The organism is Leptospira perdikensis (assembly GCF_004769575.1).
Classification (GTDB): domain Bacteria; phylum Spirochaetota; class Leptospiria; order Leptospirales; family Leptospiraceae; genus Leptospira_A; species Leptospira_A perdikensis.
On sequence record NZ_RQGA01000014.1, the window covers coordinates 688437 to 746107 of the forward strand.

At 40.1% G+C, this 57671-nt stretch carries 55 protein-coding genes and 2 tRNA genes (2 of these 57 cut by a window edge); 16 read left to right on the forward strand and 41 right to left on the reverse strand.

Translation table 11 applies throughout. The annotated features are described in order from the left end of the window. The 3 genes from EHQ49_RS16030 to EHQ49_RS16040 all read right to left on the reverse strand — a co-directional run. Nucleotides 1-116, reverse strand: partial view of a peroxiredoxin gene (locus EHQ49_RS16030; RefSeq protein WP_135580627.1) — the start only. It extends 478 nt beyond the left edge of the window; the window shows 116 of its 594 coding nt (coding positions 1-116); its start codon is at nucleotides 114-116; the stop codon falls past the left edge of the window. Nucleotides 117-151: 35 nt separating this feature from the next. Further along, complete coding sequence (locus EHQ49_RS16035; protein ID WP_135580628.1) at nucleotides 152-1660, reverse strand: ATP-binding cassette domain-containing protein; 1509 nt, start codon at nucleotides 1658-1660, stop codon at nucleotides 152-154. Between the two features lie 181 nt (nucleotides 1661-1841). Next, a complete protein-coding gene (locus tag EHQ49_RS16040) occupies nucleotides 1842-4385 on the reverse strand; it encodes a hypothetical protein (RefSeq protein ID WP_135580629.1) in 2544 nt (847 codons plus the stop codon). Nucleotides 4386-4547: 162 nt separating this feature from the next. Here EHQ49_RS16040 and EHQ49_RS16045 point away from each other — a divergent pair, with 162 nt between their 5' ends. After that, the gene (locus tag EHQ49_RS16045; protein ID WP_002973585.1) at nucleotides 4548-4952 is read left to right on the forward strand and encodes a PaaI family thioesterase; all 405 of its coding nucleotides are present in this window, start codon (nucleotides 4548-4550) and stop codon (nucleotides 4950-4952) included. A 4-nt stretch (nucleotides 4953-4956) separates the two neighbouring features. After that, nucleotides 4957-5043 (forward strand) — tRNA-Leu (locus EHQ49_RS16050). 8 nt (nucleotides 5044-5051) lie between these two features. Here the strand turns inward: EHQ49_RS16050 and EHQ49_RS16055 are convergent. The 7 genes from EHQ49_RS16055 to EHQ49_RS16085 are packed head-to-tail and all read right to left on the reverse strand — an operon-like array spanning nucleotide 5052 to nucleotide 12491. Continuing rightward, nucleotides 5052-5825 (reverse strand): hypothetical protein, encoded by a 774-nt coding sequence (locus EHQ49_RS16055; protein WP_135580630.1) that lies wholly within the window; start codon nucleotides 5823-5825, stop codon nucleotides 5052-5054. A gap of 13 nt (nucleotides 5826-5838) precedes the next feature. Next, nucleotides 5839-7179: an N-acetylmuramoyl-L-alanine amidase gene (locus EHQ49_RS16060; protein ID WP_135580631.1), complete on the reverse strand. Its 1341-nt coding sequence runs from the start codon at nucleotides 7177-7179 to the stop codon at nucleotides 5839-5841. 55 nt (nucleotides 7180-7234) lie between these two features. Then, nucleotides 7235-7987 (reverse strand): hypothetical protein, encoded by a 753-nt coding sequence (locus EHQ49_RS16065; RefSeq protein WP_135580632.1) that lies wholly within the window; start codon nucleotides 7985-7987, stop codon nucleotides 7235-7237. 58 nt (nucleotides 7988-8045) lie between these two features. Continuing rightward, nucleotides 8046-8705: an O-methyltransferase gene (locus EHQ49_RS16070; RefSeq protein ID WP_135580633.1), complete on the reverse strand. Its 660-nt coding sequence runs from the start codon at nucleotides 8703-8705 to the stop codon at nucleotides 8046-8048. Further along, the gene (locus EHQ49_RS16075) at nucleotides 8702-9541 is read right to left on the reverse strand and encodes an MBL fold metallo-hydrolase (RefSeq protein ID WP_135580634.1); all 840 of its coding nucleotides are present in this window, start codon (nucleotides 9539-9541) and stop codon (nucleotides 8702-8704) included. Before EHQ49_RS16075 ends, EHQ49_RS16070 begins: the two co-directional genes overlap by 4 nt. Next, complete coding sequence (locus EHQ49_RS16080) at nucleotides 9541-10944, reverse strand: M16 family metallopeptidase (RefSeq protein WP_135580635.1); 1404 nt, start codon at nucleotides 10942-10944, stop codon at nucleotides 9541-9543. Before EHQ49_RS16080 ends, EHQ49_RS16075 begins: the two co-directional genes overlap by 1 nt. Then, nucleotides 10941-12491, reverse strand: a complete 1551-nt coding sequence (locus EHQ49_RS16085; RefSeq protein ID WP_135580636.1) for a M16 family metallopeptidase — start codon at nucleotides 12489-12491, stop codon at nucleotides 10941-10943. The genes EHQ49_RS16080 and EHQ49_RS16085 overlap by 4 nt, the downstream gene beginning before the upstream one ends. A gap of 21 nt (nucleotides 12492-12512) precedes the next feature. Here EHQ49_RS16085 and EHQ49_RS16090 point away from each other — a divergent pair, with 21 nt between their 5' ends. Both EHQ49_RS16090 and EHQ49_RS16095 read left to right on the forward strand, forming a co-directional pair. After that, entirely contained in the window at nucleotides 12513-13208 is a 696-nt protein-coding gene (locus EHQ49_RS16090) for a hypothetical protein (RefSeq protein ID WP_135580637.1), read from the forward strand. After that, nucleotides 13209-13640 carry a lipoprotein gene (locus tag EHQ49_RS16095; RefSeq protein WP_135580638.1) on the forward strand — a complete coding sequence of 144 codons (432 nt, stop codon included), beginning with the start codon at nucleotides 13209-13211 and terminating at the stop codon, nucleotides 13638-13640. It abuts the gene before it with no gap. Between the two features lie 9 nt (nucleotides 13641-13649). Here EHQ49_RS16095 and mpl17 read toward each other — a convergent pair whose 3' ends face one another. The 9 genes from mpl17 to EHQ49_RS16140 form a co-directional block, all read right to left on the reverse strand. Then, complete coding sequence (gene mpl17 / locus EHQ49_RS16100; protein WP_135580639.1) at nucleotides 13650-14078, reverse strand: cell surface protein MPL17; 429 nt, start codon at nucleotides 14076-14078, stop codon at nucleotides 13650-13652. Between the two features lie 13 nt (nucleotides 14079-14091). Beyond that, complete coding sequence (locus tag EHQ49_RS16105) at nucleotides 14092-15249, reverse strand: DNA methyltransferase (protein WP_135580640.1); 1158 nt, start codon at nucleotides 15247-15249, stop codon at nucleotides 14092-14094. 69 nt (nucleotides 15250-15318) lie between these two features. Further along, the gene (locus tag EHQ49_RS16110; RefSeq protein WP_135580641.1) at nucleotides 15319-16281 is read right to left on the reverse strand and encodes an RluA family pseudouridine synthase; all 963 of its coding nucleotides are present in this window, start codon (nucleotides 16279-16281) and stop codon (nucleotides 15319-15321) included. Nucleotides 16282-16284: 3 nt separating this feature from the next. Beyond that, nucleotides 16285-17520, reverse strand: coding sequence for a PilZ domain-containing protein (locus tag EHQ49_RS16115; RefSeq protein ID WP_135580642.1), 1236 nt, complete (start codon nucleotides 17518-17520; stop codon nucleotides 16285-16287). 2 nt (nucleotides 17521-17522) lie between these two features. Further along, nucleotides 17523-19775, reverse strand: coding sequence for an alpha-hydroxy-acid oxidizing protein (locus EHQ49_RS16120; RefSeq protein ID WP_135580643.1), 2253 nt, complete (start codon nucleotides 19773-19775; stop codon nucleotides 17523-17525). Next, a complete protein-coding gene (mnmA, locus tag EHQ49_RS16125) occupies nucleotides 19772-20914 on the reverse strand; it encodes a tRNA 2-thiouridine(34) synthase MnmA (RefSeq protein ID WP_135580774.1) in 1143 nt (380 codons plus the stop codon). The genes EHQ49_RS16120 and mnmA overlap by 4 nt, the downstream gene beginning before the upstream one ends. Nucleotide 20915: 1 nt before the next feature. After that, nucleotides 20916-21797, reverse strand: a complete 882-nt coding sequence (locus EHQ49_RS16130; RefSeq protein WP_135580644.1) for a hypothetical protein — start codon at nucleotides 21795-21797, stop codon at nucleotides 20916-20918. Beyond that, nucleotides 21761-21988 (reverse strand): hypothetical protein, encoded by a 228-nt coding sequence (locus tag EHQ49_RS16135; protein ID WP_135580645.1) that lies wholly within the window; start codon nucleotides 21986-21988, stop codon nucleotides 21761-21763. The genes EHQ49_RS16130 and EHQ49_RS16135 overlap by 37 nt, the downstream gene beginning before the upstream one ends. Before the next feature lie 22 nt (nucleotides 21989-22010). Then, a complete protein-coding gene (locus tag EHQ49_RS16140) occupies nucleotides 22011-23072 on the reverse strand; it encodes a sensor domain-containing diguanylate cyclase (protein WP_135580646.1) in 1062 nt (353 codons plus the stop codon). A gap of 167 nt (nucleotides 23073-23239) precedes the next feature. On the opposite strand from EHQ49_RS16140, the gene EHQ49_RS16145 reads away from it, so the two are divergent. Further along, a tRNA-Met gene (locus EHQ49_RS16145) sits at nucleotides 23240-23312 on the forward strand. A gap of 6 nt (nucleotides 23313-23318) precedes the next feature. Here the strand turns inward: EHQ49_RS16145 and proC are convergent. The 3 genes from proC to EHQ49_RS16160 are packed head-to-tail and all read right to left on the reverse strand — an operon-like array spanning nucleotide 23319 to nucleotide 25603. Beyond that, the gene (gene proC / locus EHQ49_RS16150) at nucleotides 23319-24110 is read right to left on the reverse strand and encodes a pyrroline-5-carboxylate reductase (protein WP_135580647.1); all 792 of its coding nucleotides are present in this window, start codon (nucleotides 24108-24110) and stop codon (nucleotides 23319-23321) included. Beyond that, nucleotides 24091-24789 carry a YggS family pyridoxal phosphate-dependent enzyme gene (locus tag EHQ49_RS16155; protein ID WP_135580648.1) on the reverse strand — a complete coding sequence of 233 codons (699 nt, stop codon included), beginning with the start codon at nucleotides 24787-24789 and terminating at the stop codon, nucleotides 24091-24093. Before EHQ49_RS16155 ends, proC begins: the two co-directional genes overlap by 20 nt. A gap of 7 nt (nucleotides 24790-24796) precedes the next feature. Next, the gene (locus EHQ49_RS16160; RefSeq protein ID WP_135580649.1) at nucleotides 24797-25603 is read right to left on the reverse strand and encodes a hypothetical protein; all 807 of its coding nucleotides are present in this window, start codon (nucleotides 25601-25603) and stop codon (nucleotides 24797-24799) included. A 69-nt stretch (nucleotides 25604-25672) separates the two neighbouring features. On the opposite strand from EHQ49_RS16160, the gene EHQ49_RS16165 reads away from it, so the two are divergent. From EHQ49_RS16165 to nadE, 3 genes are read left to right on the forward strand one after another with little or no spacing between them, the layout of a single operon-like run. Then, the gene (locus EHQ49_RS16165) at nucleotides 25673-26422 is read left to right on the forward strand and encodes a flagellar filament outer layer protein FlaA (protein WP_135580650.1); all 750 of its coding nucleotides are present in this window, start codon (nucleotides 25673-25675) and stop codon (nucleotides 26420-26422) included. Then, nucleotides 26423-27700 carry a 3-deoxy-D-manno-octulosonic acid transferase gene (locus EHQ49_RS16170; RefSeq protein ID WP_135580651.1) on the forward strand — a complete coding sequence of 426 codons (1278 nt, stop codon included), beginning with the start codon at nucleotides 26423-26425 and terminating at the stop codon, nucleotides 27698-27700. Then, the gene (gene nadE, locus EHQ49_RS16175; protein ID WP_135580652.1) at nucleotides 27687-29636 is read left to right on the forward strand and encodes an NAD(+) synthase; all 1950 of its coding nucleotides are present in this window, start codon (nucleotides 27687-27689) and stop codon (nucleotides 29634-29636) included. Before EHQ49_RS16170 ends, nadE begins: the two co-directional genes overlap by 14 nt. A 1-nt stretch (nucleotide 29637) precedes the next feature. Here nadE and EHQ49_RS16180 read toward each other — a convergent pair whose 3' ends face one another. Further along, on the reverse strand, nucleotides 29638-30327 hold the full coding sequence (locus tag EHQ49_RS16180) for an LIC_20245 family lipoprotein (protein WP_135580653.1): 690 nt from the start codon (nucleotides 30325-30327) through the stop codon (nucleotides 29638-29640). A 42-nt stretch (nucleotides 30328-30369) separates the two neighbouring features. On the opposite strand from EHQ49_RS16180, the gene EHQ49_RS16185 reads away from it, so the two are divergent. The 5 genes from EHQ49_RS16185 (at nucleotide 30370) to EHQ49_RS16210 (ending at nucleotide 34847) form a co-directional block, all read left to right on the forward strand. Then, on the forward strand, nucleotides 30370-31110 hold the full coding sequence (locus EHQ49_RS16185) for an LIC11073 family putative lipoprotein (protein WP_135580654.1): 741 nt from the start codon (nucleotides 30370-30372) through the stop codon (nucleotides 31108-31110). Continuing rightward, nucleotides 31100-31822 carry a 16S rRNA (cytidine(1402)-2'-O)-methyltransferase gene (gene rsmI, locus EHQ49_RS16190; RefSeq protein ID WP_135580655.1) on the forward strand — a complete coding sequence of 241 codons (723 nt, stop codon included), beginning with the start codon at nucleotides 31100-31102 and terminating at the stop codon, nucleotides 31820-31822. Before EHQ49_RS16185 ends, rsmI begins: the two co-directional genes overlap by 11 nt. 21 nt (nucleotides 31823-31843) lie before the next feature. Continuing rightward, nucleotides 31844-32170 (forward strand): flagellar biosynthesis anti-sigma factor FlgM, encoded by a 327-nt coding sequence (locus EHQ49_RS16195; protein WP_135580656.1) that lies wholly within the window; start codon nucleotides 31844-31846, stop codon nucleotides 32168-32170. A gap of 83 nt (nucleotides 32171-32253) precedes the next feature. Further along, nucleotides 32254-33420: an iron-containing alcohol dehydrogenase gene (locus tag EHQ49_RS16200; RefSeq protein ID WP_135580657.1), complete on the forward strand. Its 1167-nt coding sequence runs from the start codon at nucleotides 32254-32256 to the stop codon at nucleotides 33418-33420. 248 nt (nucleotides 33421-33668) lie between these two features. Further along, complete coding sequence (locus tag EHQ49_RS16210; protein ID WP_135580659.1) at nucleotides 33669-34847, forward strand: flagellar motor switch protein FliG; 1179 nt, start codon at nucleotides 33669-33671, stop codon at nucleotides 34845-34847. Here the strand turns inward: EHQ49_RS16210 and glpK are convergent. Further along, nucleotides 34844-36337 carry a glycerol kinase GlpK gene (gene glpK / locus EHQ49_RS16215; RefSeq protein WP_135580660.1) on the reverse strand — a complete coding sequence of 498 codons (1494 nt, stop codon included), beginning with the start codon at nucleotides 36335-36337 and terminating at the stop codon, nucleotides 34844-34846. The genes EHQ49_RS16210 and glpK overlap by 4 nt on opposite strands. 1 nt (nucleotide 36338) lies before the next feature. Continuing rightward, nucleotides 36339-37295 (reverse strand): MBL fold metallo-hydrolase, encoded by a 957-nt coding sequence (locus EHQ49_RS16220; protein ID WP_135580661.1) that lies wholly within the window; start codon nucleotides 37293-37295, stop codon nucleotides 36339-36341. Between the two features lie 85 nt (nucleotides 37296-37380). Between EHQ49_RS16220 and EHQ49_RS16225 the strand changes: the two genes are divergently transcribed. Further along, nucleotides 37381-37698, forward strand: a complete 318-nt coding sequence (locus EHQ49_RS16225) for an STAS domain-containing protein (RefSeq protein WP_135580662.1) — start codon at nucleotides 37381-37383, stop codon at nucleotides 37696-37698. Here EHQ49_RS16225 and EHQ49_RS16230 read toward each other — a convergent pair. From EHQ49_RS16230 to EHQ49_RS16275, 10 genes are all read right to left on the reverse strand, one after another. After that, complete coding sequence (locus EHQ49_RS16230; RefSeq protein ID WP_135580663.1) at nucleotides 37695-38450, reverse strand: CDP-alcohol phosphatidyltransferase family protein; 756 nt, start codon at nucleotides 38448-38450, stop codon at nucleotides 37695-37697. The two genes, EHQ49_RS16225 and EHQ49_RS16230, sit on opposite strands and share 4 nt — an antisense overlap. Continuing rightward, the gene (gene tsaD / locus EHQ49_RS16235) at nucleotides 38447-39472 is read right to left on the reverse strand and encodes a tRNA (adenosine(37)-N6)-threonylcarbamoyltransferase complex transferase subunit TsaD (RefSeq protein ID WP_135580664.1); all 1026 of its coding nucleotides are present in this window, start codon (nucleotides 39470-39472) and stop codon (nucleotides 38447-38449) included. The genes EHQ49_RS16230 and tsaD overlap by 4 nt, the downstream gene beginning before the upstream one ends. Next, nucleotides 39472-40836, reverse strand: coding sequence for a S41 family peptidase (locus EHQ49_RS16240; protein ID WP_208732240.1), 1365 nt, complete (start codon nucleotides 40834-40836; stop codon nucleotides 39472-39474). Before EHQ49_RS16240 ends, tsaD begins: the two co-directional genes overlap by 1 nt. Nucleotide 40837: 1 nt before the next feature. After that, entirely contained in the window at nucleotides 40838-41128 is a 291-nt protein-coding gene (locus EHQ49_RS16245; RefSeq protein ID WP_135580666.1) for an LA_1448 family UV-C exposure upregulated protein, read from the reverse strand. A gap of 36 nt (nucleotides 41129-41164) precedes the next feature. Continuing rightward, a complete protein-coding gene (gene lexA / locus EHQ49_RS16250; protein ID WP_135580667.1) occupies nucleotides 41165-41773 on the reverse strand; it encodes a transcriptional repressor LexA in 609 nt (202 codons plus the stop codon). Nucleotides 41774-41823: 50 nt separating this feature from the next. After that, nucleotides 41824-43005 (reverse strand): efflux RND transporter periplasmic adaptor subunit, encoded by a 1182-nt coding sequence (locus tag EHQ49_RS16255; RefSeq protein ID WP_135580668.1) that lies wholly within the window; start codon nucleotides 43003-43005, stop codon nucleotides 41824-41826. Between the two features lie 6 nt (nucleotides 43006-43011). Continuing rightward, nucleotides 43012-44337, reverse strand: a complete 1326-nt coding sequence (locus tag EHQ49_RS16260) for a TolC family protein (RefSeq protein WP_135580669.1) — start codon at nucleotides 44335-44337, stop codon at nucleotides 43012-43014. Further along, nucleotides 44334-44957 (reverse strand): inorganic pyrophosphatase, encoded by a 624-nt coding sequence (locus EHQ49_RS16265; RefSeq protein ID WP_135580670.1) that lies wholly within the window; start codon nucleotides 44955-44957, stop codon nucleotides 44334-44336. Before EHQ49_RS16265 ends, EHQ49_RS16260 begins: the two co-directional genes overlap by 4 nt. Continuing rightward, nucleotides 44954-48247 (reverse strand): efflux RND transporter permease subunit, encoded by a 3294-nt coding sequence (locus EHQ49_RS16270; RefSeq protein WP_135580671.1) that lies wholly within the window; start codon nucleotides 48245-48247, stop codon nucleotides 44954-44956. The genes EHQ49_RS16265 and EHQ49_RS16270 overlap by 4 nt, the downstream gene beginning before the upstream one ends. Before the next feature lie 75 nt (nucleotides 48248-48322). Continuing rightward, nucleotides 48323-48649 carry a hypothetical protein gene (locus tag EHQ49_RS16275; protein ID WP_135580672.1) on the reverse strand — a complete coding sequence of 109 codons (327 nt, stop codon included), beginning with the start codon at nucleotides 48647-48649 and terminating at the stop codon, nucleotides 48323-48325. Between the two features lie 151 nt (nucleotides 48650-48800). Between EHQ49_RS16275 and EHQ49_RS16280 the strand changes: the two genes are divergently transcribed. Next, nucleotides 48801-49121, forward strand: coding sequence for a bactofilin family protein (locus tag EHQ49_RS16280; RefSeq protein WP_002973855.1), 321 nt, complete (start codon nucleotides 48801-48803; stop codon nucleotides 49119-49121). Further along, complete coding sequence (recJ, locus tag EHQ49_RS16285) at nucleotides 49109-51067, forward strand: single-stranded-DNA-specific exonuclease RecJ (RefSeq protein WP_135580673.1); 1959 nt, start codon at nucleotides 49109-49111, stop codon at nucleotides 51065-51067. The genes EHQ49_RS16280 and recJ overlap by 13 nt, the downstream gene beginning before the upstream one ends. Before the next feature lie 64 nt (nucleotides 51068-51131). Here recJ and EHQ49_RS16290 read toward each other — a convergent pair whose 3' ends face one another. The 6 genes from EHQ49_RS16290 to EHQ49_RS16315 form a co-directional block, all read right to left on the reverse strand. Continuing rightward, complete coding sequence (locus EHQ49_RS16290) at nucleotides 51132-51665, reverse strand: cupin domain-containing protein (protein WP_135580674.1); 534 nt, start codon at nucleotides 51663-51665, stop codon at nucleotides 51132-51134. A 93-nt stretch (nucleotides 51666-51758) separates the two neighbouring features. Next, a complete protein-coding gene (locus EHQ49_RS16295; protein ID WP_135580675.1) occupies nucleotides 51759-53201 on the reverse strand; it encodes an NADH-quinone oxidoreductase subunit N in 1443 nt (480 codons plus the stop codon). 3 nt (nucleotides 53202-53204) lie between these two features. Next, nucleotides 53205-54938 (reverse strand): complex I subunit 4 family protein, encoded by a 1734-nt coding sequence (locus EHQ49_RS16300; RefSeq protein WP_135580676.1) that lies wholly within the window; start codon nucleotides 54936-54938, stop codon nucleotides 53205-53207. Between the two features lies 1 nt (nucleotide 54939). Next, a complete protein-coding gene (gene nuoL, locus EHQ49_RS16305) occupies nucleotides 54940-56868 on the reverse strand; it encodes an NADH-quinone oxidoreductase subunit L (protein ID WP_135580677.1) in 1929 nt (642 codons plus the stop codon). A 4-nt stretch (nucleotides 56869-56872) separates the two neighbouring features. Beyond that, nucleotides 56873-57193 (reverse strand): NADH-quinone oxidoreductase subunit NuoK, encoded by a 321-nt coding sequence (gene nuoK, locus EHQ49_RS16310; RefSeq protein ID WP_135580678.1) that lies wholly within the window; start codon nucleotides 57191-57193, stop codon nucleotides 56873-56875. Then, nucleotides 57190-57671, reverse strand: partial view of an NADH-quinone oxidoreductase subunit J family protein gene (locus EHQ49_RS16315; protein ID WP_135580679.1) — the 3' portion only. 136 nt of this gene lie beyond the right edge of the window; only the last 482 of its 618 coding nucleotides appear in the window; the start codon falls outside the window, past its right edge; the stop codon is at nucleotides 57190-57192. Before EHQ49_RS16315 ends, nuoK begins: the two co-directional genes overlap by 4 nt.

Sequence of the window (57671 nt, forward strand, 5' to 3'; positions counted from 1 at the left end):
TAGAAAAATAGAACCACCCATTTTCCTTTGTAATCGGACAATTTGATTTCTTTAAAATTGTCCCCGATCACAGCGGTTGCTTTAAAATCAGGGGCATGTGATGTCACTTGTGGCATAAAGTCACTCCTTAGAATTATTCTAAGTACAATGATTAGATTCTGTCTAGATGTTTTTGGGTCAGGGACAGGTTTTCCAAAGACCATTCTTCCTTTGTGATGGATTCGACAAAACGTCTGTCATGGCTCACGACCACTAAGGCTATGCTAAGCGACCGAAGAGAGTTCTCGAGGGCTTCCAAAGATTTTATATCCAAATGGTTGGTTGGTTCGTCTAAGAGGAGGATCTCTGGATTTGTCTCCAAATGGAGAGATAAAAATATTTTTTTAATTTCTCCCGGGCTAAAACGTTTTGATTCAAAAACACGTTTCGGATCACTGCCGAGCCTGTGTACTCCTGAAAGAACCTTAGCTTTCGTATCTGCTTTTAGATTTTGGAATTCCCTTTGCAAACTTTGAATCTCTTCTTTGGAAAACTCTTGAGGCAAATACAGATAAGGAATATGTTTTTCTTCAAATTGTTTTGCTAAAAACTTAAGCAGTGTGGACTTACCGGCTCCGTTGTTTCCAGTGATCGAAATTTTAGACTCAGGTAGAATTTGTAAATGGGCATCCAAATTCAATTTCATAAAACCAAAATCAAAACTCTCCTCAACAGATAAAAACAAATGTTTCCTTTTTGAAGTTTCTGTTTTCCAAACAATTCCCAAATTTTCTTTTTCAGGAAGTTTGGCAAAAATCTCATTTTCTCTTCTCTCTGAATGTACGAATCTTTTATCTAACTGTTGTTTGAGTCGACCAGCTTGTCCATCTTTCCCACTCACCCTAGCTAAGTTCTTTTTCTGACGACCGTCATGGTCATGAAGGTCCAAACCTTTTTTCGACCTATGTTTGTGTGATAAACTGGCTTCTTCCCTTCTACGACTTAGCTCCGCTTCTAGTTTTTTTCTCTCAATCCGAGCCGTTTCCCAATCATGAATTCTTTCCTGTGTTTCTCTTTCCATTTCCTTTTTGCCTTCGGAGTAATTTCCTGACCGTTCTAAACAAAAGTTTTTCTCTAGAAAAATACAATGGGTTGTTAGATCATCTAACAAAGACCTGTCATGACTAATCAAAATCCCAATTCCTTGATAATGAGATAAAGTATTACCTATGATTTGAATGCTGTCCAAATCCAAATGGTTTGTGGGTTCATCTAAAATCAAAACTTCAGGATCTTCCGAAAGTGCCATTGCTAGAAGGATCCTTCGTTTCTCCCCAAAACTTAAATGATCATAATCTTCTTTCGAATCGATATTGATTTTCAAAAGATTTTTATAACGACCCGACACTTTCGAATCATCATATAAAAAATCTTCCAAACTTTCCGTAGTAATGAAAGTATCTTGAGACACGTATCTTACCGATCCATTCCCTTGAATGGATCCACTGTAAGGCTGAAGATCACCGCTAATGAGTTTTGCTAAAGTGGATTTTCCACTTCCATTCTTTCCTACAATTCCTGTCCAACCGGGACCAAAGTGGAGGTTGAGGTTTTGAAATAAAAACTCAGATTGTGAGTCGTATAAAAAGTTTAAATTATGGATGGTGATATGTTCGGACATGCGACGAGCTCCTTTAGTTTCCAAATGGGGAAATAGGTAAACAAGTCTTGTCCTAAAGAATTAGGAGAAAGATGGATTTAGAATTTTTGTTTTTGCTTACCTATTTTTGGTTTCGCAATCTCATCGGATTATACCTCTCTTATGAATCTTAGACTGTGAAAATGAAAAAAGTTGTCAAGGTTTAGTTACCTTTGGCCATAAGGAATTTTTCCATAAACTCTGTGATATCTCTAATGTTTCTATTGATCATCTTACGAAGTTCAGGAGGTATATTTTGAGATTTGATCACACGGTAGTAGTTCAATGCATTTTTTAACATCTTACGGCGTGCAAACTCCTGAGCTTTCATCAACATAGGTTTGTATTTATAATAAGAATATTCCATAATCGAATAGTTCTTCGACAAACGAAACGCATGTGGGATCTTTCCAAAATCATAAGTAAGAGTTAGGAAGGGTGCATCATCCGCTTCAGGGGGTTTTAGTTCCAAAACCCCATGGATGATTTTTTCTGGTTCGTCTTCTGTGGCTTTTTCAGCCATTTCATCCAATGGAATGGGAGATTCTTCATCAGCAATCTCACCCAAGTTTCCATCGACGATTTCAATTTCCGGTGCTTCTGCATCCTCTAGTTGAGGCCCTTCCCCAGCACCAGGTGCACCAGCTCCCTCACCCAGTTTACGTTCGCGGAAAACTTCGTCTGCATCAGGAAGACCAATCCTTAAGTCTTCACTAGTTAACGGACGATTGGTGAGCTCAACCTGAATTGGTAAATCCGTTTCAATTATAGTTTCTGACTTTTGTTTGTTTGGATCTTGAGCTTCCGGAAGATCGGTCTTCGGAGAGATCAACTTCTCCGTTTGTGGATCAATCGGGTCAGGAAGTTCTAATTCTTTTCGAAGAGCATCAGTGGTTGTTTCCAACCAATTGGGTTCTCCCTCTGGGCCTTTCTCTCTTGGATGGAGAGGTGGTTCTTTTTCATCCCTACGTAAGTCATCTGCATCAGGAAGGCCAATGGGTTCAAGGTCCCAATCTGGGAATTTCAAACCAGGTTGGTCAGGGAAATAAGGTTTTAGTAAATCATTGAGAGAGGCTTCTTCCCCTCTGGCTTCCAAGTCCTTTGCTTTCTTTTCTATTTTTTTGAGAGCTTGGTTTTTTAAGAAATCTTCTCGTTCCTTAAAACGATCTTTTTTTCTTCTATCCTCACCCGAACGCCGATCCTTTCTTCCTGCAATGTTGGTTCGCCTATCAGCATTTTTTCTTCGTTCGTCGCCACTACGCCTATCTACAAGAGGAAGGTCTTTAAACTGTTTCCAATCATTGGAGAAAAATGTATCTTCAGGAAGGTCAAGCTCAGATACATCTTTTTTCGAAATTTGATCAGCAAGCGTCTGTAAGTCGATAGGTTGTTTAGGAGTCCCAGGACTTCCTGAAACACCGGGCAATCCTGGCATTTCGGGAGGAACGTAAAAAGGGCCAACAATCCCTGATCCAGGAGGTGCCATTGGAGCACCAGGCATTCCACCGGCAAGCCCACCTGTCGTTAAACCCTGGTTTAACGATTGTAAAAGTTGATCCTGATTTTGAACTGCTTTAGGATCAAATCCAGGTGATTGTGGTGAAGATTGTAAAAACTGATAAACAATTGGATGCACCAATTGGTTTCCCCCAGCAACCGACTGGTTGACTTGAGGGGATGAGAGAGGGGTTTGCGACTCCGGCTTTCCTTGGGGTTTATCAGAAGAACTCGGTGGAAGCGGTGGAGGCAGTTGTCCCGATGGTTGGGGTAGTTGTTGCGGTGGTCCTTGCGGAAAATTAGGAGGAGGATTACTCTGTGCAAATTGAATGGCACGAGCGATAGACTCTGCAAATAGTTCGGATACTTCTTTTAAAGCACCAACAAGATCGTTTAAGTCCTTGTCTGGTTTTGCACCAACTCCCGGTTTCGTATCTTTTTTCTTTGGTTTCTCTTTGACTAACGGATCCGCTTTGGATGGATCCCCTTTCCCACCATCTCCTTCTTTCGGGGGAGGTGGATTGTCTTCCAAAAACTCTTCTAAATCCTGGATGTTTTTCTTTATTTTTTCTTTGATTTCTGGATCAGGAATTCTATGTCCCGTCCTCTCAAAAATCTCAATGGCTTCCTCTACTTGCTCTGCTTCAACCAGTGCCTCTGCATTGAGGAGTGGTCTTCTATGAAAGGAATACTTCGAGTTCTTGGAGATGATATCATCTGCAGAAAAACTAATGTCCGGAGTTTCGCGTCTAGGTCTATCTCCAGATACTGGAGAATCTGATCCGGTTTCTCCAAAATCGCCTAACGGCAGATCGCTGAGACTTTTGGGAGGTTTTTGTTTATCTCGTCTATTTCGTCCTGCCTTCGGTTCCTTTCCTCCACCAACTCCTGGTTCGTCGGGACCATCTCCCTCTAAATCCAAATCAGACAATCTTTCCGATAGAGGTTTTGGTTTGGATTTTGGTTCTTTGGGCTCTGTTTGGAAATTCAATTCCTGCCCACGCCCACCACGCGCGGGTTTTTCTTGTTTGGAGGATGGCGATGGTGATCGAGGTAACTCGTTTTGTGCAGATTCTTTTTGTTTTTGTCTTCGTTTTTGACGTGGACTTAGGTCATCATTTGACCTACCTCCCCCCTCGCTACGAGCGATATCATTGAGGTCGGCACCTGTGCCAGAAAGACCGAGTAACATCATGAGGGTGGTTATCATAAAAGGGTTCTACTCTTTATTTTCGAGGTTTCATCACCACTAACTTAAGGTATAATCAAAGAATATTCGATTTCCTAGCATTTTACGGGGGTTTTTGAGCCAAAATGACCGCAAGTTCTTTTTCTGCTTGACACAAGAGAAATTCTTGCGTTCCATGGTGGCATGAAATCCGTTGCGAAAAAAAATCTCAGCTTTGCCTCCTCACCGGACAATGCAGACGGGTTGCAGTTAAAAATCACATTCGACGAAGACACGAAAACTGCCTTCGGTGATTACACCTGCCCCGAAAAATACCAGGGTTTACCGGATCAAATCCACCCAGGAATTATCTCTACCATCTTAGATGAAATCATGGTCAAGATCAATGAAGCGATGAATTTTGAAACCACTACGGGTGAATTGACAATTCGTTTTTTGCAACCTGCTAAAGTGAATGAACCATTACACTTACGCGGATGGTTTGTGAAAAAGAACAAAAAAATCATAGAAAACCGTGCTGAAATAGAAAATGAGATCGGCAAAATAGTGGCCCGCGGAAAAGGTAAATATATCGAAGCTGAAGACTGATTATGCCGATGTGGTGGAATTGGTAGACGCAGTGGATTCAAAATCCACCGATGGTAACATCATGCCGGTTCGATTCCGGCCATCGGTACCAACAGTAATTTAGTTCGAATCCCTCTCACAAGCCTTTAGATAAAAATCCTCTTCGATTCTATCGATGGCTTGTAAGATTAGGGTTATCTCAGAAACCTTCATCTCATCAAAGATTCCTCTCCCCTCTTTTAAAATGGAAACTCCAAGAGTAATTCCTTTCCTGTCATCTTCCGTATAAACTGTACCCTTTGATTCCATCTTCACAAGTATATCTTCCATAATCAGGATGATCTTTCGAATGAGTTCTGCATCCGAAAATACTTTGAATAAACCACCAATGTCCTTTCGAAATGCATCTGCTTTCTTTTTTTCCACTTTTGCGATCAGTGTTTCCATCGCAAATTCTGAATTCAGTAGTCCAACTTGGTTTTCCTGGCGATCCAGCTCCATCACAAGTTCTTCTTCAAACTGGTGAGCTGTCACATAAGAATGAAGTGCAGCAAGCCCCGCCTTTAATGCCATCGGGAAATGTTTTCCAAATCGAAAGATCGACATGGCCAAGTTTCCAAGAATGCCCCAAATTTTTGTTGGATGGTTCACAAAACCAGATAACGCATCAAAGGCGGCATCAAGTTCTTTTCTTTTCGAAAATTCAGGGTAAAGATATTCCAAAAAGAAATGAAGTAGTTGGTCTATTTTAGATCTTGGGATGGAACCGAACTCTGGATAATGTTTCAGGTTTTCTTCTGAATATCTTTTTTTAAGAGAGGTTTGATACATAACAATCAACTCTTGAAAAAGGGGATGGTTTAAAACTTTTGAAGTTTCTTTTTTCGGTTTCACAGGTAGTTACAAATTATAAAACATCATCAAAATAAGTTTCATACCTTTCTAGGTTTACTTTTTTACCCTTAGGATTGTAAGGGAGAGAAGGTATTTTTTTTACATCCAAACCAACAAACAAAGAGTAAATACCAACAGCCAGTGAAATAGCAGTTTCTTTTTTATTTTGAGTTAGGTATTTGATATCGCGATTACGATTTACGTAACCAATTTCGATAAAAGCACAAAGGGCATTGGTATAGGTTGGTAAACTATAAGTAGAAATATAGGGTTTTTGGATGGGGCCAAGTTCCGGATAAGGAGAATTTTTTTCTTTTAATTGGACTGGTAATCCATATTGAACAAAACGCATCAGTTCCTTTGTTACATAATGGTTGTCACCGCCAAAACCTTCTTTCCCACCTTCCCTTCTCCATTCTTCTTTTTTTCCTTTTTCCCTCTCCCAAAACTTTCCTGTTTCCAAAAAATCTTCGTGGTTTGTAGCATAAGGTCCTGGTTTTCCAATTTGTTTTTCCCAATTGGCATCATCCGCATACTTCCAACTAACCATATTTTGGCGGTATCCTTCAAACTTAGAAACATCAGTTTCCTTACCACTTTTTTTAGACCAATACCCGTGAAGATAAATCCAAGTGTCCGCCGTGGCATTTTCTAATTTGGACCAACCGGATTGAAAAATCAACCATTCCGACCAAGGACCATTGACAAAACTGTTTTGTGATTTTTTCTTTTCAGAAATTTTTTTGATTTGGGAAAATGTTTTGAAACCAGGAGTGAGAACCGCTCCCATCCCTCCTGTTTGGCCTTTACTTGCCGGATTCAAATGGAGTGACAAGACTAAATGGGGTTTTAGTTCATTGATTTTGGACAATCTCCCTTTCCGACGAACACCTGTTTTTGGGTCAGGAAAATCGTACAACCGATAAGCGGCATTTGGATCATCGGAGCTCGGATCATCATCAAAGGAAGATTCGCGTGTGAGTTTACTTTCCAATGTGACTCTTGGAAAATCCGTTTTTTTAGAAAACAGTTTGAGATAACCTTCGAATTCCTTCCAACCCGCCTCGGTTTCTGTAAGTTTTAAAACGCGGTGTACTTCTTTTGCTAAATCAAGGACGACTTTTCTTTCGGTGATATTTCCGTGTTCTGTTCCTTGTTTATAGGTTTCCAAATAGGTCTGAGTGACACTATCATATTTGTCCCCATGTTGTGTTTTGGGATCTTTGGCAATACCACCATGTCCCGGATCCACCACAATCCGAAAGACAGGCACCGATCCTAAAGGTAAGGAAAACAAAACAATCAGTGGGAAAAGAAGAAATTTACGGAAGCGAGAAAAAGATAAAAAGACCACGATGGGGTCATTCTCCGCTCCTAGCGGAACGGAGAAAAGAAAAAGATTATAGAAACTATTTTGTAGTTTGTGTTTGGCTAAAAATTTGGTTTCGGTTATCGCTTAAGTCTTTGCCGTATTTATCGGTAATCGCTTTTTTGTCTGCTTCTGCATCTTTGAAGTCAGAAAGAATCTTAATTCCATAGTCTTTGGCAATTCGGTAATGTACGATGGCATCGTAAAATCGATCCTCACGAGACATGTCCGTTGCTAATCCCATTTGTCCATAAGCAATACGAAGTTTTTGTTGGCCTTCAGCAATTTCACGATAAGGAACAACTACCTTCGATCCTTCTTGGGAAGATTCCACAAGTTGGGACTGTTCTTGGCCTGTGATGAGATCTGCACACTCTGCAAGTAGGTTCTGTGTTTTCGTATCATAGTTCTTGGAAAATTTTCCAAGTAGAGTGGAGATATCTTTTTCCAAAGCGACCATCGCTTTTCCGGAAGCTATATAAGCACGACGATAGTAATAACGTAAAACCACTTGGTAATCTTTTTTAATTTTGTCGAGTGCCGCTTTCGAATCAGGAACTTCTTCCCCGAAATTTGCTGTGACAATCGTTAACAGTTTGATTGCATTGATCACTCGGTCTTTGTTATTTTCGGAAATGTTCTTGTATTGTTTGCGTTCTAAGTTGTTCCCTTGGTCGAGTTTGTCCAGTTCCTCAAAGGACTCTTTCCCTTTTTCAGGAGCTCCAGACTCTTGTGCAGACAGAGACAAACAAAAGAAACAAAACGAAATGATGATGAAACTATTTTTTAACACGAAACTTGCTCTCCTTAAACCAAGGAGCAGAATAGCCGAGATTACAGGGGTTTGACTACTATTTTTTATCCTTTTGGAAAAAGAGTAATCCATCTCCGACTGGATACAAAGTATAACGAGAAACTTGGGATTTCACCTCATCCCAAAGAGACATGACTGCCAAATCCGATGGTTTCTTTGGATCAGGATGAAGCACTCTGCCATGCCACAACATATTATCGAATAAAAAACTAGACCCAGGTTTTGCCTCTGCCCAAAGGATACGAAAGATTTCAGGGTAGGTAATTTTATCACAATCAACAAAAAAGAGATCGGCACCCACCCACAGGTCACGTCTGTCTGCGAGGAATTCCATTACAGAGGCAGTGATCCGTTTAACATGGATTTGCTCCCAGATACCCATTTTTTTTGCATATTCATCTAAAAGAGAGGCTTGCTCTTCATGTCGATCCACTGTAAGAAACTTCGAATTCGGGGAACCTACCGCCATCCAAAGTGTCGAATACCCAAGACCCGTTCCCAGTTCCAATACTTGGCTCGGTGATAATAAGGACACCAAATGAGATAAAACAGAGCCTGTTGCCGCTGTCACAATGGGAATGTTCTTTTCTTTGGCATAGGCCTCCATCTCCAAAAAAATCGGATTTGGTTTGTAAACCAAACTAGAATCGATATAGGATTCGAGTTCTGGAATGTAGATACTAGGTCTCGGTTTCATACTTTGGGAGGTAAAAAAAGAGAAACACGATCTTTTAAAATAGGAGGGACTTTTTTACGAAGGATATCATTTAACTCGCGATAACTATAACGTTTTGATGGATGAATGAGAACGATAGCCTCATTTTCAAAAGCAGAGGCATTCGCGATGATTTCATCAAAATGTGTATGACCCCACTCCCGGGCCCGACTTACATCTCGTTTATCACAGTAGTATGTGCATTCCATAAACAGGATTTTACTTTTGCGAACATCTTCATTTTCTAATACATATTCTATTTTTGTATCCCCGGAAAAAGAAACAAAGGGAACAGAAATTTCCTCAGTAGGATCTTCACCCAGATCTTTTTTATTTCGAATTTCTTCTGAACTAAGACTTGTCCATTCCTTCTTTAACTTCCGTTTGGTTTCATAAACTGTATAACCTTGGGAGGGAACCCGATGGAAACTTTCCCACGGTCTAAAAAAATATCCTGGTTTTAAATCCACTCGGTCTCCAAAGTTTAAACCAATGAGTTCACACTCATAATCAAAACCTTCGATTTCGGAATATAGTTTCAGAATTTGCGACATCTTCGGTTCTAGAGACTTTGGGAGGTAAATTTTGGGAACGGAAAGTTTACGGAGACTTCTTTGGGACACATAATAAGGAATCCCACAAGAATGATCCAAATGAGCGTGCGATAATAGAATTTTTCCGATGTGGATTTTATCAGGATTGATAAATCCAAAATCGAACATAAAGTCAAGGGAAGGACAGATGATGGATGTCCGAATTCCTCCTTCAGACAAACCTTCAAACTTGGTTCCCTTGTATTCGAAACTGGCAGTTAACATCAATCTTCCGGGTTCAAAACCTTAACAGATCCCTGAAAAGTAGATTCTAAAGATTTTGGTCCTACAACAGTTACGATTAACTTGTCCGCTTGGAAATAAAGTTTGCCTACTCGTTTTAAGTCAGAAAGCGTTAAACGATCAATTTCTTTTCTGAAATTTTGTAAATATCCTTCAGGCATTTTATGATCACGCCTTCTCACTTCACTGGCAAGAGTTCGTTTATCATCTTCAAATTGAAAAACGAATTGATTGATGATTGCGTTTTTTGCACGAACGAGTTCTTCTTCTGTTAACGAATCAATTAACTTTGGTTGAATGAGTTCACGCATAAGTGAAAGAACTTCCTTTGCCGATTCGGTTTTTGTCATGGCAAAAAACTGGATGGTTCCATAATTTTCTTGGAATTCTGTATTACTGCCTGCCGAATAGGCAAGTCCCCTATTATTTCGAATTTCTCTCATATAATAAGAGTTAAATCCACCAGCCCCAATGATATAATTCAAAACCTGGATGGCATAAAAATCAGGATGGTTGTGTTCGGGAAGAACACCTAACATTGAGATGAAGGTTTGGTTTACATCTTTAGTTACCAAACGGATTTGTTTTCCCTCTTTTTTTATGTTTTCAGACAATATAGAGGGGGTGATGGTTTCCGATTCTCTTTGTTTTGATTCTTCTACCAAATTCGGGAAAAAATTCTCCCAAGACTTCAGATCAAAGTCACCAGTGACAAGGAATCTCCGTTTAGGTTCAGCTAAAATTTCTTTTTGGAACTGAATGAGGTCTGTAAGTTTCAGTGATTCCATAGAAGGTAGTTGCATCGAAGTCCCAGCGATGGTACCGCGAAATAGTGACTCTTTAGCTTTCCTTGACCCAAGTGCGGTAGGGTTATCATTTCTACGTTTGATTTCCTCACCTAGTTTTCCTTTCGTTGTCACCATCAAGGATTCATCTAAATTTGGTGTGGCAAAAAAAGATTTCAATACAGGAAGAACTTCCTTCTCTGTAGATTTTAAGTAGGTAATGCTAAAAACTGTTTTTTCGTAATCGATAGAAACCGAAAAAGAAGCACCATAAAACTCGAGTGTTTCTAAAAACTTCTCTTTTGGATAGGTAGCAGATCCAGATAACTCCCAACTATCCTCTAACAATCTGGCAATTTCAACAGGACGTTTGCCTAAATGTTTTTTCCCATGGTAAACGTAAATGTCCGCATAGACAATAGGAAACTCAGCATTTTTGAGTGAAAAAATTTCTACACCTGATGTTTGTTTAATGGATGAAATTTCAGGAACTTCAAAAACCAGGGGTTTGAATTGTAAATCCCGAACAAAATCGCCCATCTCCCGAGCAGAGATCGTCGAAAAACAAAAAGTTAATAAAATTATATAAATACGTTTCATTCTGATTTTTTCCTTACGTCTTCCAATATACCAACCACAACTTTATCTTTAGAAAGATAGGTAGGAATGAGCAATTGAATGTCGTTTGATGAGGTCTTCATAATTGATGTGTATTGACGGAAAAGCCCCGCCCAATCTCCATATAACAACTGATAATAACTAAGTAAGTCGGCAATACTTCCATTTTCATCTAAGGTTTTGATAAAATCGGAAACCATTTGATTCTTTACTTTATCCAACTCTTCTTTTGGAATTCCGTTTTCTTTAATTTTTGTAAGTTCTTCCCATATGATTTTTTCGATCGCTTCTGGTTTGGCGTCCTCTTTCGGTTTGATAAAGAAAACGAAGTAGTTTTGGTAACGTTCCCCTGGATAACCGTTGGCCGCTCCCACACTGACTGCTAATTTTTCTTCTAAAACAAGGCGTTTGTACAACCTTGATCCTGTTCCAGAAGTAAGGATGGTCGACAATACATCAAAAGAAGAATTATCTTTATGTGGATACGGAGGTTTTAAAAAACCCACCATCATCTGACTTCCGGAAGGGTGATACACTTTGAATCGTTTTTCACCCGGGAAAGACTTTTCTTCTACTTTATAAGTTGGTCTTGGTTTGCCTGGTTTTAAATCTGAAAAATATTTACGAATGATGGATTCCGTTTCTTCAAAATCAAATTGTCCCACAACCGAAATTACCATTCGATCTGGAGTGTAGTGTTTTTGGAAGAAAGTCTTTGTATCTTCTATTTTTAAAAAGGGAAGACCTGTGGAATAACCAATTACAGGTTTTCTATATGGATGACTTTCGAAAGCCAAAGAGAAAAATTTTTCCCGCAGAACACCTGCTCCACTATCATCAGTTCGCATTCTACGTTCTTCAATCACTACATCTCGTTCCGTATAATACTCTCGTAAAATAGGATGTTTCAAACGATCGGACTCAATTTTTGCCCAAACTTCGATTCGGTTATTAGGCAGTTGGATTTGGTAGTTTGTGACATCTTGGGAAGTATAAGCATTGAACCCAACCTCGCCATTTTGTTCATAAATATATGAATCTTCATTTTTGACAATAAAGGCATCTTGGAGTTGAATCAGATTTTTTAAACGTCGGTTTAAAGTATCTGCCTCTTCTTGTAACGAAGGGGGAATGGTTTCTCCACGTGTGGTAAGATCTCGTATTTTTAATTTAAGATCATCAAGTTCAGTTCCCCAAACTTCGATTTGTTTTTGGTATTTTTCTTCTTTTTCAAAGTCGGTGGTTCCAACAGTCTTTGTTCCTTTGAAAAGCATATGCTCTAAAAGATGGGCGGTGCCTGCTTCTTCTGGAGTTTCGTCCACGGCTCCCACAAGAAATTTGATGTATAGAGCGACAGTCGGAGAAGTTCCCCGTTTCATCAGCACAACGGTAAGTCCATTGTCCAAACGAATGGTCTTTATCTTTTCACGAAACTGGGATTCAGAGGTTCCAAAAAATTGGTCCTGGGAGAAAAGAGGCAAAAATTGTAGTGAGAAACAAAGGAAAAAGATTCGTAATTTCGACATCATCTACTAGTCTTGAAGTTGGAAATGGTTCGTAAACTTCTAATTTTAAGCCTCTTTTGTTCTTGCCGCCTCTTCACAATTGCTGATCCCAATTATGTGGAACGAGCCCTTATGAATGAAACCGATGAAGGTTTTATCTCTCGAGAATTTTTCCAAATCAAAGTAGAAATCCCTGTAACTTATAAAGAACTTTCTGGTACAGAGCGAAGGGATGATTGTAAACGAAAAGCATTTGTAGAAAGGGAAAATTTAAGTTTACCCTTTCTCTTAAAAATACAGAGACAAAAACATCAGTTCGGGGAAGGTTTCTCCGAATATTTCCAGTCCTTAGAAGGAAAGGATAGAAACACAAGACTACTTGCCAATTCCCCACAAAACGCAGCAGGCACTGGATCTGGAATACAAACCAACCCCGCACAAAGTTCTACTACAACACAGTCACAAGGCAGTCAGCAGTCTTCCCAAGGCCAAACCACTACAAATGCATCGCAAACTCAAACCAGCGGACAGAACCCGGGTGCGACACCGGGGAATCCCCAAGGCAATAAAGAGAACACAATTGAAATGATGCACAACTTTGCTTGGTTTTTTGACGGTCTCAAGCTTTACAAAGAAGATTACACGGATAGAACAAAATGTGCTTTCCTATTCCGCAACATCCAACCTAAATTAATGGAACGTGTGGAGAAAACTCCCATTTCTGAACCTAGGAAATTGTAAATGAAACAAACGCTAACAAGGATGATCCTTTCTTTCGCTATAGTAACTCTCGTTTGGAATTGTAAGTCCAAAGAAACCAAAGAAGTTGTGACACAAGCCAAAGATACTGAAAACGAAGTGATTCTAGAATTTACGAAAGCTAAGGAAGGGTTTATTTCTGAATCTTTATTCCAGGTTGCCGTTTCAAGTGTTCTAGAAACGGAATCGGCACGGACCGAAGAAGCAAAAACCATCGCCGAACAAAAATCGCTGAACTTATTAAAAACATATACCATCCCGAATCTTTCTGATAAGGGCAGGAAAGAACTTCGTGAGATTTCAAAAGAAGGCAAAATAGTCGATAAAAACGTGTCCGTTGGTGGAAGGTATTTTTTCTTATATCAAATTCAAAAAGCCAACTTAAAACGCCTTGTGACCAAAGACCTAGAATGATTAAGAATTTTAGATAGAAAAAGATCTGTTAACCTTAGCAGGTATACAAATGTTTTTCACAAAGTTACAATAGAATAATTTTGCATCTAATTGTAATTTACCCTTACCTTCTACTTGGAAGGTTAAGGGTTTTAAGTATTCAAAGTATTCTGGTTTTTTAGGGTGAATTGGCCCTTTCAGTTTTAAATCTGCATTTGTGACTTTTAATCCATCAGCACCAGACAAAAAAATTCGATGTGGTGCTTCCATTTGAAATCCAAAGTCCTTTGGTAAAAACAATTCTAATTCATATTTACCAACTGCTTTTTGTTTGATGGAAATTTCAATGGGGTGTGATTCTAAGGGATCCGCATTCAATTGACTGATAGAATCATTACAACCTACAAATCCGAAAGAAATCAAAAAAGAGAATAAGGCAAAAAACTGAATTTGTTTCATACAATGATTAGACTTACAAAACTTTTCGTAAAACCACACAACGGTTGGAATTTGTGCCTTTTTCGTTATTGGAAACTTGCCAACAATTGGAAAGTTTTGTAAAATTTTGCGTATGGACATAGGTTTTGTTCCAAACAAGACCGGTCCCTTCAGCCATTCTTACCACATCTTCATCCAAATACAGAATGGAATTCCCTTTTTTGACTTCCCCTACTTCCATTACCATGTAAGCGCCTTTTTTAAGAACCCTTGCCGATTCCTTTAAGGTGGAACGAATGAATTCATTCCAATCACTGATATTACTAAAAATACTCAGTTTTCGATCTTTCGATTTTTTAATGTCCAAAAACCAGTGACGCAACCAATTATCGCCCTCATAGTCCACCTTATCGAGGAAAGGTGGGGAAGTCACAATCAAATCGACTGATTCAGAATCTAAATTCGGAACAGAATTTGCCGAACTTAGTGAATACAAATTGTTTTTAGAGAATTCATGGTAGAACGGTGGAATGGGAAGTGCCAAATCTCTTTTCATCTTTTGAAAAATTCTGGGTTTGATCGGCCGATATTCTGGAGTTTGTCCCCGTTTGATATTGTTCTTTGCTTGGGCTTCCGAAGGAATAGAAACTTGCGGAAACGTATAAACAGAAAAAAATCCAGTGCTATGACCATGTAACCGTGACAAGGCGATAAGAGAAATAAATTTCATTTCGACAGAAAGATCCTCTGCCATGTATTTCTTTAGATTTTTGATTTCCTTTAAAGTTTTCGGGTGAAAAAAAGGAAGAAGGTTCACGTCAAAGGGATCATCCTCCACCTCTCTTTCTAAATCCAAAGAATTTAACTTTTTCTCTAAATCTTCGAGTTTAGGAACATATTGTCTCGCACTCGCAAGAAAAATAGACAAAGGATGGATGTCATTATGAACTGCCACATGCCCTTCAATATTGGCCTGAATGGCTGTTGTTCCCCTTCCACCAAACGGATCATAAACGACCAGATTCTTCTTTTTTAGGAATTCCTTCATAAAGAAAGATGGAAGTTCCGGTTTGAATGATGCTCTATAACTTACTGTATGATGAATTGGATGTCCTTGACGTTGTTTTGCTGTCCAAAACTCACCAAATACGATCTTATCGGAATCCTTTAATAGTCTGCCTGCTCCTGCCATCCTTTGCAAAAGCCTCCTCTCTCTTTATAGAAAGATCGGAGGAAAGGCGATTCTTAAGTTGGATTTTTATTAAAACCTATGGGACATAGTCTTTACATTAGGGAAGAAGGAAAGGATCTCAGTCTGCGGATTCGATTGGACTCTTATTTCCCTCTGGACTCTTTCGTCCACATAACTTATGCTATGTGCGTGAAGAAGTTGACGTTCGAATCCGAGTTCTACAAGTAAAGCAGGAGTAAGGCCTGACTGAACAAAATCCAAAAACATAGTTTCTCTTGGACCGTACAATTTATCACCAAGGATGGGAAAACCTAAATAGAGTAAACTTGCCCGAATTTGATGGATCCTTCCTGTCAATGGCCGAATAAGCACCAAACTAATATTTTGTGACTCATTATAATCAATGGGTATAAAATGGGTAGATACTGATTTGGAATCAAGAAACTCGAGCGGAGAAAACTTCATTTTCTTTCGAATGGCGGAATCCAAATCCCGACCGATAAACCCTTCCAAAGAAACTTCCGCTTCCATCCTCCCCCGAACCACTGCCAAATATTCTTTTTTCACAACTCTCGATTCAAATTTTTTTTGTAACCAAGTACGACTATCTTCCGTTTTTGCAAAGATCACAATCCCTGAAGTTTCTCGGTCAAGTCTGTGTACGGGAATCACTGTGGGATAAACCATCTCCAATAGATTCAGTAAGGTCTGAGTTCGGTACCTCCCTGCCGGGTGCATGGGTAAGTTACCAGGTTTATCAATAAAAAGAAACTCACTTGTTTCCTTTAAGATTGTATAATTCGTATCCACATCCGGTTCCTTGATCCGGCCAGGAATGGGTTCATAGGTTAAGGTATCTCCCTCCCGAAGAACTAAATGGGGAGTTGCCACTTCGCCCTGGACTTTAACACGGTTCTCTCCGAGTAAAAATGCCCACTCTTCAGGATCATGGTAGGGAAATTTAGTGGTAAGGAATTCAAAGACCGTCCTACCCGCATAAGGGTATCGAATCAATGATTGATAAGAAGTCATTACTTAAGGTTCAGGGAGAGGTTCCTCTGAAGGAAAATCTGACTCTGGCTCCATTGTTTGAGCAAAAGGATCACCAGGTTCATCCACAGCGCCTACAACAGTCGATTCCTCGGACGGTTCGGAAGTGGCTTCTAGATCTCCATTTTCATTTGTCCCTGTCAACGGCTGTTCTTCAGACGTTTCTTCTTCTTTTCCTGTATTCAAGAAACCTTCTAATACTTCTACGTCTTTCTCTGTTAGGTTGTAGAACTGACATCCAACCCGGAAGTTTGTTTCTTGGTTTCGGATGTTTTTGATAATTCCGCGAATGGTGACACGTTTTCCCTCTTCTAAATTTAAATCAAAAAGGATAGTTCCATTCAAAGTGACTGACCTAGAAAAAGAACGGGAAGGTGCATGGATAAAACTAATCCCCCCCATACTTAAGTCCATTACCTGACAGACATCTCTTGATTCTTGGAAAACACCCGTGCTAATGATGTCACGGCTGACCGCATTCGAAAAGGTTTGGATTTGTTTATAAATTTCAAAGTCGAGGGGTTTTTCAGATAAAACTTGGACATAACCAAGGTGAACATAACCTTTATATTTGATCGGAACACAAATTTCAGAAGTATAGGTATCAGGAATTTTAGAATTATCGAAAATTCTTAAGTATTCATCAAATGGAAAAAAAGCAGGTGATGCAGTCGACTTCTCCTTACGATCAATGATAAAAATATCTTTATCGTAGTGGTGCATTAGACGAAGGCGATTGTCCATACGTCCAGCAAAGAAGATGGAAGATTGAGGAAATGCCTTTGCTAGTTTGGTTCTATAGGCAAGAAGGATGGCATCTACTTTTTTATCATCAAATCCGATTGCTTTCGATACGTCGTTTACGTTGATGATATTGGTAACAACAAGTCCTGTTTGGATTTGACTGGCTTCCACCCGAGCCCCTTGTCTTGTCGCCGCTGCGATTTGGATTTTGACAGGAGTTAATATTTCGATACCGTTTCCATCCCCACCCGCTACAATGAAATGAGCAAAAAACTTACTACCATTGTGGACAACAGTGAGAACACGATCCCGATTGGGAAACTTTAGGTTAGTATTGATGATAAGGGCTTTATTTTTTAAGGCAATGATTTTTACGGGATATTCTTTTTCTGCATTGATAATGTATGCAGGAAGTTTACCGAAAAGTGCGGTAATTACTTTCAGAATACCATCGGGGTCTTTGATTTCCTTTTCCATACTCAACCGTGAAGTTTATGAAGCAACATAGTTCGCTTGATGTCCACTAAAGTTTTAGCTCCGGTAACACTCATTGATTGTTTTAGTTCTTCCGAATATTTTTGTAAAAGAAAACGAATTCCAGCATCTTCACCACCAACAAGTGAAATGGCTACAGGTCGTCCGATGAGAACTGCATCGGCACCAAGGGCCAACATTTTAAAAACATCCATTCCCGAACGAATTCCACCATCCACAAGGATTGGGATTTTCCCCTTTACCACCTCGGCAATTTTAGGAAGGATACGAGCCGTTCCCGGCATTCCATCCAAAACCCGTCCTCCATGATTTGAAACAACAATTGCGGAAAACCCACCTTCTACGGCCAATTTAGCATCTTCCGGATTCATAATCCCTTTGAGAATAAAAGGTAATTTGGTTTTTTCTTTTAATCTAACCAAATGATCCAATGGCCTTGTGATACTGGATAAATTCTTTTGGACCATGGTTTTGAAATTTACAGCATCAATGTCCATTCCAAGAGCGAACACTCCGTCCGCTTCAGCTTGTTTAAATCGATCCACTAACATGGATTCATCTGCCCTTGGTTTACAGATGAGAATTCCTTTTCCACCAGATTTCTTCAATGCTTCTAACATAATTTTATATTTTTCAGGAGAAGCACCATCTCCAAGCCATGCTAAACTTCCATTTTGAACAAAAGATCGAACCACAAGATTAGCATAATCAGCATCGGTCATCACAAAGTTCATGTTAGTACCTACACCTGTCATAGGAGCAGCCATAATGGGAGTTTTTAAATCATAACCTAAAAACTTAGTTTGGATCTCAGGTAGAATATGGTCTCTGATATAACCAGGTAGGATTGAATATTCTGATAAAGCCAGGCTATTGTCATGGAAAGTTTCCATACGACCCACCCCACCCATTCCAGGAATCCCTGAGGCACAATTACTACCGTCACATTGTTTACAAACCCAACAAATATCTTTACCAAATCGAATCCGTGCTTGATCACCAATTTCTTTTTCGGTGATGGAAAACTGTTCATCCACTTCGAAACGAATTGTTTTTTTTACTTTTTCAAAAACTAGTTCTGCATCTTTTAATGTGTCAGCAACGATGATCACATGACCCGACTTATCGATATTGTTTGTTGGATCTTTAATGATATCTCCAGGTTTGGATTGAATAAAAACCTCAGAAACACCATCAATTTTTTTGGTTTCTTCCACTCCACCAATGGTAACGAGTTTTCCTGCTTGAGATAATAACGAACGTTCGATGGATACGCGAGTAATTACTGGATCTAGATTGTCGGGAGTTTCTCCCAGGGAAATCAAAAGCGCGGCACGGTTTAAGTTCACACCAGTAGACAAGGGATAGGTAAACGCAGACATAAATCCGCCAGAAAGCCTGGCAGCAATTTCACCAATTTTTACGCCGTCTTTTGTGACTTTAATATCACCTTTTCCTGCACCGAGATGAATCCCTAGAGCTCGCATTCCGCCTGCCATCACTCTTTCCACTTCATCCAATACTTCTTTCGACATCGCAGAAGGCATGTTATGCCCAACTTCTATAAAATAAGGTTCACGTTCGATGATTCTATCGGCAATACCTGTCATTCGAATTTGACCTTGGAAAGCCAAAGCATCCACGGAAAGTTCAGGACCTTCCATATATTCTTCCAAAATCAACTCTCCCGTAGGACAAAACCTTTTGGCATGACGAAAAGCGTTGGTGAGATCATCTTTATTATTTACTTTGATGACTCCCCGAGCTCCCATATTGTCAGCAGGTTTCATCACAAGAGGAAAAGTCAAAGAATCAAGTGCATCTTTTGCATCTTGCAATGACCAAACAGGAGCAAAACTAGGAATAGGCATTCCAAATTCTTTCAACCTTTGCCGCATCTTTACTTTGTTAGATGCAGCTTCTGCATCTACAAAACGTATACCAGGAAGTTGTAACGCAGAGGCAACAGCAGCCACCGTCATACTAGCATCAGTTCCAGCGGTGATCACACCATGGATTGGCGAGTTTTGCACAAATTTTTTAGACTCTCGAACCATCCCTTCTACGTCCTTTGTGGACATAAGAATGGCTTCATCGGCTATTTGAAATCCGATAGAGGTGGGGTTCATATCAGCTACCACTGTATGCAGTCGCATCGTTTTTGCAGTTTGGATGATGGGAACTTGTAACAATCCTCCCCCAATGATGAGGATTGTTTTGCCTTCTACAGATTTCAAATGGTAACGCTCTCCGCCTCTAATACCGTAGCCTTTTTTACCTTACGAGTGATGGATCCTTTTTGAATGATCCCACCCGCATATAAATAATCACCATTTGTCGGATAAAATGTTGCTGATTGTCCAGGAGTGACACTTTTTACATCTTCTAAAAATTCGACTTTCCAGGTATTTCCAAGAGAGGTCACCTTGCAATGAACAGGTGCACTTCTGTAACGAATTTGAACTTTCATTTCTTTGGATTCACCCACTTCCATTGGCGTAAGTGCTTGATAGGTAATCTCTTCTAAAATAAAAGATTCCGAAACTGTTTCTTCTTCTTCCCCAAGTACAACAGTTCCATCATCTTCAATCGAAAGAACATAAAGAGGATTTTTCCATGCAATCCCAAGTCCCTTTCTTTGGCCGATAGTGAATCCTTCTTTTCCTTGGTGTTTCCCGATGATTTGGCCGGATGCCAATTTGAAAAATCCAGGAGTGAACTCCATCCCCTTTTTCTTCAAAAAGGATCTATAATCATTTTCAGGAATAAAACAAATTTCTTGAGATTCTGGTTTTTCCGCAACGGGTAAGCCCATACGTTTTGCAATCTCACGTACCTCGGCCTTGTCCATCTCACCCAAAGGGAAAACAGTATTTTTAATATTTTCTTGAGACAATCCGTACAAATAGTACGTTTGATTTTTTTTCATGTCGACTGCGTTTCGAATGGCATAACGACCATCCACTTCCACAACGCGAGCATAGTGACCAGTAGCAATCTTTTCTATACCTAAAGTTTTTGCTTGTTCAAAAAGAGCACCAAACTTTACGAAGGTGTTACATTCTACACAAGGATTTGGTGTCCTTCCATCTTTATAATCATTGATAAAACGATCAATCACTCGTTCCCCAAACACCTTTTCCATTTTGATCACGTAAAAAGGAATGTTTAAAGAAAGTCCCACATCCCTTGCATCACGGATGTCTTCAGGAGAACAGCAGGATTTTTTAGTAGTATCACAGGCGGGAGCTTCATATTCCCAAGTACGTAGGTTGACCCCGATCACATCGTAGCCGGCTTCCATCAGAAGTCCTGCCGCCACTGCGCTATCTACCCCACCACTCATCGCTACTATGATTTTTTCTTTTTCTTTCACCTTAGTTTTTGGTGTGAACAATTCCCACACGCCCCCGAGAGAAGTCCCAGAACAAGGGACGTGTCCGAAGTATGTCTAAACCGATCACCCAAACCTCTTCCCTATCCTTGTCCCCCGGCAAAAGGAAATTCTCAAGTGAAATTCCTGTGAGGAACTGGACTTGTCTGTATTCTTCTCGAATTCCTGATTTGGCCACTAAATACAAAACGGAAGTCGATTCCTTATGAATTGCGGTTTGGATCTTGTTTCCGGCAAGGAAGACCTTTTTTTCCCCAAGAAACCGGTCACTGGGAGCACTTGGAAGAAGGTTTAAGGAGGATCCTGTGTCGAGAAGACCAAAAGAAGTATGGCCTTCCGGATATTCGAACGCAACATAGTAATGATCTCCCTTCTTTTTTGTATTCAGAAGTTTTAGATCTGTAGATAGATAAGCATCTGGATGTTCGCAAAAAGGAGAATCACCTGGAAATCGTTTCAACTCTTCTCCAAACCAGAAGATACAACTTCCAGAAAAAAAATCCAAACCGATGAGCCCGGGAATGGATTCCGGTAGAATTCCTTTTCTTTGATTGAGATGAAACAAGTAACCACCCAAAGTGAAAACAGAACTTTCTTCTGAACCGGCCGATTCATAGAAACTTACGTCAGATCCCGTATCCCATAAAAATGAAAACGTTTTTCCTTTGGTTTCAATTCCCGTAAGTAAAAGATAACTTCCTTCGTCCACAACAGAAATACGAACATGAGGTGGAAGGGTTTTATTTGAGGGAAATTGATATAAAACAGAAGTTTGGTGAGAGCGCACGGGGCCTTGGATACAAGCCCCTAAAAAAAACAAAGAAAGACTTATACTAACTTTTTGATACAGCGAGAGTTTGGACATCTTGTGTAATCTACGATACAATCACGGTATTCAATTCCCGTATTTACGTCCTTAGTTTTGTATTCGATGAAACAAGAGTATGGTTGGAAATCATACGAAGAAAGACCCAAGGCCCGATTTCGTATGGATTCATATACATCGGAGGAAACCGATGGAGAGAGATCGTTGAGTAGGTATGCCGGCTCTGCCATACTCTACCCATCGGCAAATTTCCTAATCTTTATAACAAATTGTGCGATTTCTACCAGAATGTTTCGCCTGGTACAAGGCTTTATCGGCCCTTTCGATCAGATCTTTGTTGTTACGATCCGTGATTCGAAAGCTAGACACCCCCACTGACAAAGTGACCTTAAGATCGGTTCCATCGTTCGGGTTTTTGACTACCATCGATTCCACCGCCTTTCGGATCTCCTCTCCTTTTAACATCGCCTCTTCTTCTGTGGCTCCTGGCATCACAAGGCAGAACTCTTCCCCACCATACCGTGCAGGAATGTGATGTCTTTGACCTGCGTTGATCACTTGTTTTGCGACCTCAATGAGAACCACATCACCTGCCTGGTGGCCATAAGTATCATTAAAACTTTTGAAATGATCCACGTCTGTGAAAAGTAAACAAAGTTTAGATCCTTTTTTTCGACAACGATCCATTTCTTCTTTGAGTTTGGTTTGGAAGTAGTGATGGATTTTTAAACCCGTCATCATATCCACTGTGGCCAATTCATACAACCGAGCATTGTCCACGGCAATCCCTGCTAAGTTCGCAAGGGTAGTCATAAATTCTTTTTCATCTTCCAAAAACTCTTCGGAAGTCATCTTGTCTCCAAGAACAAGAAGTCCATTCACCTTCCCCTTCGCATTGAGTGGAACCAAAATCTCAGCTCCCATTTTCCGAAGGTAAGTAATGTCTGGGATGGATTTTAAACTGTCCATAAGTAGGATTTGATCCATCGTAATGGCTTTGGGTTTCTCTTCAAAATAATGAATCAGAGGACTATCAATTTTGATTTCGTAATTCTGTTCTTCTGGACTCAGCTCAAATCCTTTAATAGACTGGGGTTCTAATTTAAATAACCCCAAGTCAATTTCAGGCTCCAAATACATGGCTGCATGGAGAGTCTGCAACTGCGCCAAACAGATGTTAAGAATCGCATCAATGAGATACTTATAGTCTAGCGTGGAATTCAGTGCACGAGAGATTTCCAGTAGTTGTTTTTGGTCGTAGATTTTTTTTTCGTAATGCTCAAAAACGATATCAGTGTTTTCTTTAAAAGACAAAACGCACCGCCAGAATTCTGTATAAGATAGGAATCATTCGTCCTTTTTGACTACTGTAAAGTAAGATTTTGGCGGAAACCGATAAATTTATGATCCAAAGAAAATAGAGAAGTTTTCACAATGTTTACGTTGACAATTTACCAATCTTTAAAATACTGGTCTTATACCGCGCGGTGGAGCAGCTGGTAGCTCGTTGGGCTCATAACCCAAAGGCCACAGGTTCGAATCCTGTCCGCGCAACCGTTTTCATCCTTTTCCCAATTCCTTACTTCTCTCCGTCGCTCTTCTGACAGCATCTCTTACGGCGGTTGAGAATCCTCCCCTTTCCAAAGCATCCAGTCCATGAATGGTTGTTCCACCAGGAGAAGTCACCCAGTTGCGTACTTCCATGGGATGGAGGTTGGAATTTTCCTTTCGAAGAGTGCGAAAATAAACAAGGGTTCCCTCAATGGTTTCCATCGCCAAAGACAAAGACTCCTCGTAACTCAAACCCTCTTGCAAACCGCCCTCAGCCAGAGCCTGTAAAAAGGTTAAAACATAAGCCGGACCCGATCCCGAAAGACCAGTCACTGCATCCATAAGTGATTCTTTTGTGATCCTTGTGGTAGTTCCCATTCCATAAAACAATCGTTCTACGCTTGAAACAACCTGGTCTTCACAAAAATACGCCATTGCCCCTCGTTCAGAAACAAGTGGTAAATTTGGCATCACCCGAACTGAAAAAGAACCTTTGGGTGCCGATTGAGAAAGTGTAGAATAAGAAACACCGGCAGCAATGGAAACAAAGGTGGAAGGTTTCGAAAATTCTTTTAGAACGGAAACCACCAGGTTCGGCTTCACAGCAATGACAATCACTTCGGATTCTTTACCGATGGCATCGAGAGTGTTGACGAGAGTCACTCCCGAAACAGGAGATTCCTTTAGGTTCGGATCAAACCCATACACCTTAGTTCCTTTTTTCACAAGAGCGGTAGCAATGGCCGACCCCATCTTACCAAGTCCGACAATTCCTACAGCTTTAAATGGATTCATTTGCATAGTCCCTCTCTCCAAAAATTTTAGATCCAACTCGTAAATAATCGGATCCTAAGTCGGTAGCAATTTCATAATCACCACTCATTCCCATAGATAATTTTTTATCGGGAAAATATGTATCACGTAGTTCTGCGAGAAGCGAAAACACTTCCTTCGTTTCCGCCAAATTTCCGCTAGATGGTCCCATCCCCATAAACCCCTCCCAAATACAATATTGATTTTGGTAACCGGATAGAGTCTCTTTCATATTACGAAGGGTTTCAAAACCCATTCCATGTTTGGTATTTTCTTCAGTCAGATTTGTTTGTAAAAAATAGCGGATAAGAGTTTTTTCTTTTTCTGCCCGTTTTAACAACTCCTTCAAAGAAGAGATACTTCCGACTCCGTGTGTATAGGAAAAAATTCCGAATAACTTGCGCAAGGTTCCTGACTGAACAGGACCAATATGATGTAAATGGACAGACGTGGCAGATTCAGGAAACTCTTCTCGGAGTTTTGTGAATTTGGAAACGGCTTCTGGAATGTAATTTTCCCCAAACTCGCGAATCCCTTGTAAATATGCCTCTTTTACCACTTCATAAGGTTTGGTTTTGGAAACGGCAATCAATACCGGAGATCTGTTAGGATACAAATCCTGTAATGACTTTTGAATGGAGAGATAAGTAGAACCGTAATCGGACACGATTCGATTACTTTGCTAACGCTTTTTCTAAAGACTCAATACGTCGTTCGATCTCCACAAATCGTTTTTCATTTCGATCTGTTTGTGTAGAAAGTTTTTGTTCCACAGTGCGCATCCGAACTTCTAAAGAAGAGGAACCAGTATCCTCATAATTGTTCTTTTGCAATTTTTGCGAATAAGATGATTTTTTTGATTTCGTACCTTGTCGTTTATCCGTTACAGAACTATATTTTTTTGTGCGATTTTGACTGGTTACTGATTTAGAAGATTTAGATAATTTTGATTCTGATTTTTTTGTCAGTTTAGTAGATTCTTTAGAATCAACTTTCGATTGTTTGGTGAAAGAACTGGAGTCCACTGCTTCCGAAACTGATTCTTCTGTCTTAGAGGATTTCTTTGTTTTTTTGGTTTCTTCTTTGGGTAAAAAAGATTCTTCCACTTGGTCTAATTTTTCTTGCAATCGAGAAGAAGGATCGGTCTTCTCTTTGGCTTTGGTGGAAGCTGCTACCGATACAGAACGAGGACGATCCGTATCGGGTTCCATTTCATCCAACCCAGGTAATTCTGGAAGTTTGGAACGATCTTCCGCCGAAGGATTTGTATCCCTTTTAGAAAAATCTTCTTTGGGTGCAGGAATCCCAGTGGATTCTCTTTCAATTTCCCGATCCACTACCTCAACATCTTTGTTTTTTCCGATGGTTTGGAGCTTTTGGTAAATTTCGTTTCTATAGATAAATGCAAAAATGAACGATGAAAGAAGTAGGACCACTAGAATGGCAGTTGTGAGTATTTTCAAATTGTCGCGGCGGCCCATGACGTGCGGATTCCTTTCCTTTGATAAAAATAGAGTACACGTTTTTGGTCTTTCGAAAAGTGAGAAATCATGAAAACTGCAAAAAAATTTACATTCGGTTTGGGTTTCCTACTCATGATTTCCGGTCTTTTGTCTCTTCCGCGGCCCCATGATCCCGACGAAGCCGGTCGAGTCCAAATTTTAAAATCTGCCCTCAGCATTGATTCCAGTTACCTTCTCTTCCTTGTAGAAGACTTTGAAGGAGAAAGACCTTGGGATTTTTACCGAGTTGATTCCTTTCTTGCCGTAACTCAGTTTGCTGCCTCCGTTCCAAAATCAGAAGCTTTTTTACAAGAAACAACCATCTTAAAAGAGTCGGGTTATCCAAATCTTCAAAACCAAACTAGCTTTCTTTTGCAAAGTTATGTAGAAAATCCGCGCCTCGACCACTGGGAAGTGCGACCAAAAGAACCGATTCTTATGCCACTCGGAATGCCGATCCAAGGAATCCTTTGGGTGTACTCAGAGGGCCACCATATCAACCTAAGTATGGGGCTTTCTCAAAAGAAATCGAAGGATCTGTATTTTGATTTGGGAACTTTAAATTTTGTAGGTTGGAGACGCCTGGAATTTAAGATCAACCTTCCTAAAGAAAATACAAGGCTCATCCAATCTATGTCTTTTCCCATTTCCTTTGCTTCCTTTCGATTGAAAAGTCTAACTTCACAAAAGAAAGGAGAGTTTCATTTATACTTTGACAATTTGAGTTTTGTCATTGATAAAAGAACTTTCATCTACCCTGGTTCCGAAGTGAACGATACTTGGGGTAACAAACGCTAAATGGTATATTTTTTTTACAACACCCTTATCCTTCTTATCTTTTTTATATTAAAAATTCTTTCCTTATTCGTAAAATCAGTTCGTGAAGAATTAAAAAAAAGAGAGAGTTCTATCAGCCGAATTTTTTCGAAATCGGCAGAGGGAAAATTTGTGATTTGGCTCCATGCAGCAAGCGTTGGAGAATTGGACCAAGCAAAAGCTCTCTCGGAAACCATTCGTAAAAAAAATAAAAACGTATTTATCATCCAATCGGTTTTCTCCTCCTCCGTAAAAGAATCTTCGTTTACCGATCCTTTGGCGGATTTATATTTTTATCTTCCTTTGGACAAACCTTATGCCTATGATCGAATTTTGACTCATTTTAAACCCCAAGTTTTACTGGTGATGGCTTGGGATACTTGGCCCAATCTTTTAAAAACAGCCTCTCGTATGGGAACTAAGTCCTATCTTTGTTGTGCAAGTTTGTCCTCGGGGTCTTCCAGAAAAAATCCACTGGTACGATCATTGACAAAAGCTTCTTTCCAATACCTCTCCGGAATTTATCCAAGCCATGAACTAATGGCCAAAGAATTTATTGGTCTTGTTTCATCCAAAACGGATTTCCAAGTGTTAGGTGATACTAGATTTGAATCGGTTCTTGGAAAGTTGGAAACCAAATCCCCTAACCCGGCCTTCACCCAATTTGTTTCTGACCAAAAAGAATTCTTAAACAAAAACAAACCTATCATCTTTGGATCCACTTACGGGGTCTGTGAAGAACGACTTACCAGTTATTTAAAAACACATTCTGATGATGCATATTACTGGATTTTTCCCCATAAATGGGAATCAGATCGTATGGAAAACTGGATTCCGATTCTAAAACAGTATGGAACCGTGGGAGTTTTTTCCAGATTAAAAAAGGAGGAAACTTTGCCGAAGTTCCTTCTCTTCGATCTCATGGGAATCCTTGCTTTTGCTTATCAGTATGGAAGTTTTGCCTATGTAGGTGGAGCATGGCGCCACCGGGTTCACAATACGATTGAACCTGCTGCCCTGGGTCTACCTGTGATCACTGGTCCCAAAATTTCCAATGCACCCGAAGCCATCGTTATGCAAGAATTAGGTGGTCTATTCAGAACAGAAAATGAATTTGAATTTGTTCAAAAATTAGACCTTTTAATCAAAGATAAAAATCTGAGAGAAAAGATGGGCCGTGGAAATCGAAACTTTGTTGTAGAAAACAGAGGTGCGTCGGAAAAGATTTATAACCGAGTTTTCGCTGATGCCCAAAATTAAAATTGTCGCCGTTACGCTAAATACAACTCCCTTAGATTTTTCAGGGAACTGTGAATCAATCCTCCAGGCAATCCAAAGTCCAGAAGCAAACGAAGCGGATTGTATTCTTTTTCCCGAACTTTGTATTTCTGGTTATGGATGTGAAGATGCATTCTACAAACCCTATGTTTGGACCCGTTCCGAAGAAATCATTAGAGAAATAAAAACACAATCACCTAATCAAATTGTGATTTTGGGCCTTCCTGTTTTTGTTGATTCATTTTTATACAATTGTATGGCTGTGCTGTATGGTGGTAAAGTAGTTGCCATTGTTCCTAAATTAAATTTAGCAAATACCGGCGTACACTATGAACGCAGATGGTTCCACTCCGAATCAGAATTTTTAAACAAAACCATCCACTTTGCTGGAGAAGAAGTTCCTTTTGGACATTTTATCTTTCAATCGCAAAATTGGAATTTTGGAGTGGAGATTTGTGAAGACAGTTGGTCTGTACAAAAACCCGCTTCTTTTTATAGCTTACAAGGAATGGATGTTTTGTTTTCTCCAGGGGCATCCCATTTTGCGATGGGAAAACAAAATATACGTAGGCAAATTTTCACCGAGTCCAGTAGAAACCAATGTAATCTTCAAGTGTTTACCAATCTTTCCGGCAATGAATCCGGGCGGATCATTTTTGAAGGAGGTGCCATTTTTGCTTCTGTGGGTAAATTAGTAAAAGAAGGTCCGCGACTTTCCTTTTCTCCTTTTCAAATCACTTCATACACATTTGATCCTATGGAGATCCGTGCGGCCAAAGCTCGCTCCTTTCGAGATCCAAAACCGAAATGGCAGGGAGCAGAGTTTCCCAAAATCCAACTTGGTTTGGTAAAGAAAACAAACGAAAACGATTCTGTTGGTTTTTCTCTTTTGGACAAACGAAAAGAAATAGATACGAACACAGAATTAAGTTCTGAATTCTTCCACCTTTCTGTGTATGAGGAATTCACAAGAGCGGTTTGTCTGGGTCTTTTTGATTACTTACGAAAATCAAAAACAAAAGGTTTTACCCTTTCCCTTTCCGGTGGGGCAGACAGTGCCACTTGTGCCTTACTTGTGAATGCAATGAAAGAGATCGCCAAACGCGAAAATGGTGACTCTATCTTTCCATCTCTCGGAATCGATGAAACGAAATTACTTGTCACCATTTACCAAAAAACAGAAAACAATTCCACTCTCACGGAAGAAATTGCAAAAGCTCTATCAAAAGAGTTGGATTGTCCTTTTTATTCCATACCCATAGACCAAGCTGTTGTTACTTCCGTAAAACTAATCGAATCGGTTCTTGGAAAAACATTGAATTGGAAGGAACACGACCTACCTCTGCAAAATATCCAGGCAAGAGTTCGTTCTCCCCTCGTTTGGTTACTTGCGAATATTAATGGACATTTACTTTTATCAACAGGAAACAGAAGTGAAGCCGCTGTTGGTTATACTACCATGGACGGTGATTCCTCCGGCTCCATTGCTCCATTAGCGGGAGTGAGTAAAGAATTTTTACTCGATTGGTTGGATGATATACAAAACGGTAACAACCGTTTCATTTCGCCAAAGGATTCCATCCGCATCTTACGGAATACAAAACCAACGGCAGAATTAAAACCTTTATCAGAACACCAAGAAGATGAAAAAGATTTAATGCCTTATCCCATTTTGCAATCGATAGAAAAAAAATTGGTATTTCTTGGTCTGAGTGATCTAGACTGTTTGGAAAACCTAAAACAAGAATTCCCTTGGGAAACAATGGACAATCTTTTAGGATATCTAAAGAAATTTAAAAAATTATTCGGTATCTCACAATGGAAACGAGAAAGGTTACCTCCCTCCTTCCATTTGGATGAGTACGGCCTGGACCCAAAATCCAGTTACCGTTACCCCATCCTATCAGGTGAAATGTAAATTAAGGAGAAATCCCCGCTTTTTGGAAGGCGTTGGTTGCTTCCTTTTCCACCTGTTCATTTTGGTATTGGATATTTTTCAAAATCTCTTGGAACTTCTTATCCATCTCTGGGTCATCACCGCCTTGCGATTCAATCAGGTAGTTGATAATTTCCAATCGGTCTTTTCCTTGTTTACGCACATGATTGTAATACAAGGTGATATCGGTTGCATTGGGAGTTCCACCAAACACAGAGTTTGTGGCTCTCGATAACTTTTGATTGAATTCAGACTGCTTTTTTTTGTCGTCTGGGGTCAATCGTTTCGGAATCAAATCATTATCAGGGAATTGTTCCCTAAGTTCATCAAAAGCCTGCATAGCTTCTGGAGGATAGGGTTTGCCAGTTTGCGGATTGATCGGCATCTCACCTGCTTCTGAGCCGGCAAGACTACCATCTTCCTCATAACGCATCCCACCCGCATTGTAGTAGTCGGAATCAAAGATGGAGCCTGCGTCTTCCCCACGCACTCCCAAACGATTGGTTCCTTTGGGGTTACCGGTTCCACCCCCAAATAAGGCAAGGGCCTGCGAACTTCTTTCTTTTTTACGCCGAGCCTCTTCTTCGTCCTCTCCACCCATAACGAGTAAGATGAGAAAAAAAAGCCCAATCAGAGAAATGGAGACAAAGAGTAATTTTTTTTGGATTCCCATAGATTGAATTCCTGAAAACTTGGAAGGGAAACGAGAAATAGAATGCGTTTTCCCTCTTTACATCCACTTTACTTTGTCTGCATATCTTTTCTCTCTTTTTTTCAATGCGGAATCAATACAGATACGCCCGTGGCCCCTTTTGTATTTTTAGTTCCTCCCAATGTTCCGCAGTTACTTGCCGTTGTCGCCGTGAATAGTAACATTACCAACGACTACCAAACTGATGTTTTTAATTACAATATAGACCCAAGACCGGAATACATCATCCGTTACTATGTTACCAACAGAGAACCGCAATTTTTAGGTTATAATCTCTATGTAACTACTGCTTTTCCTGGGATCATCCAGACCATCCAAGGGGAATGGCTGGAGGATGGGGTCCAACCAAGTTTCCCTCACCTTCCCTACGAAGCTTCCACTGAATCCTCAAAAATAGTAACCAAACGGATTCGTTTTGCCGTTCCTCCTCCGGGAGCAGAATTCTTTCAAAAATGCCAAATCTATAACTTTACTTTGCGTTCAATGTTAACGGGAGGACTGATTTCCAATCCCTCCACCCCGATCAGCACTTGTGCCATTCCGAATCGGGTGAACGACATCCAAACTCTTTGTGCAACAGGAGCCGGCTGTAATACAACGATTTGTGCCAATGCGGCTTGTGGTACCCCCTCTGCCTGTGCCCTAGGAACCGCTTGTAACCCTTGCACCAAAGGCAATAACGATCTGGCTTGTACCTGCCCCGCTGGTGCCTCTCCTCCAGGATGCCAATACGTTGGCCCATAAACGCGAGTCAGGTTCTCTCTATGTAGTGGCCACTCCCATAGGAAATTTGGGAGATATCACTTTGCGAGCTCTAGAAATTTTCAAGGAAGTGGACCTTGTCCTTTGTGAGTCGGCGAAAGAAACTCGCTCTCTTTTCTCTCGATTAGAAATAACCACTCCGGTTCTTGCCCTTTATAAAGATAATTCAGAATCTCCCTACTCCAATGTCCTAGAACAACTCTTAAATGGGAAATCCATGGCTCTTGTTTCTGATGCGGGAACTCCAGGTGTTTCCGATCCAGGAAGCCAGATGGTCCGAACCGCAAGGGAAAAAGGAATTCGAATTGTACCTGTGCCTGGTGCTTCCGCACTCACTGCTTTACTTTCCGTTTCAGGATTTCAGGTCAATCCCACGTATTTTTTGGGTTTCCTCTCTGAAAAACCGAGTAAAAAACGCCGAGAATTAGAAAGAGCAAGTGAGATTGATGGACTCGTTGTTTTTTACGAATCGGTCCACAAACTTCCCAGACTCTATCCGATGCTTGAAGAACTTTTTCCGGAGACGGAAGTTCTTGTGGGAAGGGAGTTGACAAAGACCTTTGAAGAGGTACTTTACTATGCAAATCCTAGGGAACTGGCTCACAAACCGCCAAATGCCAAGGGAGAGTTTGTTTTTCTCTTAAATCATCGAAAAAAAACACTTAAGGGAAATTCGGATTCCACCGATATGTGATGTAGGAAGAGGACTAAATATATGAACGTCGACAAAGTAGGACGAGTTGGTGGTTACGGGTACGAACCAAAAAAACCACAAGGGCCAAGGGAAACGGAATCACAAACTCCGGTAGACACAATTTCCATTTCTGATGCTGCTAAAAAAATTGCGTCGGAAGCAAAGTTGCAAGCTGAAGTAAAACAAATCGCAAAACAAATTGTACAAGCTCCTCCAGAAGAAGATCGTACGGAAAAAATCAAAGCGATCAAAGAACGATTGAAAAACGGCGACTACGATAACCTCTCCACAGAGATGTTAGATAAAATCTCCGATCAAATCGCGTCAACATTCCTCGGGCAGCAGTAAAAAGGACGGGTGGTGAGGGATCCTTTTTTATTATCCTCTCCGAGGATTTCTCTAACTCCGTTTATTCATAATTAGGGGATCGTATGCCAGTCCTCCCCGAATGGATTAATTTTCAATTTCCTCCTAAAATTCACTTCGAAATCGACTGTGGGTATAAACTCGGATCTTTTGTAAAAAACATTGGATCCCGTGTGGTTCTTATTACCACACAAAAAGAATTAGAAAACGCCGAAGAACTTTCCATCATCAAAACCAGTCTCGAAAAACACGCAGAAGGTGTGATCATCTATGATGATATTGTAGACCGTGTTCATTTTAAAGATTTAGATTCCTGTGCCCACTTCCTTCGAATTTCCAATGCAGATTGTGTAGTTGCTTACGGTTCTTTTGAATCAGTAAACGCAGGTAAGGCGGCCTCTCTACTCGCTACCAATGATTTTTTTGCAGATGATTTACTAATTGGGAAAAAACAACCAAAGAAAAAAGGCCTCCCTTTAGTGGTGGTTCCAACAAAACCCCTACTCGGAAATGAATGTTCACCTTTCTTTTCCATTGTAGATGATAAAGACAAAAACAGAAAATACTTTGCTCACGAATGGGTATTTCCAGAACTCATTGTCTCTGATCCAAAAATTGGTGCAGGTATGTCTAGTTCCGAAACTGCCAAAACAGGGATCTCCATTTTATCTGCAGCCGTTGACAGCATCCTTTCTAAATATGCGAATGAGATCACATCTTCCACTGCCTTACGCTCCATTGAACTTATCTCCAAAAACATTGTTCCGGCCATCCGTGAACCAAGGAACTTAGGACCGAAAAACTCAATTTATGCGGCAAGCCTACTCGCAGGTATTGCCCAGTCCACAAGTAGCCTTGGTCTTTGTTATGCCTTATCACTTGCGGTAACAACTGTAACCAATTTAGATATCTTTCAAAGTATGTCGATCCTACTCCCACACGTAATGGAATACAACCTGACATCGTCCGCTGGTAAATATGTGATGATTGCCAGGGCTTTGGATGAAGATGTAACTAATATCTCTGTGATTGAAGCTGCGATCAAAGCGGTGGAAGGGATTCGTAAAATTTACTTAGAACTTAGAATTCCTCAAAGGTTATCAGAATACGAAGTGAAAAAAATTGATTTACCAGGGATTGCCACCCTTGCGGCAACCTACTCGTTTCTTGATTGTCTTCCTAGAGAACTTCCTAAAAATGAAATCGAAACCATCCTCGTGGCTGCGTTTTAGGTTCCCTTGATTCAACTTTCGGAATTCGAAAAAAAACTATTAGAAACTTTTTCCCTCAGCGATCGCGATGCGAGGAGATTACTTAGAGTCATCCAAGACCTATCGATTGTAGTGGGAATGGATCATGAAGAGATCTATGACTTCATGCGTTATGGTGTAGAAAATGAGTTGGAAATTTTAAAAACAGATTATAATTGGGAGCACTTTAGAATTAGAATTCAGAAAAAACTGAAAAAATCCCCTCCCCTTTGATATACAGACAAGGAAACAATTACCATTTTTTCTTAAGCACTGCGGACTCTGTTGCAAGGTTCCAAACTTCTATTTATCCTTTCTATCCTGTTCCTAAGAAAAAAATACCGGAACTCCCTTCCGTCACCACGGATCCAATTCTTTTTCCACAGTTTCTCTACTGCTTACAATACAATAGACAAAACCTAGACCCAAAACCAGTATTTACACCCACTTACATGGGCAATAAGAAGATCCAAAAGGATCAGGAAACCAAACCAAAAACAGGTTTTTCACCGTTATCCACAACAATCGGTGGGACCCGAAACTCTCCCTTCTTTCTTTACCGAGGAAAAAGAGACAAATTCCAATCGGCAAAGTATTTATCACTCCGAGACATCATCCATCCAGAACTTTCTGAAAGTTTAGTGCGAGAAAAAATTGAGTCTTTATATTTTGATCCGAAAAGTAAAACCTTTCTCTTTCGATTGGTATCCATTCTTTTTTCAGGAACTCCAAAAGAAGAAGAAACCATAGTTTCGAATTTATTTCGTCATGAATCAGAATTTGCCAATTTCTTAAACAAACAGATGTTTACCGTGGAAATGATTCCTTTGATCCATGGATCTTTCCTACAAGAGATTCTTCGCGACCATGATGAACGGTATATCAAATACATATTGCCACAACTATCCAAACCTGTTTTAGAAGTGGTTCGGTCTTCCATCTCCAAAAACAAAATGAAACATATATTAGAAGGCCCTTCCCAAAAACCTCCAGAAAGTGAGGATTTGGTGACAGTCATTGAAACAGAACTTTTCAAACGTTTTGCTAGAAATATTTATTATGAAGAAGGATCCATCTTTACTTATAGAGAAAAAGGAGAAGAAGAAAGAAAAGAAGAGATTCCCTTTGTGAATGCAGAAAAATTTAATTTTTTTATTTTTGGTAACTCTCTCCAATTTTATGGAAGAACCTCAACCAAACTATTTTTTAAAACAAATGATTGGATCGATGTCCTCCGATTTGATTTCTTTTTATCTCGAAAAGAAATGGAAACCACAGAATTTCATAGACTTCCTCCCGACTTACTCATCGAAATTCCTTATTACCAAACGGGAATCTTTCTAGTCGGCGGAGGCATTACAAAAGAGAGAAAACCTTTCGAGTTTTCCCTCCTTTGGTTTGATTATTAGTTTCCTGTTTTAACTCGAGAAATGGCCCAGTTCCATTTACTAATTTCTTCCTTTCTTTCACTATCTTTCATCTTAGGTTGGAACTCGGTAATTTTTGCATCTTTTCTAAGACTTGCCACCGATTTAAAAAATCCACGTTCGAGTCCTGCAAGATAAGCAGCACCGAGTACAGTTGTGTCCACGTTCTGTGGTCGGATCACTTTGGTTCCAAGAATGTCTGCTTGGAATTGCATAAGCCATGCATTCGAAGTCGCACCTCCATCCACACGTAAGAATTTCAATGGTTTCCCTGTTTCTTTTTCCATCGCATTTGCTAGTTCATAAGATTGTAAAGCAATGGCTTTGAGGGCAGCTCTTGTGATCTGTGCTGGTGTTGTGTCGCGAGAGAGTCCAAAGATGGCACCACGAGCTTCTTGGTCCCAATGAGGAGCTCCAAGGCCGGCAAAGGCAGGAACAAAAACCAAATCATCTTTTGTTTTGATGGCCTTCACCAATTTTTCAGAGTCTTTGGAGTATTTGAAAAATTCTAAATTGTCTCGGAGAAACTGGACCACAGCCCCACCAATAAAAACAGATCCTTCTAAACAATAGACAGTTTTTCCCTCTGGACCGAGGGCAAGGGTTGTGATGAGACCTTGGTTGGAAATTCTAAATTCATCACCCACATTGAAGAGTAAAAAACATCCCGTTCCGTATGTATTTTTGGCTTCCCCAGGCTCTGTACACAGTTGGCCAAATAAGGCACCTTGTTGGTCACCAACAAGTGACGAAATAGGAATACCATCCGGGAGAGATTTGACACTTGATGTGAATCCAAATAGATTTTTAGAGTTAAACGCTTTGGGTAACATTGACATAGGAACTCGTAAAATATCACAAAGTTCTTCATCCCATTCTTTGGTTTGGATATTAAAAAGAAGAGTTCTAGACGCATTGGTATGGTCCGTTTTGTGTTCTTTGTGACCGGTAAGTTTGTATAAAAGCCAAGTGTCGATGGTTCCAAATAACAAATCACCTTTTTCTGCTTTCGCCCGAGCCCCTTTTACATTATCAAGGATCCATTGGATTTTAGTTCCGGAAAAATAAGCATCTAAAACAAGCCCCGTTTTGTTTCGGAAGTTGGAATCAAGACTTTGTTTTTTTAATTCCTTACAAATATCAGAAGTTCGTCTGCATTGCCACACAATGGCGTTGTACACTGGTTTGCCGGTCTTTTTATCCCAAACAACAGATGTTTCCCTTTGGTTTGTGATCCCAATCGCAACCGCATCTTTTGGGTTTAGATTTCCATTCTTTATAGCAGTTCCGATGAGTTTCTGCGTTTTTACCCAAATTTCTTCTGGGTCATGTTCTACCCAACCTGGTTTCGGATAGTATTGTTTGAATTCTTGGTAAGCCGATGAGATTACTTTTCCTTTGTCGTCAAAACAAAACGTACGAATTCCTGTAGTCCCTGCATCAATACCAATGATATAATTTTTTTTTGCCATATTAAACCTCTATTTCCAAACCTTCGTAAGCCATAATGATTTCTAATTTTCCATGGGGATCAAACATCTCTTTGTATTTGAGAGCCCTTAAATATACTAAATCTAACTTCTCATCGTCATAAGATGGATCATGGTGAAACATCACTAGTTTTTTTACCTTAGCACGCAGAGCTATGTCTGTTGCAATGGACGCAGAGCTATGGCCCCAGTCAATTTTTTGTAAAGACTCTTCGAATGTATATTGTGTATCAAAAACTAAAACATCAGCATCTCGGAAATAATCGATATAAGTGTCGATATTTTCCATCTCTTCCAAATTGAATTCTGCATCGGAAGCGAAGATAATTGCCTTTCCATCTTCCATAAACCGGTAAGAGAAACTTCCTCCTGGATGGCGCACCGCTTTACTGAAGGCTTGGATATGGGGTCCAAGTGTAATGGTCTCTCCTTCTTCCACATACTGAAAAGTTTTGTTGGCCGCATAGTGGTCGAAGGAAACAGGGAAATGGGTAAAAACAAATTGATGTTCTAACCTTTTTTCTGCGTCATTCATCGAAGAAATAAATTCAAAATGATTACCTGGTAAAAAAAGAGGAACAAAAAAAGGAATCCCTTGGATATGGTCCCAGTGGGTATGTGTTAAGATCCAATAGGCATGCCCAGTTCCTTTTCCGAAATCGGAACTCATGATTTGGTTTCCTAGTTCCCGAAGACCTGTTCCTCCATCAATAATGATCAGGTTATCTTCTTTGTCACGAATCTCCACACACGTCGTATTACCGCCGTAAGTTGATGATGAGGAGAAACTTAAAGATTTGAGAAAACTATGGATACTTTGTTCGTTTTGAATGTCTGTAGGACTTGCCAAAGAAAGGATTTTTTCAATTTTGTGTTTAACACTTTCAGGCCGAATGGGTGAACCAATTGAACCACGGACACCCCAAAACTTGATTTTCATTGCTCTTTTTCTAGAGTCCTTTTTTGAAAAATCAAACGTTTTTTGATTGTATTTGGTTCTTTCAGATGTTGTCTTAACTGAAGTTATGTTTCAGCATGAAATCAAACGAGAGAATGAAAAAGCCTTGGTCCTCTTGGAAGGATCCCTATCCCTTCGTGATACTCCCAAACTGAAAGCAGATATCAAAACCTTAATTGACACACCGGAAGTTGAGGAACTAGTTTTAGACTTTAAAAACTTGAGTTATCTAGACTCTTCTGGAGTCGGGATACTACTCCACACCTATAGTTGGACAAAGGAAAAAAACAAACAGGTTCGTATCATAAATCTCTCTGACGAAGTACGAACCATTTTTACCGTTGCCAACCTTTTAGATATCTTTCAACTGAGAGAAGAAACCTAAACTCGGTAGTCCTGAATGGTTTGGATGAGAAAAGATACAATTCCTGAAAACACATAAAACCCAACGGCACCATACATCACATAAGGCCAACGATAGAATCCAATGGCTAGTAATAGTAAACCAAGACCCACAATACTAATCCCTAATTTTTTCCAAGAAAAAAGTCCACGAATGGCTACCTGTGGTTTACTGTATCGAAGAGTTGAAACCATAAGTAGGGCTGTGATCACAAAAAAGAGAACCGCTGTCCAAACAGGAACTTGAGAGACAGTAAACACCAAAGGAAAAATCCCAATCACTACTCCCGCTACAGGAGAAGGAAGTCCATTAAAAGATTTCGGGTCATGAGCTACGTTGAACCGAGCAAGTCTGTATGCTGCACAGATTGGATACAAAGCAGCGATGAACATACCCAAAGGGAAATAGTCTGGTTTATCAAAGATATCCAATTTAATATCATAGAAAAACATCTTGTAAGATAAAAATCCGGGAGCGATTCCAAATGTAGTGAGATCGGCAAGACTATCTAAGTCAGCACCAAGTTCACTCGTACAGTTGAGCGCACGGGCAGCCATTCCATCAAAACCATCGAATAACGCGGCCAAGATGATAAATACTCCAGCAAGGGAATACAGTTCGTGGGAATTTGAGTGGGATGGATTTGTTTCAGCAACAAGTAACATAGAAACAAAACCTAAGGTTAAGTTTCCGAGAGTCAGAGTATTGGGAATCCAAGTAAGTTTTAGTTTCATAATGTTTGTTCAAAGTTTCGTTTGGGACTTACCTTAAAGTCGAGCCCCACAAAAGATTTTTGTTTCCAGAGATGGTATCCAAGACATGCCACCATCGCTCCGTTATCTGTGCAGTAAATTTTTTTACCAGGATAAAATAGATCAAATTTGGACCTTTCTTTTTCGGCCTCCAAACTTTCCCGGAGGGTCCCGTTGGCAAGCACCCCGCCGGCAGCAACCACGGTCCGGATTCCGGTTTTGGCAACGGCTTTGCGGATATTGCGGGTGACGAGTTCAAAGGCTGTCTTTTGGAAGAAATAGGAAATTTTTTCCACGGGAGGTGGTGTTGTTTGGGATTTCAGGTAATAAAGGACGGCCGTCTTTAACCCACTGTAAGAAAATCGAATCCGATCCTCTCCATCTTCTTTTAAAAGTTTCGGAAATGGATTTACCTCAACTTCCTTTAATTGGTAGGCATTTGCCTTGGCTTCGAGATAAGGACCACCCGGATAAGGAAGATTTAGAACCGCACTTACTTTATCAAAAGCTTCACCTAAAGAATCGTCCCTTGTGTCGGCAAAAATTTCCAAATCACCAAATCCTTTATAAAGATAAATGGATGAATTTCCTCCGGAAAGCAAAACCCCTAACCAAGGAAAGGGAGGGAGTTCTCTTTCCAGACCAATCACTGCCAGGTGAGCCTCCAGATGATTGACGGCCACAATCGGAATTTGATGCACTAGAGAAATACATCGTGCGAGTTGTGCGCCAATCATAAGTGAGCCAACTAATCCTGGGTAGGTGGTAACAGCCACATAAGCTAAATCAGAATATTCAATGCCTGCCTCCTCCATGGAAACAGCAAGGAGAGAATTGATTTTTTCTAAATGGGCTCTCGAAGCAATTTCTGGAACCACACCGCGGTAAGGGGAATGAGAATCAATTTGACTATAAATTTTTAGGGAAAGAAGATCCTTACCATCGCGAACGATGGCAATTGAAGTTTCATCACAACTAGATTCGATTCCTAACCCGTAGGTCATTATTTCAGAACACGAATCGCTTCGGCAAGTTGTGTATCTAAATCCAATCTTGGTTTCGTATTGGAAGAACCGGCTCTCATTTCATTGAATAAAAAGATACGAGTGACTGAGTCGGAAATAGTTAGATTTTCTTTTTTGAGTAGAGTGGAAAAATCGGCCAATGCAGTATCATTGTATTCGGCATGGGTTTCTAAAAAGGGACGAATCAAATTCTTTTTAAAAAGTTTTTCCAAAGCATACTTTTCATCTTCACTAGCAGCAATTGGATTCACAATATGATCAGGTGTGATTCCCTTTCCATGAATGGATACACCAGATGGTGTGTAGTATTTTTGAATGGTGATAGCAACACCCGTTCCACCGGATAGAGGGAAAATCGACTGCACACTTCCCTTTCCAAAACTTTGTGTTCCAACCACAACAGCGCGTTTGTTATCTTTTAAAGCACCAGCTAAAATTTCCGAAGCACTCGCAGAACCCCCGTTCACCAAAATGGCAATCGGAATGTCTAAAAACTTTTTCTCTTTTTTATCTGCTTTATAACTTTTCACAAGGATCCCACCACGACCTTTAACCGATACAATCTCTGCTTCCGAAGGTAAAAAGAGATCCGCAAGATCAATCGCTAAATCCAAAAGTCCACCTGGATTCATTCTTAAATCGATCACTAGTTTTTTGGCACCGGCATCTTTCATCGCAGTCACGGCGTTTGCAAATTCTTTGGCAGTGGTTTCTTTCCCCATAAACTGAACCAATTTGATATAACCAGTCTCCGTTTCAGGAAGGTAATGCGATCTAACATAACGAATTTGAATGAGTTCTCTGACCAAGTTTACAACAAAAGGATCTTTGATTCCCTTTCTTTCTATTTTCATCGAAATAGAAGACCCGACGTCCCCACGCATCATGCCAATGGATTCTGATAACGAAACAGACTTGGTGCTTCTACCATTGATCTCAATGATTTTGTCTTGAGGTTGGAGACCAGCCTTCCAAGCAGGAGTTCCTTCGATTGGGGCCACAATGATAAAAGCATTTTCTTGGAAACTAATCTCTACGCCGATTCCCCCAAAACTTCCTTTGGTTTCATTTTGTAATTCACCAAATTCATCGGTGTCTAAAAATCTAGTGTGAGGATCACCTAAACTCTGCAAGGCGCCAAGAATGGCACCAGTATAGATTTTTTTCTCGTCTTGTGGATCCACATAATCGTTTTCAATATAAGAAACCACTTCATGGAGTATTTGTAAGTATTTTTCACCATCAGTGGAAATGGCTTTTACCTTCTCCTGGCTCACAAAAAAAACAAGGGCCACCAAACAAGAGGTAACAGTCCCCCAAATGATACGTTCCGATATTTTGATTTTATTCATTTCCATAAATTGACTCATACAGGGCTTTGTTTTCTTTTTTTAACATTTCTTTTGCTTCCGGGATAGACAACCGGTAGACTTCGCAGGCCTCTTCAAAGAGAGCACTGTCCGTAGGTGTCGGCCGTTTGGTGTCTGCCATAAGACCTGTCTGGATGCGGTTTTGAGCAAACCTTTCCAAAACACGTTTTAAGTCATAGGCATCAATTTCTTGTTTTTTAGGAGCGCAAGAGAGGATAAGGAAGAGAAGGAGAAATGTTGGGAAAGAGAAGAGATGTTTCGACATCCCTTCTAAACTCACTCCCAACCAGACTTTGGTCAATCAGTAAATGCGATAGAGTCCGATTAGTTTCCCAATAATCGTAGCCTTTTTTGTATGAATGGGTTTCAGTTTCACGTTTCTTGGTTCCAAACGAATCATGTCTGGTTCTTTATAAAACACTTTAAGGGTGGCTTCGTTTTCAATCATCGCCACAACAATTTCCCCATTCCTGGCCGTGTCTTTTTTTTGTATGATGGCAATGTCACCATCACTAATCCCTGCTTCCACCATAGAATCTCCTTTCACACGTAAGGCAAAGGTTCCTGGTTTTGTTGCAAGGTCTTCTGGAACCGCAATGTATTCTTCAATATTTTCTTCCGCAAGGATAGGAGAACCCGCCGCCACTTGGCCCAGGAGAGGAATTCCCGAAGCACGGACGAGAAGTGCCTCGTCCCCATTTCCTTTTAGAAGTTCTATGGCTCGACTTTGGTTTTTAGAAGTGCGAATGTACCCTTTTTTTTCTATGGCTTTTAGATGATCGTAAGCACCCTTAGCCGTAATCCCAAACTGGTCACCAATCTCACGAATGGTGGGCGGGAACCCTTTCTCGCGCACCGTGTCCGATATATATTGTAAAACAAATTCCTGTTTTTCCGTGAGATCTTTCATACTAAACAGATAACTAGGAAATAGGTGTTATGTCAACAAAAAACTAGGGGTTATAACTTTAAATACTCACTTTTCAAAACAAAACTTCCTTCTTCCACAATGGCTTCCCCTGATTCCACACCCGTTGTGATCTCAACCCAATGGTCATAGGATTTACCGATTCCAATTTTTTTGGCAGAAAAAGATCCGTCTCCGTTACGAACAAATACATAATTCTCCCCTTCGATTTTATGGATACAATCAGAAGGAATCACCTTTGCTTTGTTCAGCGATGATTCAACCATAGCGCCGACAACGGTTGCAGTCACACTTTGCCCCGGACGAAGTCTCCCTTTAGAGTTTCTAACTTCCAATCGGATCTCTGCTGTTTTTTTAATAGGATCAATCACATCACCTACATGTGAGACCACGGCTCTTAAAGATTCATCTTTCGAACCAATAGGAATGACTTTGGCCTCGTTACCCATACGAATGGATGTTAGATCTTTTTCATATACTTCTAAATTAATCCAAAGTACACTCAAATCTGCAACCGTGAATAAATTGTCACGTGCATTTACCGCCTGACCAATGATAGCTTCTCTTTCAGTAACAGTTCCCGAAATGGGGGTCCTAATGTATAAGTTTTTGGAATTATACTTTCCTGCTTCCAAGTTAGCGATTTCAGAATCATTAAGGCCTAAATTTTCCAAAGCATTTCTAGATGTTTCCATTTCCGCTTTGACAGATTTATAATCCATTAAAGACATTTCGTATTCTTTGGCTGAAGTCACTTTTCTTTCATAAAGATCTTTGGCTCTGTCTGCTTGGACTTTGAGTGCCTCAAGTCTTGCTCTGGCTTTTAAATAATTAGCTTCTGTGGTTCCCAGTTCCACCGATTGAATAGAAGCGAGGGCAGTGCTTTTTTTGACATGTTCCCCTTCCTTCACAAAAACCTGTACAATTCTTCCGCTCACTCTCGACCCAACTTTGGCCACACTATTCATATCATACGAAACGGTTCCAGGAAGTTGAAGTTCTTCCTCGAGAGCTTTTTCTTCCAAATAAACAATGGAAAATGGATGGTTCTTCTGGATTTCTTGAGAGATAACGAACTTCGATTTGTCCTCGGTTAATGCTTCCGTTTTTTTACCAGCACCAAAAAACCTGAAATAACCAAAGTATGCCAAACTAGCAACAAGTGCGAGGATACTCAAAGATCTAATATTCTTAAAATTGAATTCTGTTTTCATATAAATTTAAAACTCCGAGCTATCCATCTTTCCGATAGAAGCTTTGTATCCTTCCAAAGCATTGTAATAGAGATAAATGATTTCATAATAACTACGAAGGACACTAAGATAGTTTTTCTCCGCTTCCAAAAAGGTTACTAAATTCGATGCTCCGCGAATGTAAGCAAGCCTTGACTTCTCTTGTACTTCTTTGTTTTTTTCTAGAAGTCCCATTTTTTGGTAATCTAATAATTGTGATTCCCGTGCTTGTAACTCTTTAATCGCAGCAGAAATTTCTGACATGATTTCATTTCTTTTGGCATCAACATCAAATCCTAATTTTTTATAGGACTCTTCTGACTTTAGAATTTCCCCTTGTTTCCGATCAAATAAAGGAAGTGGGGTTGCTGCATACAAACCAGTTACATTCTCATTTCCTTTATTCAAAAATTCGATACCAAGGGTTAAAGGAGGAATGATCTCTCGTTTTTTTAATTCGATATTCATTCGTTCTTTCTGTTGGCGAATTTTTAAAGCAACCAAATCAGGTCTTTCTTCAATATCAAAATCGTTCAAATCAATCCCGAACTCACGAGTGGATATAAACTCTAATCTCCCCTTGATACTTAAGGGAGAGTTGACATCGGAAATTCCAATAAGAATCCTTAAGTTCTTAACCACCTGAGCACGAAGAATCCTTGCATTTCGGTATTCTCGTTCAATTTGTACTCGCTCTAATGCCAATCGATCATACTCTAAAAAAGAGATATCGCCTTTTTCGGCTCTCAGTTTTGTCAGATCCAAAAGGTCTTGGTAGTTTTCCAAAAACTCTTTTTGGTAATTGATCTGTTCTGTTACGTAAAGATAAGTCCAAAAATTTTGTCTGAGACGCAAACGAAACAAACGATCAAAATCACGAAAACTAGCTATCGTTCCTAAAAACTCTTGTTTGGCGACTTTTTCTCGCTGAGGAATCACCCCACTCATATCGAAAGGTTGGTTGTAAATAAAGGAAGTTTCTGCTCTCCCTGTTGCTGCATTAGCGGAAGCTCCAATAAACTGCTGTTGCATATTCATAATCGGGTTATAATACAAACTTGCAGTGATGATATCGCCACGGGCCATACCAATGTTTTGTTTTTCACGTAGATACAGCGGGTTACTAGTCACGGCAAAGTTTTCTAATTCGTCCAAGTTCCACTTTTCTTTTGAGTCTTGAGCCCGAGAATCTTCACCAAGGAAAAACAATTCTTCTTTAGAATGAAGTTCATACACTGCCTTTTCTTTCGGAAAAATAGCGATGGAAAACATTCCTAAAAGGAAAAAAAACAAAAACTTCCAAATGAATTTCATACAGTTACAAATTTCTTTATATAGTCTTCGATACCATACTGGATGACTTTAATTGCTTCAGTTCTGTCATAAACTTCTGTAATTTCGACAGTTCCTGTTGAAGGAGAATTCGGATCCAATTTATAAGTTAAAAAGTAATGGTGAAGTTTGTTGATGAGTGCTTTCGGAACCTCTGAAATATCTTTGATTTGACCGAACACTTCGTCTCCTTTGAGAACGGCGACAATTTTGTCATCTGCCTCGCCCTTATCAATCATTCGAAGCCCACCAATTGGAATTACTGTTAAGATCATATTTCCATGAGTGATTGGATTCACACTGAGAACACAAATGTCGATAGGGTCTCCATCACCAATGATGTCGGCTCTTCCTACAACTTCCGAACAATGTTTACCAGAAGCTTCACCCGAAAAGGTTCTTGGAATAAATCCATAGAGAGTTGGAGAACGGTTACTATACTTTTGTGGTCGATCCACACGAATGAATCCCGATGCTTTATCGATTTCATATTTTACAGTATCTTGTGGGGTGAGTTCAATGAATACATCTAACTCATCGGGAGCTTTTGGTCCCAGTTCCAATCCATGCCATGGGTGCGCTACGTAATAATTCGGTTTCATTTAGATCCTCTTTTTTTAGATTTCTGATTTTGTTTATTTGTTTTGGAATCATCGCCATCTTTCAAGTCTTGATGATCCATAAATTCTTGGTGTGAATCTGTATCGTGAATCTCTGATGCTTTGTATTTCCTCATCTCTTCTACAAAGTATTCATTCATCTTACGTTCCCTTTCCATTTGTCTGCTTTCTTGTCTCTGCGCTAGTTTCACTAAAAACTCAAACGCAATGGGAAGCAAAAAACGAGATAGAATGGTAGCAACGAGTACCCCACCCATAACCACTGTTGCCAATGGCCTTTGCACTTCAGCCCCAGCACTGGAAGCAATGGCCATTGGTAAAAATCCGATGATGGCCACAAGTTCTGTTGTCGCAACTGCCCGTAGTGTGTAAACCGCAGCTTCCACTACAGCTTTAGACGGATCACGTGTGACTTTCAATTGGTCTTTTAAGGCCGATGCGTAGACAACTCCGTTTAACACTGATATTCCGGCAGCGGCAATAAATCCAACGCCTGCAGGAATCGAAAACGGAAGTCCTCTAATGACAAGCGAAAGGATACCACCTGAAAGTGACAATGGCACTAAGATAAAAACTCCCAATGCATAGTAGACACTTCCAAAGGCAATAAAGAGCATCGCAAAAATAATCGCTCCTGCAATCGGAATTACTAAAGCCAACCGATTTTTAGCTCGTTTGAAGTTTTCAAACTGACCACCCCAATCCACATAATACCCTTGGGGAAGACCGGATTCAATTGACTGAGTGGCAGATTGGACATCATTAACAAATCCAATCATATCTCGTCCGCGAACATTCACTTCGACAAGAATCCTACGTTTCAGACCTTCATGGTAAAGTGCTGCCGGACCTTCTGCCATCGTAATGTCAGTGACTTGGCCAAGAGGAACCGTTCCACCGAGCTCAGTCATAACGGGAACATTTTCAATCACTCCAATATCAGTGACATCGGCGTCCAAACGGACAATAAGATCAAATCGTTTGTATCCTTCGTATACCTTTCCTGCATTAGATCCCACACGAAGTGTTTCTATGGTTGTTAAGACTTCTTCTGCGCGAACCCCATAACGAGCCATATTCCCACGATTCATTTTGATCTCAAGTAAAGGAAGGCCAAGAAGTTTTTGCACTCGTAAGTCGGCGGCACCTTGGATCTTTTTAATTTTTGAGGCATAGTTATCCGCAATGGATTTTAAGGTTTTTAAATCATCACCATAGATTTTAATCACAATATCCGCTTTGGAACCAGATAACAACGCATTGACGCGGTTTTCAATAGGTTGCGATAAACTGATGTATGACGATGGAACATTCTGATTCACAGAATTTTTCATAAGTTCCATCAGTTCTTCACGGTCATCAGCAGAAACCCATTCTTTCCGGGGTTTGAGTTTGACCATCATCTCACCTTCTTCCGAACCAATGGGTTCTGCGGCAGATTCTCCCCGACCTTGCCTGGAAACAACACTTACAGCTTCCGGAAACTTCAAAATCACCTTTTCCATTTCCAAATTTAAGTCACGAGAGTGATTGATGGCCGTGGAAGGCAAACGTTTGATATCAATCGCAATTTCCCCTTCATCAATCCTAGGTAAAAATTCTGATCCTAAAGTGGAGGCAAGGGCAAAAGATAATAATACCACACCAATCCCTGCATAAGTAAATTGGCGTTTGAACTTCATCCCATAAGTTAAAACTTCAGCATATTTAGTTTGGAACTTTTCCCAAAAAGCTGACTCATGAAGGATTGGTTTTTTGTAAATATAGGACATGAGAGCCGGAAAAGTTGTAATCGAATACAGAAGTGCTGCACCTAACGCAAATGCTACGGTAATAGCCATCGGTCGAAACATCCGACCTTCCACTCCTTCCAGTGTCATCAAAGGCAAATAAACAAGTAAAATAATTCCCACACTAAATGCCGAAGCCCGCACCACTTTGATACAAGACTCCATAATGACATCTTCCATCCCATCTTCCATGTCCTGGGCGGAAGTTTTCGAAAGTAGGAAACTTTTACGTAGTAAAAATCCATGAAGAGTGGACTCTAACATCACAATGGAACCGTCCACAAGTAGACCAAAGTCGAGGGCACCGAGTGACATTAAGTTTCCCACAATCCCAAAGGCATTCATTAGGATGGTCGCAACCATCATAGAAACAGGAATTGCTAATGCTACGGCAAAAGCTCCTTTAACGGTTCCTAATGTTAAAATAAGACAAACGAGTACAATGATGGCGGCTTCCACCAAATTAGTAAATACTGTAGAAAGGGTTCGGCCAATGAATTCAGAGCGGTCATAATATACTTTAATTTTCATCCCTTTGGGAAGTCGGGATTCAATTTCTTTCATCTTCTCTTTCACTCGACTCACCACTTGTAGGGAGTTGCTGCCGAGTAACATCATAGCAGTCCCACCTACCACTTCACGTTTGCCGTCCATAGTGCTCAGTCCAAAACGTAATGCCGGTCCTGTTTCCACCCTTGCAATTTGGCCAAGTGTGAGTGGAATTCCATCTCGTGATGTTCTTACCGATAATCTTGCAATATCATCAATTGACTTAAATTGGCTTTCGCCTCGAATTACAAACTGCTCTTCCCCTTTTTGGATGTATCCACCACCAAGGTTGACGTTAGCGCCTTCCAAAGCTTCTGTGATATGAGAGAGAGTTAAATTATGAGATAACAAACGTTTGGGATCAATTTTAATTTGGAATTGTTTGGCATCTCCCCCTACAACGTTTACATCAATGATTCCCTTTACAGAACGAAGTTGTCTTGCCACTTCCCATTCCATAACGGTTCGGAGTTCTTCAGGAGTATGACTTTCTGAAACCAATGCAAATTCATAAATGTCACCAAGACCGGTGGCAATTGGTGAAAGTTCCGGTCGTCCATAAGACTTAGGAATGAAGTTCTCTGCTTGTTTTAGTCTTTCATTCACAAGTTGCCTTGCAAAATAGATATCGGTTCCATCTTCAAAGATCACCGTAACGGAACTGACACCGGTTCTTGAGATCGAACGAATTTCTGTTACTTTGGGCATCCCGTTAAACTCAAGTTCGATGGGATAGGTAATGAACTGCTCCACCTCCAGTGGAGAAAGACCAGGAACAGATGTCACTGCGGATACCTGTACGTTGGTTACATCGGGAATCGCATCGATAGAAAGATGGAGTGCATTATAAAAACCAACAATGGTTAACGCTGCTGTCAAAACGAGAACTGTGGCTCGTTTGTGAATGGAAAACTGAATGATTTTTTCTAACATAATTCCTATTTCAAATTAAATACACTACAAAGACCAAACTTGGACTTTGATACTAGACTAATCTACATGCAACGATTAAGCCAAAAAAGGAGGTGGGAGGTAAAGAAAGTGGAATAAGATGGGAATTTCAGCAAAAAAAATAGGTTCTGTAAAGATAGTAGCCCAACGAAGGACAGAAACCTTAACCAGAGACTGCTCTCTACGGGAAGGAACCAATTTTAAAACCGTATTGGATTCCTTGGTGGAAGTAAGCACACGAGTCGTTTCTTCCAACTCGTAGGATTGGTATTGGAAATCCAAATCTTCGAGAGGAGAAAAAAACCGGTCATCGACCAGATTCAGATTGATGAAAACCGCTAAAAGTAGGATGAACCCTGACTTCCAGAAGCGTCTAATTTTCACTATTTTTTCCTATCTGACACCCAGGTTCAAGAATTGAAGTGGAGATACAAGAGAAATCCCCTGAAAATATGAACTTTTTTCTATTTCCTTTTCGTTACAAATACTTGTGTAGTTGCCAAAACTCTGATGTCACACAAGACTATCCCTACCGATGAAAGACGAATCTATAGACACCATTATTAGCGACGACATCACGTTTCGCGGAACCCTTTCCTTCAACCAAACATTAAAAATCAAAGGGCAGTTCAAAGGCACAATTACATCTCAAGGTAAACTCATCATCGATGAAACTGGTGATGTGGAAGCCGATGTGGAAGTAGGAAGCCTTGTGGTTCATGGAAACCTTAAAGGAAACGTTGACGCAAAAGAAAAAGTGGAACTTAAAAAAAATGGTAAGGTTGTAGGTGATATCAAAACACCGGGACTCGAAGTTGAATTCGGTTCCAAAATTATTGGCAATTGCATCATGTAACAAAGGTTCACTTCGGACCACTTTTGTCCGAAGTTCGAACCAAAGTTGATTCTAAAAGGCCCCTATTACGTTACTTAGTCGATAAACGTGAGGGGCTTCGTAATATCCATCCGAAGGAACTTCTTACTTCCGATTTTTCTTGTTTACATTCTCCTTTTTCTCTTCCTGATTTATCCGATGCGGTAGAGTTGTTACTCCAATTTGCAAAAGACGGTAAAAAAATTCTTTTATATGGAGATCGCGATTCAGATGGAGTGAGTTCCACCTGTCTACTTGCTTTCTTTTTAAAGTCCCATCCTGAGTTTTCCAATATCAACTTAGAAGTGATGGTATCTTCGGAAAGTGATCCTTACGGTCTTTGTAAAGAAGCACTGGTTAAAATTAAAAAAGTAAAACCGGACCTACTTGTTACTTTGGACTTTGGATCCAGCCAAGCGGATGAAATTGAAGAACTCACCAACACAGGAATCCGAGTCATTGTTCTTGACCATCATGAAGTTCCCGTAAGAATACCAACTAACTGTGCCTTGGTGAATCCAAGAAGAACCGATTCGGTTTATCCAGAAAAGAAAATTTGCACTGCCGTTTTATCGTTTAAACTAGTATCTGCCATCCTTTTTCGAATGAGCGAAGAGTTTAATCAAGTCTATGTAAAAACCAATGGAAAAAACACAGAACAAGATGAAACTCTCTATTTCCAAAACGGAGTACGAATTTCCAAAGAATCACTCACAATCCAAAACTTAGAAGAAAAGGACATTTTGCCCTTTCCGGAAGATTTTATCACCGCCATCCCAGTCGATACGGAAAGAAAACTTTTTTACTACCAGTGTTCCCGAATTCCTGATTTTTTTTCCGGACTCGAAGAGGAAACAGACCTTGCAGGGATTGGTACCATTACGGATATGATGCCACTTACTGGTGAAAACAGGCATTTTGTAAAATTAGCCTTACAATCTCTCACCAAACTTTATACAGGCGACAAAAAAAGAAAAGGCCTCTCCGAACTCCTAAAAGAACTAAAACTGAATCCCCATGGAATTACAACAAAGGATCTGGGTTGGTCGATTGGTCCTGTTCTCAATTCTGCCGGAAGGATGGGAAAAACCGAAGAAGCGGTCTCCCTACTTTTATCGGAAACGAGCCAGGATGCCAAAACTAAAGCAAAACAGTTGTTATCGATCAATGAAGAAAGAAAAGAACGAACCAAACGGAATATGGACCGGGTGGAACGTTACTTTGCTCGTAAACCCGAACGAACCAACAAACAAATTGTATTTTGTTATGAACCCGATATGGAACCAGGTGTCAGCGGCATTGTGGCTACAAGAATGGTGGATACTTATAAAAAACCTGCAATTTTTTTAGCGCCTGACAATGGTGATGCGAGAGGAAGCATTCGTTCTTATGGCCGTGAAAATGTCCTTGAACTTCTAGAATCTCTTTCCGAACATTTTTTACATTTCGGAGGCCATCCCGAAGCGGGAGGATTTTCCATCCAAATAGACAAAATCCCCGGTTTTGAAGCAGCCTTATACCCAGCCGCCGATGAGTGGTTGTCTAAAGACAAAGAAAGATCAACCACCCATTCCATAGAAACTGACTTTACCGTTCTTACGGAAGAAATGGGGGAACGGCTTCTTAAAGAATGGAAAGATTTAGAACCCTTTGGTCAAGGCAATCCCGATATAAAACTTGCGATTCGGAATGCAAAAGCAATCCACCTAACACCACTGAGTGCAGGGAAACATGTTCGATTTCATTTGATTGGTAGTGGATCTTTAAAATATATGCTTTGGAATAAGGGAGATGAGTTCCAAAAATTTATGTCAGAACACGGAAGTTTTGACTTAGTGGGAAGTTTGGAAGAGAATTTCTACCAAGGTAGAACCACCCTACAATTCATTGTGGAGTGGTTTGGAATTGCCACAGAAAATCCAACCTAAGGTAACATTTTGATTTATTCAATGTTCGGGAAATTCCTTCCGATCAGAAAGAATTTCCAAACCATCAAACGTTAATTAAAATTTTGGATTCATCCACATATACAGGCGTCCATCCGGAGTTGTCTTTGAAATAACGAACCGCTTTGATTCTTAGATTTTTATCTAAAGTAAACCAGTGGTTGGTATTAGCCGGAATCGAAAGGAAATCTCCTTTACCGACATGGACTTCAAATCTTTCTCCATCAATGATAAACCCAAAAATACCACTGCCATCGATAATGTAACGAACCTCTTCATCTGTATGGATATGAAGTTTGTCAAATTTGGCTAACATGTCTTGGATTCCAGGCACTTCATCATGTAAAACAACCAGGTCATTGGCTTTATAGCCATGTTCTTTTTTCAATTGGTCAAACCGGTATTGTAACCCAGAAAGAACTTCCTCTTTTTCGGCATCACTGAGACCCTTTTGACCAAGGATCAGATCCAAAGTTTCTGGTGTTTTATAGGATTCATAGACAAGGCCCTTGGAAACAAGGAAGGCCTTGATCACATCTAAATCGGTTAAAGTTTCTGATTTTTTTACAATGGTTGCCATAAGGAAGTACCTACTTATCGACTAGCCTCTGCGCCCTGCCAAATCCATCAATCTGTTTTTCGCTATCCTGGAACTATTTCTGCTATAACAGATTCAGAGCAAAGCCCCTGGTTGAAAGAAGAGCCATCCAGCAGTGAAGAAAAGACTGAGTAAAAACACAAGAAAACCCAAAGTCGGCATACTTGGGAGGTCTCGGACTCCGGCGACATCTCCCGTTTCCTGTTTCATATAGGATTGGATGGTAATCTTCATATAGTAGTAAAAAGCCACGCAGGAATTTGCTACGGCACCAAAAAGTAAAATGCGGTGAAACAATAGATCCGACTCTGCAATCTTTTGTAAAAGAAAGAGTTTGCTCCAAAATCCAATGAGAGGAGGAAAACCAGCAAAAGACAAAAATACAATAGAGAGAGAAAGAGCAGTTAATGGATGTTCGCCGCTTAGATGGGAAATTCCTTCCACTGTCACTTCATGTTTACCTTGTTCCAAGTAGGAGATAATGGCAAAGGCAACTAAGTTAAGAAGGGAATACGAAAAAAGATAATACAATGCTTCTAGACCAGCCCCGCAGACAATCCCCGCCACAATATAACCTGCATGGGAAATGGATGAATAAGCTAACATCCGTTTCAGATTTTCTTGTTTTAAAGCGACTATATTGCCCCAAGTCATGGAAACAAGAGCAATGGCTCCCATAAGGAATTTCCAAGATTCTCCGATCTCACCCATCGGAACATGATTGAATAATACGATGATTAGACCAAGGGCCGATGCCTTTCCGGCACTCGCCATAAAACCAGTAATCGGTGTTTGTGATCCTTCATACACATCAGGTGTCCAGGAATGAAATGGAACAAGAGCTGCTTTAAAAGAAACCCCTACCAAAAACAATCCAAAACCTAATTTAGAAAAATTGGACTCATAACCTTTTAGAAAAAGACCACGGAGGGCACCATCCAAGTTTGTGGTTCCAGATCCTCCATACAAAAAAGCAATTCCGAGTAACATAAATCCGGAACTAAATGATCCGAGTAAAAAATATTTCATCGCACTTTCTAATGAAGAAACAGAAGAACGAGCCATCCCAATCATTACATATAAACAGAGAGAAAGGATTTCTAAACCAACAAAGATTACAATAAAATCATACCCTGAGGTCAAAAACATCATTCCCGACAAACAAAATAATACGAGAGGGAAAAACTCAGGGAACAAAGTTTTGTGTTCAGAAAGAAAGGGTGGTGCAATGAGGAGAGTAATCAATCCCGCAATTAGATAAATTGCACTGAGCCATACTGTAAGTGGACTCAAAGAAATTTGTGATCCAAAAAACTTTCCATAACCCGGTGATCCTGTTGTATGATATAAAGCATACATAGCCCCGATGATTCCTAAAATAGAAAGAACCCAAAGTGGTTTAGAATCCTCTTCTCTCGGAATGAGGAATTGAACCACAAGGGAAAGTAAAGCCACTCCGCAAAGAATAAGCATGGGAGAGATGGCGATCAAGTCATTGGAAGAAGGCGTATATGACATGGGTTAGTTTCCTATAGTCTCTTTCGGGGTTGGTTCCAATTCAAAATCCGACTCAATGGACTCATCCAAATTGTCTAAGTTTAAATTTTGTGGATTTGATTTTAGGGAAACAAAAGTCGGAAGTGCAAACTTCGACTGAAAAGACCCTAATCTTTCTTCAAACGAAAGAGGCTCTTTTCCTAAACTATTGTAGTCCGAAAACTGTCGGCTCAGATTTCCCGAATGAAAATCCTTTTGAATGTCTTTTCGTTCTGCAATGGATTGAATGGATGCAGAGTTTAAATATACATTGGCTGAGGATTGTAAAATTTCTAAAAATGGTTTGGGATAAATTCCGATCCAAAATATAAAAATGACAAGTGGAGATAAAATCCCAACTTCCCTAAAACTTAGGTCTTTATAAGGTTTGGCTTGGATGGTTTTATTCACTCCAAATAGGAAACGTTTAACAAACCATAAAAGGTAAAGAGCACCAAGCACCACACCGGTCGCAGCAATTCCACCGAGCCATACGTTAGATTTGATGGCCCCCATAAGAATCAAAAACTCACCCACAAACCCGTTGGTTCCAGGCAAACCTAATGAAGACAAAACGGCAATGAGGAAGAAAGTAGAAAAAACTGGCATTTGTTTGGCAAGACCACCAAACTCTGCAATGTTTCTGGTATGAGATCTTTCATAAATCATGCCAATCATAAGAAAGAGCATCCCAGTAGAAACACCGTGGGATATCATTTGTAACATCCCCCCAACAACTCCTTCACTCGTGAAAGAAAAAAGTCCTAAAATACAAAAACCCAAATGGGATAAGGAACTATAAGCAATGATTCGTTTGATATCAGTTTGCACAAGAGCAGCCATCGATCCATATACAATTCCAATAACGGCAAGGATTTGGATTCCATTTTGAGATAACAAACTTTGTTCCGGGAAAAACGGGATACAAAACCGAATGAAACCATAACCACCAATCTTTAACAATACTCCGGCTAAATCCACCGAACCAACAGTAGGTGCTTGGGTATGAACGTCTGGCATCCATGTATGAAAAGGAAACAATGGAATTTTAATCGCAAATGCTAAGAAAAAACTAAAAAATAAAAACCACTGAAGAGGTTCGGAATATGTTCCCAAGTCCGCCGTTGCTAAAGACTCAATCGATGTTTTCCCCGTTTTAAAGTAAAGAGTGAGAATGCCACCTAACATAAACAAAGAACCCGCCATCGAAAACAGAAAGTATTTTAGTGCTGCTTTGGTTCGATCTTCTCCACCCCAGATTCCAATCATAAGAACCATAGGCAAAACCATAAGTTCCCAAAACACATAGTAAAGAACGAGATTACCGGCAGCAAATACCCCAAGGACAGCTGTTTCTAAAACAAGTAGGCAAATATGAAATTCTTTGATTTTTTTCGGAATGTTCGACCACGAAGCAAGGCTTGAAAGAAAAAACATAAAGGCGGTGAGTCCAAATAACAAAAGAGACACACCGTCAAGACCAACATGATAATCTACGCTGAGTTTTCCGGAAAGGATCCAATCGGGAATCCAATGTACAAACTGAAGGCCTGATTTGGTTGGATCATACAAAAAGAACAAACCCACTGACAGGATGGTTGTAAATGCAGACGATAAAGCAGAAATAACAACCACTGTCCCCATACGTTTCTGAAAAACGATTACAAAGGCAGAAAGAATTGGTAAAAAGATAATGAAGGAAAGAATTTGTTCCGGCACCTTACACCCCCCTCGTTAATAGATACACTAAAATACAAAATGTACCAATGACTACATACAAAGCATAATCGCCAATAAATCCCGACTGTAACCTGCGCAGGCCATTAGCTATGATACCAAAACTAAGCCCAATGTTTAAGAAAAAACGATCTAGGATTTTAGTATCAAAAAAGAAAGCGATACCTTTCGAAACAAAAAGAAAAGGACGAACCAAAACTGCATCATAGATTTCATCCACATAGTATTTATGGAAAAGAATCTTTCGAAAACCAGTATGTTCTTCCAGAACAGGATTTTGTCTTCTTTGGTAGAGGAAGTAAGCGAGGATTAGTCCCACAGTTCCAATCGCTACCGAAAATGCAGCAAGAGAGAGTTCTACATCATGCACAAGCGATTTGTGTTCAGCCAAACTTCCGTGTTGTGATGCAAGTTCATAACCTTTGCTAAAGATGGGAGCAAAGTATCTTTCCAAAGTATCAATATGCAAAAAGAAATGTGGAGTTTGTAAAAACCCAACGACTACAGCACCAAACGCAAGTACGACGAGCGGAAAAGTCATAGTCCACGGGGATTCATGAATTTTATGGTGTGGGTCCGTATTGTTTTTACCAAAAAAAACAACGAAAACCAGACGGAACATATAAAACGAAGTAAAAAAAGCCGCAACAATCCCCATTGTCCAAAGGATAGAACCGTAAGCACCAAAGGTGTATGTTTTTTCTAAAATTAAATCTTTGGAGAAAAATCCAGAGAAAGGAAAAAAACCTGCAATGGCAAACGTTCCGAGTAAGAAGGTAAAGGAAGTGATTTTGATTTTACCAAACAACCCTCCCATATGTTTGATATTCTGTTCGTGATGCAGTGCGTGGATTACAGAACCAGCTCCAAGAAATAACAAAGCTTTGAAGAAAGCATGTGTCATTAGGTGGAAAAGCCCTGCAACGTAACTCATACTTCCCATAGCAAGAAACATAAACCCGAGTTGAGATACAGTTGAATATGCTAAGATTTTTTTGATATCGTTTTGTAAAGTTCCGATGGTTGCCGCAAAAAGAGCCGTTGTAGCACCAATACAAGCGATGAAAAAGGAAGTTTCTGGTGCGAGTAAAAATACAAAGTTTAACCTAGCGATGAGAAAGATTCCAGCAGTTACCATTGTCGCGGCATGGATGAGAGCTGATACTGGAGTGGGACCTGCCATCGCATCGGGAAGCCATACATAAAGTGGGATCTGTGCTGATTTTCCCATAGCAGCAATAAAGAAAAATAAAGCCACAATATTGGCATAAGGAGCAAACTGAGTAAGCCCACTTAAATTGGATTGGAGTTCTAGATATTGTAAACTTCCCCCAAACCAAAACAAAAATCCAGTTCCAAGAATAAAACCAACATCCCCGATTCGGTTGAGAACAAATGCTTTCATACCTGCTTCAGCAGCAGAGTTTTTATCATAATCAAACCCAATAAGTAAATAGGAACTAAGTCCTACACCTTCCCAACCTAAAAAAGTTAAAATGAGGTTATCGCTGAGCACAAGGTTCAACATACAAAAGATAAACAAATTCAAATAAGCAAAAAATCGATTGTAACTCAAATTTGATTTCATGTATCCCATTGAATACAAATGAATCAAAGATCCAATTCCCGTAATGATGAGAGTCATATAAAGAGAGAGTTGGTCGATTTGAAATCCAAAAGAAGATTTAAAATTTCCAATGACAATCCAATCAAAAACGGGAACCAAGTGTGGGGCCGTTCTCTCCATAGGTCTAAATTCGTTAAACGCACCTAAGGTGATAAGAAACGGAATAAAAACAGCTAAAGTTCCAATGGCACCCGCCATCCGGTGTGGGATTCTACCTTTTAGTAGAGCATTGAATAAAAAACCAACGAGAGGAAAGAAGACAACTAAAGGAAATATCTCTAACATAGGATTACCATCTCATTGATTGGAGTTCATCCACGTTGGTGGACTTTTTATGACGAAAGATTGCAATCACAAGTGCAAGACCCACGGCTGCTTCTGCTGCAGCGATAGCCATCACAAAGAAAACAACTGTTTCACCGGATATATGGGAAAGGGCTTTCGAAAAGGTGACAAAAACTAAATTCACTGAATTCAAAATTAATTCTACAGACATAAAGATGATCACAATATTCCTACGAATGAGAACTCCAAGAACACCAATAGAAAATAAAATTCCAGCAAGTCCGAGGATGTAAGAAACGGGTATTTCATTAATGATTGGGTTCATAGGATTGTATCCTTTGTTTGTTCTACTTCTGTGTTTCTTTTTTTGGCAAGGATAACAGCACCAAGGACCGCAACGAGAAGTAAGATGGAGATCATTTCAAAAGGAAGTAAATAATCCAAATAAGTTGATGCACCAACGGTAGCAACGTTCCCTTTTGCATTCACAGCAGCAGTTCCTTGGATAGGAAATGAATATTGAGAGAGTTCATATCCTTTTCCCGTTTGTTCGGAATGAGGAACGCCAGTCGTCAGAGCAGAATACAATAAAAAGAAAAACCCAAAGATAAAAACAGAAAGTATCACCAGACGAATTGGATACTCCCGATATCTGGACAAAGTTTCCGCCCTTTGGGAAAGTAACATCAACACAAATACCACGAGTACCATAATGGCTCCGGCATAAACTAACACCTGCATAGTGGCAATAAAAAGTGCCCCCATAATCCCGTAAATCCCTGCAAGCGCAAAGAACGTAAATA

Excerpts from the sequence above, each read along its gene's own strand:
- EHQ49_RS16280 (WP_002973855.1), top strand. The coding sequence starts at position 48,801 with ATGAAAGACGAATCTATAGACACCATTATTAGCGACGACATCACGTTT.
- proC (WP_135580647.1), bottom strand. The coding sequence starts at position 24,110 with ATGCAAATGAATCCATTTAAAGCTGTAGGAATTGTCGGACTTGGTAAG.
- EHQ49_RS16045 (WP_002973585.1), top strand. The coding sequence starts at position 4,548 with ATGAAATCCGTTGCGAAAAAAAATCTCAGCTTTGCCTCCTCACCGGAC.
- lexA (WP_135580667.1), bottom strand. The coding sequence starts at position 41,773 with ATGAAAGATCTCACGGAAAAACAGGAATTTGTTTTACAATATATATCG.
- EHQ49_RS16115 (WP_135580642.1), bottom strand. The coding sequence starts at position 17,520 with ATGGAAAAGGAAATCAAAGACCCCGATGGTATTCTGAAAGTAATTACC.
- EHQ49_RS16295 (WP_135580675.1), bottom strand. The coding sequence starts at position 53,201 with ATGTCATATACGCCTTCTTCCAATGACTTGATCGCCATCTCTCCCATG.
- EHQ49_RS16255 (WP_135580668.1), bottom strand. The coding sequence starts at position 43,005 with ATGAAAACAGAATTCAATTTTAAGAATATTAGATCTTTGAGTATCCTC.
- EHQ49_RS16225 (WP_135580662.1), top strand. The coding sequence starts at position 37,381 with ATGTTTCAGCATGAAATCAAACGAGAGAATGAAAAAGCCTTGGTCCTC.
- mpl17 (WP_135580639.1), bottom strand. The coding sequence starts at position 14,078 with ATGAAACAAATTCAGTTTTTTGCCTTATTCTCTTTTTTGATTTCTTTC.
- EHQ49_RS16080 (WP_135580635.1), bottom strand. The coding sequence starts at position 10,944 with ATGAAACGTATTTATATAATTTTATTAACTTTTTGTTTTTCGACGATC.
- EHQ49_RS16130 (WP_135580644.1), bottom strand. The coding sequence starts at position 21,797 with ATGTCCAAACTCTCGCTGTATCAAAAAGTTAGTATAAGTCTTTCTTTG.
- EHQ49_RS16220 (WP_135580661.1), bottom strand. The coding sequence starts at position 37,295 with ATGAAAATCAAGTTTTGGGGTGTCCGTGGTTCAATTGGTTCACCCATT.
- EHQ49_RS16160 (WP_135580649.1), bottom strand. The coding sequence starts at position 25,603 with ATGGGCCGCCGCGACAATTTGAAAATACTCACAACTGCCATTCTAGTG.
- nadE (WP_135580652.1), top strand. The coding sequence starts at position 27,687 with ATGCCCAAAATTAAAATTGTCGCCGTTACGCTAAATACAACTCCCTTA.
- EHQ49_RS16200 (WP_135580657.1), top strand. The coding sequence starts at position 32,254 with ATGCCAGTCCTCCCCGAATGGATTAATTTTCAATTTCCTCCTAAAATT.
- EHQ49_RS16170 (WP_135580651.1), top strand. The coding sequence starts at position 26,423 with ATGGTATATTTTTTTTACAACACCCTTATCCTTCTTATCTTTTTTATA.
- EHQ49_RS16260 (WP_135580669.1), bottom strand. The coding sequence starts at position 44,337 with ATGAAATTCATTTGGAAGTTTTTGTTTTTTTTCCTTTTAGGAATGTTT.
- EHQ49_RS16180 (WP_135580653.1), bottom strand. The coding sequence starts at position 30,327 with ATGGGAATCCAAAAAAAATTACTCTTTGTCTCCATTTCTCTGATTGGG.
- EHQ49_RS16090 (WP_135580637.1), top strand. The coding sequence starts at position 12,513 with ATGGTTCGTAAACTTCTAATTTTAAGCCTCTTTTGTTCTTGCCGCCTC.
- EHQ49_RS16195 (WP_135580656.1), top strand. The coding sequence starts at position 31,844 with ATGAACGTCGACAAAGTAGGACGAGTTGGTGGTTACGGGTACGAACCA.
- EHQ49_RS16165 (WP_135580650.1), top strand. The coding sequence starts at position 25,673 with ATGAAAACTGCAAAAAAATTTACATTCGGTTTGGGTTTCCTACTCATG.
- EHQ49_RS16110 (WP_135580641.1), bottom strand. The coding sequence starts at position 16,281 with ATGACTTCTTATCAATCATTGATTCGATACCCTTATGCGGGTAGGACG.
- glpK (WP_135580660.1), bottom strand. The coding sequence starts at position 36,337 with ATGGCAAAAAAAAATTATATCATTGGTATTGATGCAGGGACTACAGGA.
- EHQ49_RS16085 (WP_135580636.1), bottom strand. The coding sequence starts at position 12,491 with ATGATGTCGAAATTACGAATCTTTTTCCTTTGTTTCTCACTACAATTT.
- EHQ49_RS16135 (WP_135580645.1), bottom strand. The coding sequence starts at position 21,988 with ATGGCAGAGCCGGCATACCTACTCAACGATCTCTCTCCATCGGTTTCC.
- EHQ49_RS16245 (WP_135580666.1), bottom strand. The coding sequence starts at position 41,128 with ATGTCGAAACATCTCTTCTCTTTCCCAACATTTCTCCTTCTCTTCCTT.
- EHQ49_RS16185 (WP_135580654.1), top strand. The coding sequence starts at position 30,370 with ATGCGTTTTCCCTCTTTACATCCACTTTACTTTGTCTGCATATCTTTT.
- EHQ49_RS16105 (WP_135580640.1), bottom strand. The coding sequence starts at position 15,249 with ATGGCAGGAGCAGGCAGACTATTAAAGGATTCCGATAAGATCGTATTT.
- EHQ49_RS16270 (WP_135580671.1), bottom strand. The coding sequence starts at position 48,247 with ATGTTAGAAAAAATCATTCAGTTTTCCATTCACAAACGAGCCACAGTT.
- nuoK (WP_135580678.1), bottom strand. The coding sequence starts at position 57,193 with ATGAACCCAATCATTAATGAAATACCCGTTTCTTACATCCTCGGACTT.
- tsaD (WP_135580664.1), bottom strand. The coding sequence starts at position 39,472 with ATGACCTACGGGTTAGGAATCGAATCTAGTTGTGATGAAACTTCAATT.
- EHQ49_RS16070 (WP_135580633.1), bottom strand. The coding sequence starts at position 8,705 with ATGAAACCGAGACCTAGTATCTACATTCCAGAACTCGAATCCTATATC.
- EHQ49_RS16075 (WP_135580634.1), bottom strand. The coding sequence starts at position 9,541 with ATGTTAACTGCCAGTTTCGAATACAAGGGAACCAAGTTTGAAGGTTTG.
- EHQ49_RS16035 (WP_135580628.1), bottom strand. The coding sequence starts at position 1,660 with ATGTCCGAACATATCACCATCCATAATTTAAACTTTTTATACGACTCA.
- EHQ49_RS16095 (WP_135580638.1), top strand. The coding sequence starts at position 13,209 with ATGAAACAAACGCTAACAAGGATGATCCTTTCTTTCGCTATAGTAACT.
- EHQ49_RS16290 (WP_135580674.1), bottom strand. The coding sequence starts at position 51,665 with ATGGCAACCATTGTAAAAAAATCAGAAACTTTAACCGATTTAGATGTG.
- nuoL (WP_135580677.1), bottom strand. The coding sequence starts at position 56,868 with ATGTTAGAGATATTTCCTTTAGTTGTCTTCTTTCCTCTCGTTGGTTTT.
- EHQ49_RS16265 (WP_135580670.1), bottom strand. The coding sequence starts at position 44,957 with ATGAAACCGAATTATTACGTAGCGCACCCATGGCATGGATTGGAACTG.
- EHQ49_RS16040 (WP_135580629.1), bottom strand. The coding sequence starts at position 4,385 with ATGATAACCACCCTCATGATGTTACTCGGTCTTTCTGGCACAGGTGCC.
- EHQ49_RS16230 (WP_135580663.1), bottom strand. The coding sequence starts at position 38,450 with ATGAAACTAAAACTTACTTGGATTCCCAATACTCTGACTCTCGGAAAC.